44 protein-coding genes are annotated in these 57,630 nt (G+C 61.2%); 34 read left to right on the top strand and 10 right to left on the bottom strand.

The window, feature by feature from the left end:
* Positions 1–298: 298 nt before the first annotated feature.
* The gene (gene glnE, locus HU755_RS24785) at positions 299–3,238 is read right to left on the bottom strand and encodes a bifunctional [glutamate--ammonia ligase]-adenylyl-L-tyrosine phosphorylase/[glutamate--ammonia-ligase] adenylyltransferase (RefSeq protein ID WP_186637528.1); all 2,940 of its coding nucleotides are present in this window, start codon (positions 3,236–3,238) and stop codon (positions 299–301) included.
* Positions 3,239–3,622: 384 nt separating this feature from the next.
* Here glnE and aceE point away from each other — a divergent pair, with 384 nt between their 5' ends.
* The 5 genes from aceE (at position 3,623) to msrA (ending at position 13,729) form a co-directional block, all read left to right on the top strand.
* On the top strand, positions 3,623–6,268 hold the full coding sequence (gene aceE, locus HU755_RS24780; RefSeq protein WP_186549437.1) for a pyruvate dehydrogenase (acetyl-transferring), homodimeric type: 2,646 nt from the start codon (positions 3,623–3,625) through the stop codon (positions 6,266–6,268).
* An 11-nt stretch (positions 6,269–6,279) separates the two neighbouring features.
* The gene (gene aceF / locus HU755_RS24775; RefSeq protein WP_186637526.1) at positions 6,280–8,232 is read left to right on the top strand and encodes a dihydrolipoyllysine-residue acetyltransferase; all 1,953 of its coding nucleotides are present in this window, start codon (positions 6,280–6,282) and stop codon (positions 8,230–8,232) included.
* Positions 8,233–8,508: 276 nt separating this feature from the next.
* Positions 8,509–9,906 (top strand): alkaline phosphatase D family protein, encoded by a 1,398-nt coding sequence (locus tag HU755_RS24770; RefSeq protein WP_186637524.1) that lies wholly within the window; start codon positions 8,509–8,511, stop codon positions 9,904–9,906.
* A 253-nt stretch (positions 9,907–10,159) separates the two neighbouring features.
* A complete protein-coding gene (locus tag HU755_RS24765; RefSeq protein WP_186637522.1) occupies positions 10,160–12,856 on the top strand; it encodes a bifunctional diguanylate cyclase/phosphodiesterase in 2,697 nt (898 codons plus the stop codon).
* A 207-nt stretch (positions 12,857–13,063) separates the two neighbouring features.
* Positions 13,064–13,729 carry a peptide-methionine (S)-S-oxide reductase MsrA gene (msrA, locus tag HU755_RS24760; RefSeq protein ID WP_186637520.1) on the top strand — a complete coding sequence of 222 codons (666 nt, stop codon included), beginning with the start codon at positions 13,064–13,066 and terminating at the stop codon, positions 13,727–13,729.
* Between the two features lie 108 nt (positions 13,730–13,837).
* On the opposite strand, the gene HU755_RS24755 is transcribed toward msrA, so the two are convergent.
* From HU755_RS24755 to putP, 4 genes are all read right to left on the bottom strand, one after another.
* Positions 13,838–14,677, bottom strand: a complete 840-nt coding sequence (locus HU755_RS24755; RefSeq protein ID WP_166218667.1) for a 23S rRNA (adenine(2030)-N(6))-methyltransferase RlmJ — start codon at positions 14,675–14,677, stop codon at positions 13,838–13,840.
* 207 nt (positions 14,678–14,884) lie between these two features.
* Positions 14,885–15,598, bottom strand: a complete 714-nt coding sequence (locus HU755_RS24750) for a DUF4123 domain-containing protein (protein ID WP_186549442.1) — start codon at positions 15,596–15,598, stop codon at positions 14,885–14,887.
* Complete coding sequence (gene tssI / locus HU755_RS24745) at positions 15,588–17,603, bottom strand: type VI secretion system tip protein TssI/VgrG (RefSeq protein WP_186637518.1); 2,016 nt, start codon at positions 17,601–17,603, stop codon at positions 15,588–15,590. The genes HU755_RS24750 and tssI overlap by 11 nt, the downstream gene beginning before the upstream one ends.
* 352 nt (positions 17,604–17,955) lie before the next feature.
* Complete coding sequence (putP, locus tag HU755_RS24740; RefSeq protein ID WP_186549444.1) at positions 17,956–19,440, bottom strand: sodium/proline symporter PutP; 1,485 nt, start codon at positions 19,438–19,440, stop codon at positions 17,956–17,958.
* Positions 19,441–19,898: 458 nt separating this feature from the next.
* Between putP and putA the strand changes: the two genes are divergently transcribed.
* Together putA and HU755_RS24730 are read left to right on the top strand one after the other, a co-directional pair.
* Positions 19,899–23,852 (top strand): trifunctional transcriptional regulator/proline dehydrogenase/L-glutamate gamma-semialdehyde dehydrogenase, encoded by a 3,954-nt coding sequence (putA, locus tag HU755_RS24735; protein ID WP_186637516.1) that lies wholly within the window; start codon positions 19,899–19,901, stop codon positions 23,850–23,852.
* 243 nt (positions 23,853–24,095) lie between these two features.
* Positions 24,096–25,898, top strand: a complete 1,803-nt coding sequence (locus HU755_RS24730; protein WP_186637510.1) for an acyl-CoA dehydrogenase — start codon at positions 24,096–24,098, stop codon at positions 25,896–25,898.
* 185 nt (positions 25,899–26,083) lie between these two features.
* Here HU755_RS24730 and HU755_RS24725 read toward each other — a convergent pair whose 3' ends face one another.
* A complete protein-coding gene (locus HU755_RS24725) occupies positions 26,084–26,386 on the bottom strand; it encodes a cell division protein ZapA (RefSeq protein ID WP_186619599.1) in 303 nt (100 codons plus the stop codon).
* Positions 26,383–26,613, bottom strand: a complete 231-nt coding sequence (locus HU755_RS24720; RefSeq protein WP_007909525.1) for a hypothetical protein — start codon at positions 26,611–26,613, stop codon at positions 26,383–26,385. The genes HU755_RS24725 and HU755_RS24720 overlap by 4 nt, the downstream gene beginning before the upstream one ends.
* Positions 26,614–26,889: 276 nt before the next feature.
* Between HU755_RS24720 and HU755_RS24715 the strand changes: the two genes are divergently transcribed.
* The 5 genes from HU755_RS24715 (at position 26,890) to trxC (ending at position 35,974) form a co-directional block, all read left to right on the top strand.
* On the top strand, positions 26,890–28,515 hold the full coding sequence (locus tag HU755_RS24715; protein ID WP_186549449.1) for a methyl-accepting chemotaxis protein: 1,626 nt from the start codon (positions 26,890–26,892) through the stop codon (positions 28,513–28,515).
* A 301-nt stretch (positions 28,516–28,816) separates the two neighbouring features.
* Positions 28,817–30,559 (top strand): potassium/proton antiporter, encoded by a 1,743-nt coding sequence (locus HU755_RS24710; RefSeq protein WP_186549451.1) that lies wholly within the window; start codon positions 28,817–28,819, stop codon positions 30,557–30,559.
* A 34-nt stretch (positions 30,560–30,593) separates the two neighbouring features.
* The gene (mscK, locus tag HU755_RS24705) at positions 30,594–33,947 is read left to right on the top strand and encodes a mechanosensitive channel MscK (RefSeq protein WP_186637508.1); all 3,354 of its coding nucleotides are present in this window, start codon (positions 30,594–30,596) and stop codon (positions 33,945–33,947) included.
* A gap of 48 nt (positions 33,948–33,995) precedes the next feature.
* The gene (selO, locus tag HU755_RS24700; protein WP_186637506.1) at positions 33,996–35,459 is read left to right on the top strand and encodes a protein adenylyltransferase SelO; all 1,464 of its coding nucleotides are present in this window, start codon (positions 33,996–33,998) and stop codon (positions 35,457–35,459) included.
* Between the two features lie 80 nt (positions 35,460–35,539).
* Positions 35,540–35,974: a thioredoxin TrxC gene (gene trxC / locus HU755_RS24695; protein WP_186637503.1), complete on the top strand. Its 435-nt coding sequence runs from the start codon at positions 35,540–35,542 to the stop codon at positions 35,972–35,974.
* Positions 35,975–36,103: 129 nt separating this feature from the next.
* Here trxC and HU755_RS24690 read toward each other — a convergent pair whose 3' ends face one another.
* A complete protein-coding gene (locus tag HU755_RS24690; protein ID WP_024011296.1) occupies positions 36,104–36,874 on the bottom strand; it encodes a ParA family protein in 771 nt (256 codons plus the stop codon).
* 356 nt (positions 36,875–37,230) lie between these two features.
* Here HU755_RS24690 and HU755_RS24685 point away from each other — a divergent pair, with 356 nt between their 5' ends.
* The 21 genes from HU755_RS24685 (at position 37,231) to HU755_RS24585 (ending at position 56,302) form a co-directional block, all read left to right on the top strand.
* A complete protein-coding gene (locus HU755_RS24685; RefSeq protein ID WP_186549463.1) occupies positions 37,231–37,956 on the top strand; it encodes a beta-ketoacyl synthase chain length factor in 726 nt (241 codons plus the stop codon).
* Positions 37,932–38,744 (top strand): 1-acyl-sn-glycerol-3-phosphate acyltransferase, encoded by an 813-nt coding sequence (locus tag HU755_RS24680; RefSeq protein ID WP_186619606.1) that lies wholly within the window; start codon positions 37,932–37,934, stop codon positions 38,742–38,744. Before HU755_RS24685 ends, HU755_RS24680 begins: the two co-directional genes overlap by 25 nt.
* Complete coding sequence (locus HU755_RS24675) at positions 38,722–38,997, top strand: phosphopantetheine-binding protein (RefSeq protein ID WP_186619607.1); 276 nt, start codon at positions 38,722–38,724, stop codon at positions 38,995–38,997. Before HU755_RS24680 ends, HU755_RS24675 begins: the two co-directional genes overlap by 23 nt.
* 9 nt (positions 38,998–39,006) lie before the next feature.
* Positions 39,007–39,261, top strand: coding sequence for an acyl carrier protein (locus tag HU755_RS24670; RefSeq protein ID WP_186637501.1), 255 nt, complete (start codon positions 39,007–39,009; stop codon positions 39,259–39,261).
* Positions 39,258–39,803 carry a hypothetical protein gene (locus HU755_RS24665; protein ID WP_186637499.1) on the top strand — a complete coding sequence of 182 codons (546 nt, stop codon included), beginning with the start codon at positions 39,258–39,260 and terminating at the stop codon, positions 39,801–39,803. Before HU755_RS24670 ends, HU755_RS24665 begins: the two co-directional genes overlap by 4 nt.
* Entirely contained in the window at positions 39,800–41,479 is a 1,680-nt protein-coding gene (locus HU755_RS24660; protein ID WP_186637496.1) for an acyl-CoA synthetase family protein, read from the top strand. The genes HU755_RS24665 and HU755_RS24660 overlap by 4 nt, the downstream gene beginning before the upstream one ends.
* A 128-nt stretch (positions 41,480–41,607) precedes the next feature.
* Positions 41,608–42,342 carry a glycosyltransferase family 2 protein gene (locus HU755_RS24655; protein WP_186549476.1) on the top strand — a complete coding sequence of 245 codons (735 nt, stop codon included), beginning with the start codon at positions 41,608–41,610 and terminating at the stop codon, positions 42,340–42,342.
* Positions 42,339–43,286 carry a glycosyl transferase gene (locus HU755_RS24650; protein ID WP_186637493.1) on the top strand — a complete coding sequence of 316 codons (948 nt, stop codon included), beginning with the start codon at positions 42,339–42,341 and terminating at the stop codon, positions 43,284–43,286. The genes HU755_RS24655 and HU755_RS24650 overlap by 4 nt, the downstream gene beginning before the upstream one ends.
* Entirely contained in the window at positions 43,267–44,811 is a 1,545-nt protein-coding gene (gene hutH / locus HU755_RS24645) for a histidine ammonia-lyase (RefSeq protein WP_186637491.1), read from the top strand. Before HU755_RS24650 ends, hutH begins: the two co-directional genes overlap by 20 nt.
* Entirely contained in the window at positions 44,804–45,229 is a 426-nt protein-coding gene (locus HU755_RS24640; RefSeq protein ID WP_186619612.1) for a thioesterase family protein, read from the top strand. Before hutH ends, HU755_RS24640 begins: the two co-directional genes overlap by 8 nt.
* The gene (locus tag HU755_RS24635; RefSeq protein ID WP_186637489.1) at positions 45,226–45,828 is read left to right on the top strand and encodes an outer membrane lipoprotein carrier protein LolA; all 603 of its coding nucleotides are present in this window, start codon (positions 45,226–45,228) and stop codon (positions 45,826–45,828) included. Before HU755_RS24640 ends, HU755_RS24635 begins: the two co-directional genes overlap by 4 nt.
* On the top strand, positions 45,812–48,142 hold the full coding sequence (locus HU755_RS24630; protein WP_186637486.1) for an MMPL family transporter: 2,331 nt from the start codon (positions 45,812–45,814) through the stop codon (positions 48,140–48,142). Before HU755_RS24635 ends, HU755_RS24630 begins: the two co-directional genes overlap by 17 nt.
* Complete coding sequence (locus tag HU755_RS24625) at positions 48,139–49,302, top strand: sodium:proton antiporter (RefSeq protein WP_186637476.1); 1,164 nt, start codon at positions 48,139–48,141, stop codon at positions 49,300–49,302. The genes HU755_RS24630 and HU755_RS24625 overlap by 4 nt, the downstream gene beginning before the upstream one ends.
* Positions 49,289–50,536: a tryptophan 7-halogenase gene (locus HU755_RS24620; RefSeq protein ID WP_186637474.1), complete on the top strand. Its 1,248-nt coding sequence runs from the start codon at positions 49,289–49,291 to the stop codon at positions 50,534–50,536. Before HU755_RS24625 ends, HU755_RS24620 begins: the two co-directional genes overlap by 14 nt.
* Positions 50,533–51,258, top strand: coding sequence for a class I SAM-dependent methyltransferase (locus tag HU755_RS24615; protein ID WP_186637470.1), 726 nt, complete (start codon positions 50,533–50,535; stop codon positions 51,256–51,258). Before HU755_RS24620 ends, HU755_RS24615 begins: the two co-directional genes overlap by 4 nt.
* The gene (locus tag HU755_RS24610; RefSeq protein ID WP_189664200.1) at positions 51,258–51,872 is read left to right on the top strand and encodes a hypothetical protein; all 615 of its coding nucleotides are present in this window, start codon (positions 51,258–51,260) and stop codon (positions 51,870–51,872) included. The genes HU755_RS24615 and HU755_RS24610 overlap by 1 nt, the downstream gene beginning before the upstream one ends.
* Positions 51,869–53,065, top strand: a complete 1,197-nt coding sequence (locus HU755_RS24605; RefSeq protein ID WP_186637467.1) for a beta-ketoacyl-[acyl-carrier-protein] synthase family protein — start codon at positions 51,869–51,871, stop codon at positions 53,063–53,065. The genes HU755_RS24610 and HU755_RS24605 overlap by 4 nt, the downstream gene beginning before the upstream one ends.
* Positions 53,062–53,526: a hotdog family protein gene (locus HU755_RS24600; protein ID WP_186619620.1), complete on the top strand. Its 465-nt coding sequence runs from the start codon at positions 53,062–53,064 to the stop codon at positions 53,524–53,526. Before HU755_RS24605 ends, HU755_RS24600 begins: the two co-directional genes overlap by 4 nt.
* A complete protein-coding gene (gene fabG / locus HU755_RS24595) occupies positions 53,519–54,247 on the top strand; it encodes a 3-oxoacyl-ACP reductase FabG (protein ID WP_186637464.1) in 729 nt (242 codons plus the stop codon). Before HU755_RS24600 ends, fabG begins: the two co-directional genes overlap by 8 nt.
* Positions 54,247–55,473, top strand: coding sequence for a beta-ketoacyl-ACP synthase (locus HU755_RS24590; RefSeq protein ID WP_186637462.1), 1,227 nt, complete (start codon positions 54,247–54,249; stop codon positions 55,471–55,473). The genes fabG and HU755_RS24590 overlap by 1 nt, the downstream gene beginning before the upstream one ends.
* Positions 55,474–55,498: 25 nt before the next feature.
* Positions 55,499–56,302: a hypothetical protein gene (locus HU755_RS24585; RefSeq protein WP_186637461.1), complete on the top strand. Its 804-nt coding sequence runs from the start codon at positions 55,499–55,501 to the stop codon at positions 56,300–56,302.
* Positions 56,303–56,359: 57 nt separating this feature from the next.
* Here the strand turns inward: HU755_RS24585 and HU755_RS24580 are convergent, their stop codons facing one another.
* Positions 56,360–56,647, bottom strand: a complete 288-nt coding sequence (locus HU755_RS24580) for an addiction module antidote protein (RefSeq protein WP_007943750.1) — start codon at positions 56,645–56,647, stop codon at positions 56,360–56,362.
* On the bottom strand, positions 56,644–56,949 hold the full coding sequence (locus HU755_RS24575; protein WP_186637460.1) for a type II toxin-antitoxin system RelE/ParE family toxin: 306 nt from the start codon (positions 56,947–56,949) through the stop codon (positions 56,644–56,646). Before HU755_RS24575 ends, HU755_RS24580 begins: the two co-directional genes overlap by 4 nt.
* A gap of 118 nt (positions 56,950–57,067) precedes the next feature.
* Here HU755_RS24575 and HU755_RS24570 point away from each other — a divergent pair, with 118 nt between their 5' ends.
* Complete coding sequence (locus HU755_RS24570) at positions 57,068–57,505, top strand: excinuclease (RefSeq protein WP_186637459.1); 438 nt, start codon at positions 57,068–57,070, stop codon at positions 57,503–57,505.
* Positions 57,506–57,630 lie beyond the last annotated feature (125 nt).

Raw genomic sequence — 57,630 nt, 5'->3', positions numbered from 1 at the left:
CAGGGTTTTGCATTCACTCACACATCTGCCGTCCAGCGCAGATCCACTGTGGGAGCGGGCTTGCTCGCGAAAGGGCCGGTACATCCAACATCGATGTCGCCTGACACTCCGCCTTCGCGGGCAAGCCCGCTCCCACAGGGTTTTGCATTCACTCACACATCTGCGTCTCAGCGCAGATCCACTGTGGGAGCGAGCCTGCTCGCGAAAGGGCCGGCACATCCAGCATCAGTGTCGTCTGGCACTCCGTCTTCGCGGGCAAGCCCGCTCCCACAGGGTGTTGGCTGCTGCATAAACCGTTTCAGCCTAGACCCATCTCCCGCCAGATTCGCATGACCTGACGGCGTTCTTCGGCAAACTGGTCGCCCGGGATCACCCCGGCATCCTTCTGCAATGCCTGCCGGTGGGCGGCTGAGCGGTAGGCTTTGTAGGCCTCGCGCAACAAGCCGGCATCTTCGGCGGGCATCAGCCCTTGGTGTTCCAGCTCTTCCAGAATGCGGATGTTATCGGTCCAGCGTAGCAATGGCGGATGACTTTGCGACCACGCCAGAGCCGCGTATTGCACCATAAATTCAATATCGACGATACCTCCGGCGTCCTGCTTGAGGTCGAAGGGCGCGGTGGCCTCGAAGGCATTTGCCGCGGTCCCGGCCGCGGTGCTCCGGGTGCCAAGGTTATCGCGCATCTTCGCGCGCATTTCGCTGACTTCCTGTTGCAACTTCGCCAGATCACGCGCTTTGCCCAATACCTGCGCACGGACTTTCTCGAAGGCCTGGCCGACATCGGCGCTGCCAACCAGCACCCGTGCGCGCACGAGGGCCTGATGCTCCCACGTCCACGCTTCATTTTCCTGGTAGCGGGCAAACGCGCCGAGGGAACTCACCAGCAACCCCGCCGCACCGGAGGGCCGCAAGCGCATGTCCACTTCGTAGAGCTGGCCGGAGTTGGTCTGTGCCGTCAGCAAATGAATGATCCGCTGGCCCAGTCGGGTGAAGAACTGCGCACCATCGATCGACTTCGGCCCGTCGGTTTCTGCCTGCGGATCGCCATCGTGAATGAACACCAGATCCAGATCCGAACCGTGCCCCAACTCCAGCCCGCCGACCTTGCCATAACCGACGATGATGAAGCCGGGATCGCACAGCGTACCGTCAGTGCGCAACGGCGTGCCGTACTTGGCCACGGTCTGGCGCCAGGCCAGCGCCAGCACTTGCTCAAGGATGGCCTCGGCCAGCCAGGTCAGGTAATCGCTGACCTTCATCAGCGGCAGGCTGCCGGCAATTTCCGAGGCGGCGACCCGTAAGCGGTGTGCCAGTTTGAAATGGCGCAGGGCTTCCATCTGCTGTTCAAGGTCGTCTTCAGGGATCCGTGTCAATCGCTCGCGCAGTTCTGCCGCAAGCTCCGGCGCCAACGGCGGCTTGAACAGGCGGCCTTCATTGAGCAATTCGTCAAGCAGCAACGGAAAGCGCGTGATCTGCTCGGCGATCCACGGACTCGCCGCGCACAGCGTCAGCAAGCGGCGCAGCGCACCGGGATTTTCTGTCAGCAACACGAGATAGGCCGAACGCCGCGCCACCGCTTCCACTAACGGCAACACGCGCTCAAGCACCAGATCCGGATTGGCATGCTCCACCGCTTGCGCGAGCAGGCGCGGGATGAAGGCGTCGAGCCGCTCGCGCCCCAGACGCTGCATCGCGCGCAATTGCGGACTGCCGCGCAAACCGGCCAGCGCCTTCAGGGCTTTGCTCGCATCGGCAAAACCGCCCTCCTGCAACTGACGGCACGCGGCCTCTTCGTCCTGCGCCTCCTCCCACAGCGGCAACCATTCGCCGCCCACCACCACTTCGCTTGTGGCGCCTTCGTCCTCATCGGGATCGGCAATCACCTGGGCGAAATGCCAGGCGACACGACCGCGCCAATACATGAGCTTTTCATGAAAAGCCTCCCAGTCGGCGAAGCCAAGCATGAAAGCAATCCGCGCCTGATCCTGCGCGCCCTCCGGCAGCATCTGGGTCTGACGGTCGGCGATGGCCTGGATGGCGTGTTCGGTGTAACGCAGGAACTCATAACCCTCGCGCAATTCACTGACCACCGCCGGCGGCAAATAGCCCTGCCCTTCCAGCGTACTCAGCACCTTTAATAGAGGGCGCTGTTGCAGGCTCAGATCGCGACCACCGTGAATCAACTGGAACGCCTGGGCGATGAACTCGACTTCACGAATGCCACCGGAGCCCAGCTTGATATTGTCGGCCATGCCTTTGCGCCGCACTTCCTGCTGGATCAATTGCTTCATGGTGCGCAGCGCTTCGATCGCCGAGAAGTCCAGATAGCGCCGATAAACGAACGGCCGCAGCATTTCCAGCAACTGGGCACCGGCCACCTGATCGCCGGCGACCACACGCGCCTTGATCATCGCATAGCGCTCCCAGTCGCGACCCTGATCCTGGTAGTACTGCTCCAGCGCATTGAAGCTGAGCACCAGCGCACCGGACGAGCCGTACGGACGCAGGCGCATGTCGACACGGAAGACAAAGCCGTCGACGGTCATCGGGTCCAGCGCCTTGATCAGGCGCTGACCGAGGCGAATGAAGAACTCCTGATTATCCAGCGAACGTTTCACGCCGACGGTTTCGCCGCCCTCGGGGTAGGCGAAGATCAGGTCGATGTCCGAGGACAGATTCAACTCGACCGCGCCCAGCTTGCCCATGCCGAGGATGACCATGGGCTGGGGCAGACCGCTGCGACGTCCGGTCGGCGTACCGAATTGTTCGCAATGGCGGCTGTACAGCCATTGGTAGGCTTGATCGATGCAGGCGTCGGCCATGTCCGAGAGATCGCGGCAGGTCTGCACCAGATCGGCCTGACGCGTCAGGTCGCGCCAGATGATCCGCACCTGATGCCGGGCGCGCTGACGACGCAAGGCACGGCCGAGCTCATCCTCGCTTTGCGCGGCGTTCACCGCGGCGGCAATCTGAGCACACAGCTCACCCGGCGCGAAGGCCCGGTCGAGTTCGCCGGACTGCACCAGCGAGAGCAACATCAAAGGGTCACGAACGCTCTGTTCAATGACAAACTCGCTGGCGGCGGTGACGCGGGCGAACTGCGCCCAGCGCTCCGGCGTCCAGCTCGACAGGCCATGATCGTTCTCCAGTGAGGCGACAGCCGTACGGAACGACTGCTCGGATCGGCTGACCAACGGCAAGAGGATGGCGGGCAGTTCGGCAAGCACGGGCAGGGTCATGGTCTATCCTTGATCGGCGTGTAAATGGCCGCTTGTAGTGAATGATGAAAACCCGCTACGCGAAGGACTGTCGAACAAAAGTTAGAAATAGCTGAAATTTCTTCTTCTTTAGCATTCAGCATCAAACTTTCACCTTATTCGGATGGAAATCGACCCACCTTAACGATTATTCTCACAACGCAGTCGGAGGCCACAAGCCTTTCATCTGTAGTTTTACTACTCGTCTATACATTCGAAAGGCTGAAATGCCGGAAGATTTGTAGTAAAACTACACGCCGCCGGAACAACCTGTCGGCAATCCAAGAATTTTAAATCGTCTGCCCACAAGGCCAGTCGCAAACTCAGGCAACCGATTCTGGAAGCCTTTCCGCCCTGGAGCAAGCCATGCAAGACCTCGATCCCGTCGAAACCCAGGAATGGCTGGACGCCCTGGAATCGGTTCTCGACAAAGAAGGCGAAGACCGTGCTCACTATCTGATGACCCGTATGGGTGAACTGGCGACCCGCAGCGGTTCGCAGCTCCCTTACGCCATCACCACGCCTTACCGCAACACGATCCCCGTGACCCACGAAGCACGCATGCCTGGCGACCTGTTCATGGAACGCCGCATTCGCTCGCTGGTACGCTGGAACGCAATGGCCATGGTAATGCGCACAAACCTGCGAGATTCGGACCTGGGCGGTCACATCTCCAGCTTCGCTTCCAGTGCGACCCTGTATGACATCGGCTTCAACTACTTCTTCCAGGCCCCGACCGACGAACACGGCGGCGACCTGATCTACTTCCAGGGCCACACCTCGCCAGGCGTTTACGCCCGTGCATTCATGGAAGGCCGCATCACTGAAGACCAGATGAACAACTTCCGCCAGGAAGTCGACGGTCAGGGCCTGTCGTCCTACCCGCACCCTTGGCTGATGCCTGACTTCTGGCAGTTCCCGACCGTTTCGATGGGTCTGGGCCCGATCCAGGCGATCTACCAGGCACGCTTCATGAAGTACCTGGAACACCGCGGTTTCATCCAGCCGGGCAAACAGAAAGTCTGGTGCTTCCTGGGCGATGGCGAGTGCGACGAGCCGGAATCCCTGGGCGCGATCTCCCTGGCCGGCCGCGAGAAGCTGGACAACCTGATTTTCGTCATCAACTGCAACCTGCAGCGCCTCGACGGCCCGGTTCGCGGCAACGGCAAGATCATCCAGGAACTCGAAGGCGTGTTCCGCGGTGCACAGTGGAACGTGACCAAAGTCATCTGGGGCCGTTTCTGGGACCCACTGCTGGCCAAAGACGTCGACGGTATCCTGCAACGCCGCATGGACGAAGTCATCGACGGCGAGTACCAGAACTACAAAGCCAAAGACGGCGCGTTCGTGCGTGAGCACTTCTTCAACACGCCTGAACTCAAGGCGATGGTTGCAGACTTGTCCGACGACGAGATCTGGAAACTCAACCGTGGCGGCCACGACCCGTACAAGGTCTACGCGGCGTACCACGAAGCGGTCAACCACAAAGAACAACCGACCGTCATCCTCGCCAAGACCATCAAGGGTTATGGCACCGGTGCCGGCGAAGCGAAAAACACTGCGCACAACACCAAGAAGGTTGACGTCGAGAGCCTGAAGCTGTTCCGCGACCGCTTCGACATTCCCGTCAAGGACGAAGAACTGGAGAACCTGCCGTTCTTCAAGCCGGAGCCGAACAGCGCCGAAGGCCGCTACCTCGCCGAGCGTCGTGCTGCACTGGGTGGTTTCGTGCCACAGCGCCGCGCGCAGAGCTTCAGCGTACCGACGCCGGATCTGGACACCCTCAAAGCCATCCTCGATGGCTCGGGCGACCGCGAAATTTCCACCACCATGGCCTTCGTGCGGATCCTCGCGCAACTGGTCAAGGACAAGGAAATCGGCCCGCGCATCGTTCCGATCATCCCGGACGAAGCCCGTACCTTCGGTATGGAAGGCATGTTCCGCCAGCTGGGCATCTACTCCTCCGTCGGCCAGCTCTACGAGCCAGTCGATAAAGACCAGGTGATGTTCTACAAGGAAGACCAGAAAGGTCAGATCCTTGAAGAAGGCATCAACGAAGCGGGCGCCATGAGCTCGTTCATCGCTGCCGGTACTTCGTACTCCAGCCACAACCAGCCGATGCTGCCGTTCTACATCTTCTATTCGATGTTCGGCTTCCAGCGGATCGGCGATCTGGCCTGGGCCGCTGGCGACAGCCGTACCCGTGGCTTCCTGATCGGCGGCACCGCCGGCCGTACCACCCTGAACGGTGAAGGCCTGCAGCACGAAGACGGTCACAGCCACCTGCTGGCCGCGACCATCCCGAACTGCCGCACCTACGATCCGACCTACGGCTACGAGCTGGCGGTGATCATTCAGGACGGCATGAAGAAGATGACCGAAGAGCAACAGGACATCTTCTACTACATCACCGTGATGAACGAGTCGTACCAGCAGCCAGCCATGCCGGCCGGTGCCGAAGAAGGCATCAAGAAAGGCATGTATCTGCTCGAAGAAGACACTCGCGATGCGGCGCACCACGTTCAGTTGATGGGCTCCGGCACCATCCTGCGCGAAGTGCGTGAAGCGGCGAAGATCCTGCGTGAAGAGTTCAACGTCGGCGCTGACGTGTGGAGTGTTACCAGCTTCAACGAACTGCGTCGCGACGGCCTGGCCGTAGAGCGCAGCAACCGTCTCAAGCCTGGCCAGAAACCTAAGCTGAGCTACGTCGAAGAGTGCCTGAACGGCCGTAAAGGCCCGGTCATCGCCTCTACCGACTACATGAAACTGTTCGCCGAGCAGATCCGTCAGTGGGTTCCGTCCAAGGAATTCAAAGTCTTGGGCACCGACGGTTTCGGCCGCAGCGACAGCCGCAAGAAACTGCGTCATTTCTTCGAAGTCGACCGTCATTTCGTGGTGTTGGCAGCCCTGGAAGCACTGGCTGACCGTGGTGATATCGAACCTAAAGTCGTGGCCGAGGCCATCGTCAAGTTCGGCATCGACCCGGAAAAACGCAACCCACTGGACTGCTGAGGAGACATTTTGTGAGCGAACTCATTCGCGTACCTGACATCGGCAGCGGTGAAGGTGAAGTAATTGAATTGTTTGTGAAGGTCGGCGACCGTATCGAAGCCGATCAGAGCATCCTGACCCTGGAATCGGACAAGGCCAGCATGGAAGTGCCAGCCCCGAAGGCCGGCGTCATCAAGAGCCTGAAAGTGAAGCTGGGCGACCGCCTGAAAGAAGGCGACGAACTGCTGGAGCTGGAAGTCGAGGGCGCTGCTGAAGCCGCCCCGGCCGCCGCTGCTGCGCCAGCCGCCAAAGCTGAAGAACAACCGGCTGCCGCACCTGCTGCCGCCGCACCCGCCGCTGCTCCTGCTGCCGCCTCGGTACAGCAAGTGCACGTGCCGGACATCGGTTCGTCGGGCAAGGCGCAGATCATCGAGATACAGGTCAAGGTCGGCGACACCGTCGAGGCTGACCAATCGCTGATCACGCTTGAATCCGACAAGGCGAGCATGGAAATCCCGTCGCCTGCCGCTGGCGTGGTCAAGGCCATCAGCGTCAAGCTCAACGACGAAGTCGGCACCGGCGACCTGATTCTGGATCTGGAAGTGGCAGGTGCTGCGGCCCCTGCTGCTGCCGCTCCGGCTCAGGCTGCCGCGCCTGCTGCTGCCGCTGCGCCACCCCCGGCGGCGGCTCCGGCCGCGCCGGCCGCTGACACTGTTCAGGACATTCATGTCCCGGACATCGGTTCGGCAGGCAAGGCGAAGATCATCGAAGTGCTGGTCAAGGCCGGCGATACCGTCGAAGCCGACCAGTCGCTGATCACCCTGGAATCCGACAAGGCGAGCATGGAAATCCCATCGCCTGCCGCCGGCGTGGTCGAAAGCGTTTCGATCAAGCTGGATGACGAAGTGGGCACCGGCGATCTGATTCTGAAGCTGAAAGTCAAAGGCGCGGCACCTGCTGCTGCCCCGGCTCCAGCGGCTGCGCCAAGCGCTCCGGCCCCTGCCGCTGCTGCTCCGGCTGCACCGGCTGCCCCCGCCGCTCCAGCCGCTGCACCGGCCAAGCCAGGCGCGAAAGTTCACGCCGGCCCCGCCGTGCGTCAACTGGCCCGTGAGTTCGGCGTCGAGCTGAGCGCCGTCGGCGCCAGCGGTCCGCACGGTCGCATCCTGAAAGAAGACGTGCAGGTTTACGTCAAGGCAATGATGCAGAAGGCCAAGGAAGCACCGGCCGCTGCTGGCGCTACCGGTGGCGCGGGCATCCCGCCGATCCCGGTCGTCGACTTCAGCCGTTTCGGCGAAATCGAAGAAGTGCCGATGACCCGCCTGATGCAGGTCGGCGCCGCCAACCTGCACCGCAGCTGGCTGAACGTGCCACACGTGACGCAATTCGACTCGGCAGACATCACCGAGCTGGAAGCCTTCCGTGTCGCGCAAAAAGCCGTGGCCGAGAAGGCTGGCGTCAAGCTGACCATCCTGCCGCTGCTGCTCAAGACCTGCGCGCATTTGCTCAAGGAATTGCCGGACTTCAACAGTTCGCTGGCACCAAGCGGCAAGGCGATCATCCGCAAGAAATACGTGAACATCGGCTTCGCCGTCGACACCCCGGATGGCCTGCTCGTACCGGTCATCAAGAACGTCGACCAGAAGAGCCTGCTGCAACTGGCGGCCGAAGCGGCTTCGCTGGCTGAGAAAGCCCGCACCAAGAAGCTGTCCTCGGACGAGATGCAAGGCGCCTGTTTCACCATTTCCAGCCTCGGTCACATTGGCGGCACCGGCTTCACGCCGATCGTCAACGCGCCGGAAGTGGCGATCCTCGGTGTTTCCAAGGCTACCATCCAGCCTGTCTGGGATGGCAAAGCCTTTCAGCCGAAGCTGATGCTGCCATTGTCGCTGTCCTACGATCACCGCGTGATCAATGGTGCAGCAGCAGCACGCTTCACCCAGCGTCTGGGCAGCCTGTTGGGCGACATCCGCACGATCCTGCTGTAACTCAAACGGCCCTCCAGCCACGGAGGGCCGTTTGCTGCACCCTTTCGAGCGCCACACGCTCGTACCTCAACCCCGTCAGTTTGGCGGGGCTTTTTTTTGCCTGAAGAAAACCACCCCGCATATTTCCCACAAGTAGCGCTGACATCGGCCACAAGCTGCGTCAACTTCACGCCAATATTTTTATTCGCCACACAACTAACCTTAAACAGCAAAGCCAACTAACAATGCCGCGCAAAAACTTTAACTTTATTCAGCCTTCATTCGAATGGATTCGACATGTTAAAACCGACCATTGGCCCGATCATCGGCCACGTTACAACTAACCACGCGCGAATATTTATTCGCGGTAATTCACAACACAACGCACTGGTATTTGCCGCCCTGCGTTATCGCACATACGGAACAACACAATGGGCAAAGCCTGTTTTCCTGCAGCTCACTGAATTGCGTGATATGTCCGATGTTTTCGCGCTCAACAACTTGAGTAGCGATACCGAATACGAATACCAGACAGGCTGGTTCAGCCCGATGAGTCCGGTACATACCAGGGACAGCGTCGCGGAGTTGCCCCTGCAATGGCCACGGGAAATCTACCGCCTGCGCACGCGTTCCACTAAGCCCGTGCAATCCAGAGCGTACATAGTCGGGTCGTGCCGCTACTTGCGCATGACCGCCGGCATCGCCTCGCTGCCGCAACTGGGCGACCGTATATTCGCTTCGATCAACCAATTGATTGAAGGCGCACAACCGCCGATCAGCGCAACATTGATGACCGGCGATCAAATCTATGTCGACGACTTGAACGTGATTGCCCCGGACCGGGAATACAAAGACATACTTGCAAAATACCGGGCAGCCTTTTCACAACCCAACATTCAGCGTCTGATGTCCGGTACATCGACTTACATGATCCTCGATGATCATGAAATCGAAGACAACTGGCCGGCCAACGCAAGCAAGTCCGACAGTGACTTGTATCGCAATGCCATGGCCGCCTACGAGTTGTATCAGGTCAGCCACAGCCCGGCCCATGAACTAACTTCTACTGGCCAGATAAACCATGCCAAACTTGATCATTACTGGTATCAGTTCAGCGACGGTGATATCGAATGGTTTGTTACCGACAGCCGCACGCGGCGTAACTTGTCGGCCGATGACCGCCGCATTCTGGATGAAGAGCAGGAACTGGCACTGCTCAAATGGCTGATAAACAGCCCTGCGCGCGTCAAGTTTGTGGTAACCAGCGTGATGTTCTATCCGGATCGCAAACTCCACGGCGACGACGCCTGGAAGAGCTTTCCCGAGCAACGTCTGCGCTTGCTGGAAACCATCCGTACCCGGCGGATCAAAAACGTCGTGTTCGTCTCCGGCGATGTTCACGGCTCGCTCACCAGTCGCCTGACTCACAGCAACGACCCGGATTTCGAAGTTCACACCATCGTCTCTTCACCGCTGTGCAACAGCAAGCTGTTGCCCTATGCCAAGGCTTCCACTTTTATCCTCGATCAACCACTGGCGCGCACGGCTGCCGGTGATTATCGGCATGAGTTGACCAGTGCCGTGGTCAGCCAGGACAACTTTGCGCACGTGGTCGTCGACGCTGATCGGATTGTGGTGAATTACCATGATCGCGATGGCAAACCGCTGCAGTCGATCACGCTGAAACTGCGCTGAAACCCAAAAAAATCGCAGCCTTCGGCAGCTTCTACATGGCTATGCGTTCCCTGTCGGGGCTGCCGAGGCTGCGATCATTTGATCTTTTCTGATACCCGCTGGAGAAATGTTCGTTGCAGCCGACATATTCTTATAGCACTTGGCCTTCATCTCTCTTGTCAGTCAGTGCCGCAATGATGCAACCTTGCCGCAGGCAACAGTAAAGAGGGCGAGAGCCCGGCGCGTTCAGCATATTTCCAAGCGAGTTTCCTTGATGAAAAGCCAACCCGATGCCGCCAGCCGTATGGCGGCCGAGGTAGTGACGCAGTTGCCTGTGCCCTCGCGGCTCGGCATGCTGCGTTTCGAGCGCTTGAATGAAGCGAGCTGGGCGATGCTGTTCCTCGATCCCAACTGCGAACGCCAGTTCGGTCAGCCGGCCATGGAATTGTGCGCACTGGTCGGTTCGCCCTACGCCAGCCTCATGGAGCCCGAAGCGCGCTATCAACTGCACGACGCCATCCAGCAGCAATTGACTACCAGCCCCCACTATCTGGTGCGCTACACGCTGCACACCGTGGCCGGGGCCTTGAGCATCCTGGAACTCGGCGAAGCGTACCGACAACACAACCGGCACTTGCTGCGCGGCTATTTGCTGGCGGTCGATGACGTGTACGACGACGCGCCGACCTTGCCATCGGTCGACCTGGAAACCCAGAATTCCCGCCTGCAGATCGCGCTGGAGCTGAACCAGCGCGCCCAGCAGGAACAACTGCAACATCTGGAACGCGTGCGCGCCCAGCAAGACTTGATTCTACTACTCGCCCGGCAGCGCTACAGCACTCACAATTCGCTGCAAGAAGCCGCCGAACTGATCACCCGCTGCGCCTGCGATATCTATGAGATCGACTCCGCCAGCCTGTGGAATCTCGAAGGCCAGCACTTGCTGCCGATCTCGGCCTACCATCGGGCGACCCAGGAATACATCCTGCCAGACGCCATCGACATCAGCGGCTTCCCTGACTACATGGAAGCGCTGCACAGCAGCCGCGCCATCGATGCCCACAACGCTTTGCATGACCCGCGCACCCGCGAGATGGCTGAGGCGATGCGTCCGCGTGACGTCAATGCCATGCTCGATGCGAGCATTCGCGTCGACGGGCAGGTGGTCGGCGTGCTGTGCCTGGAGCAGACCGGTGTGACCCGCGCCTGGCAGTCCGACGAAATTGCCTTTGCCGGTGAACTGGCCGACCAGTTCGCGCAAGTGATCAACAACCACAACCGCCGCACTGCCACCAGTGCCCTGCACTTGTTCCAGCGCGCAGTCGAGCAAAGTGCCAACGCCTTTTTGCTGGTCAATTGCGACGGCGTGGTCGAATACGTCAACCCGAGCTTCACCGCGATCACTCAATACACCACCGAAGAAGTCCACGGCCAGCGCCTGTCCGAGCTGCCGGCCCTGGAAAACCTCAGCGAATTGCTGTTCGACGCGCCCTCGGCGCTGGCCCAGAGCAACAGTTGGCAGGGCGAATTCAAAAGCCGACGCAAGAATCTCGAACCGTACTGGGGCCAGCTGTCGATCTCCAAGGTCTACGGTGACAACCGCGAACTGACGCATTACATCGGCATCTACGAAGACATCACCCAGACCAAACTGGCGCAACAGCGTATCGAGCGCCTGGCCTACACCGACAACCTGACCAACCTCGGTAACCGCCCGGCGTTTATCCGCAACCTGGACGAGCGTTTCGCCCGTGACAGCGACACGCCGATCAGCCTGTTGCTGGTGGACATCGACAACTTCAAGCGGATCAACGACAGCCTCGGCCACCAGACCGGCGACAAGCTGTTGATCAGCCTGGCCCGGCGTCTGCGCAACAGCCTCAGCCCGAGCGGCAGCCTTGCCCGCTTCGCCAGTAACGAGTTCGCCGTGCTGCTCGACAATACCGGCCTTGAGGCCGGCCAACAGATCGCCAGCCAGTTGCTGATGACCCTCGACAAGCCGATGTTCGTCGACAATCAGTTGATCAGTGTCACCGGCTCCGTGGGACTGGCCTGCGCACCCCTGCACGGGCGCGATCCGCAAACCCTGATGCGCAACGCCGGTCTGGCACTGCACAAGGCCAAGGCCAACGGCAAGCATCAGGTGCAGGTATTCACCGAGGCATTGAACGCCGAGGCCAGTTACAAACTGTTCGTCGAGAACAACCTGCGCCGCGCCCTGACGCAGAACGAACTGGACGTGTTCTATCAGCCCAAGCTGTGCCTGCGCAGTGGGCGCCTGCTGGGCATGGAGGCGCTGCTGCGCTGGAATCACCCGGAGCGCGGCATGATCCGCCCGGACCAGTTCATCAGCGTTGCTGAAGAGACCGGTCTGATCATTCCGATCGGCAAGTGGATCGCGCGTCAGGCCTGCCGCATGAGCAAAGCCCTGACCGCCGCGGGCCTGGGCAACCTGCAAGTGGCGATCAATCTGTCGCCAAAACAGTTCTCCGACCCTGACCTGGTCGCCTCCATCGCCAACATCCTCAAGGAAGAAGCGCTGCCGGCAAAACTGCTGGAACTGGAGCTGACCGAAGGCCTGCTGCTGGAAGCCACCGAAGACACGCACTTGCAGCTCGACCAGCTCAAGCGTCTGGGCCTGACCCTGGCCATGGACGACTTCGGTACCGGTTACTCGTCGCTGAGCTATCTGAAAAAATTCCCCATCGACATCATCAAGATCGATCGCAGCTTCATCCACGAAATCCCCGACAACCAGGACGACATGGAAATCACCTCCGCCGTGATCGCCATGGCCCACAACCTCAAACTCAAGGTCGTGGCCGAAGGCATCGAGACCGCCGAGCAACTCGCGTTTCTGCGCCGGCATCGCTGCGACGTTGGCCAGGGCTACCTGTTCGACCGACCGATTCCCGGCGCCGAACTGATCCAGGCGCTCAAGCGCTATCCGCGCGGGCCGCTTTGCCTGTAAACACCGCAAATCCCTTGTAGGAGTGAGCCTGCTCGCGATAGCGGTGTCTCAGCAACAAACCCTCTGACTGACCCACCGCTATCGCGAGCAGGCTCACTCCTACAGGGTTGTGCGAGTACCCGCACACTTTGGGTAGTGATTAACCGGGCATCATTCGGCACACTGGCGGTCTGACTTTTTACCCCAACCTGACTGAGAGGAACGCTCATGGTTCTGCGCTCGGAAATCCTGGTGAACAAAAACGTGCTGCCAACCAAAGAACAAGCCCTGCCCGGTCGCGAAACCGCGATGGTCCTGCCGGAAAAACACTTTGTCTTCAAAGACACTCCACTGCTCGGCCCGTTTTTTCAGGACGTCGACTTTGCAATCTTCGGTCTTGGCTGCTTCTGGGGTGCGGAACGGCGTTTCTGGCAGCGCGAAGGCGTGGTCAGCACGGTCGTCGGTTACGCCGGCGGCTTCACACCGAACCCGACCTACGAAGAAGTCTGCTCGGGCCTGACCGGCCACGCCGAAGTGGTACTGGTGGTGTATGACAAGGCCAAGGTCAGTTACGAAGAGCTGCTGGCGATGTTCTGGGAACTGCACAACCCGACCCAGGGCATGCGCCAGGGCAACGACATCGGCACGCAGTACCGCTCGGTAATCTACGCGACCAGCCCGGAGCAACTGGACGCCGCGCTGAAGAGCAAAGACGTGTATCAGGCTGAACTGCTGAAGGCCGGCCTGGGTGAAATCAGCACCGAGATCGACCAGGCACCGACCGTGTACTTCGCCGAGGCCTATCACCAACAGTATCTGGCGAAGAATCCTGAAGGCTATTGCGGGATTGGCGGTACTGGCGTGTGCATGCCAGCAAGCCTGGCGGGTAACTGATCCCCAAAAGCATCGCGGGCAAGCCCGCTCCCACACTTGAAATGCATTCCAATGTGGGAGCGGGCTTGCCCGCGAAGGCGTCGGATCAGACGCCATCAAACCAACTGATCAGCTCTCGGCAATCAGCCAATCCATCTGCCAGCCGCCCTGAGTCTGCCCCAGTTTCTTCGACAACCACGGCAGCAACTCACGCAATTCTTCCTCCAGCCCCCAAGGCGGATTGGCAATCGCCAGGCCCGAACCGTTCAGGCTGTTGGGCGTGTCCAGCGGATGCACCAGCAATTCCACACGCAGCAACTTCGGTGCGCCCGTGCCAGCCAGGTCCTGATAGAAACGCCGCAACGCACGTTGATCCTTGACTGGATACCAGATTGCCGCCACGGTTTGACGCATGCGCCCGATGGCTTCTTTCATCGACGCCGCACAACGCTGCATCTCGTCGAGCTGTTCAAACGGTGGATCAATCAGCATCACCGCGCGCTTTTCCTGCACCGGCAACATCGCCCGCGCCACATGCCAGCCTTCGCCCAGATGAACTTTCACCCGACGATCGCCGGCCATGTTGTCTTTGAGCAGCACGCCGTCTTCCGGGTGCTTCTCGTTGAGCATCACCCGATCCTGCGGCCGCGTCAGACGCCGCGCCAGCTCAGGGGAACCCGGGTAATAGCGCAACTGGCCATCCGGGTTCATGTCGTGCAACACCTTCATGTAGTCGGCGGTCAGCGCCGGCAGGTCCGGCTGATCCCATAGCCGCGCGATGCCTTCCAGGTATTCGCCGGTGCGATTGGCCTGATCGCCCTGCAAGTCATACAGGCCAATGCCCGCGTGGCTGTCGAGATAAGCAAACGGCTGCTCCTTGCGCGACATCAGGGCGATGAGGCGGGTCAAGGTCAGGTGTTTGAACACATCGGCGTGATTGCCGGCATGGAAGGCGTGACGATAATTCATGGCTGCTCCTGCGAGGGCCGCAAAGTTTACCTTTTACCGGGCGGCAAGTCAGGGGTTGGCGGCTGAGCGGACAAAAGCCCCCCTGGACCGCCCCCTGCAAACCCTGTCGCGGTGGCAACGAAAAGATATCCCTGCAACCCATCGCTCACCCGTTTATGAAAACCGCCGCGGTTTGAAGGAATCGTCCGTGGCCTTCGCCCGGAAATCTCACGATGACTCTGCCAGCAAAAAGTCCAACAGCGCTGACGATGAAGATTCTTCCGACGCTGCAATCTGAAAGAAACGTCTGATCTTGCAGCGCAGCACCGGCTTGGGTAACGCCTCAAACAGCGCCGGATGCTCCTCGCCCAACCACTGCAGCGCATTGCCGATCTGTGCGTTTTCCGCCGTCGCGGCCAGAACCGTTTCGGGGACCCGCCACCAGGGAAATGTCCGCGTCGAGACCAGCGCCCTGCCCCCGACTTCAACGGCCTGAGCATTGATCAGTCCGCGCGCGATTACCGGCAACAATTGCGCCGGATCGACCGCGTCGGAGTGCAGGATGGACAGCAAAAACCGGCCGTCCCAAAAGCGAAAAAACACCGCCTTCCCGTCTGGCATCAGCACCTGCGTCAGGCTGCGAAAGTGTTCGACTATCGCTTCAAGCCCCGCCGAAGACACCGCCAGCCAACCCCAGTCACGGGACTCGGTCGTCTCAACCCAATCGAGAAATTCACTGTCAGCGGTGACCATTCCCACATAGGGCATCACTGCCTCCCACTCGGCGTAAATCGTATCAGTCCAGACCGGGCTCGCCGCGCCTCGCCAGGCTTGAAATGCGCCGGCCTCGCTGGCGTTGCTGAAAATCGCGAACAGCTGCTCGGATGCCTTCAACGGCTCAAGCGCCAGCCATGCCGAGGGTAGTAGTCGCTCAGGCTGCACAAACACCGTCCTTGCAGCGCTCGCACTCTTCACAAAATGGCGCATCGCCCTTGAAACTCATGATTTGCGCAGCGGTGAGAATCGCCGCAGGCGCCGCCGCCAGTTTGTCCGGAAGGCCAGGCACCACTGGCGCCGCGCCCATTGCCGCCATTGGCGCACCACCCACCTGAATCGGCACGCTGCTGAAAATTCCGCCGGGGCCGATATTGATCCACTGTCCACCGGCCTGAATCGTCGCGCTCGCGCCACCGTCGATCACCACTTGCTGACCAGCGCTGATATGGATCTGCGCCGAGGCACTGGTGGCTTGGCTGTTCACCCGAACCTGCTGGTCGCCGAGCACAGACAAATGGTCATCCTGCCTGACTTCGGTCTGGCGCTGGCCGTGGGTGATGCGCTGCTCATCGGCCTTGAGTTCATGCCGGGCAAGCCCCGTGACAACGATGCTGCGCTGGTTATCGACCTGCACCTGCTGATCATTCAGCACATGCTGAGTCCAGTTGCGCTGGGCGCGCAGGTAGATTTCCTCGGCACCTTTTTTGTCTTCGATGCGCAGCTCGTTGTAGCCGCCTCCGCCGGGGCTGCTCTGGCTGCGCAAGACGCTGCGGGTCTTGTCTGCCGGCAGGTCCAGTGGCACCGGCGTCGCGGCGTTGGGCAGGCAACCCATCACCAGTGGCTTGTCGGCATCGCCATCGATAAAGCCGACCAGTACCTCCATGCCCACCCGCGGAATCAGCACACTGCCGTAGTGATCGTGTGCCCAGCCGCTGGCGACGCGCAGCCAGCAACTGGAGTGTTCGTTCAGTTCACCGTCACGGTCCCAAGCCAATTGCACTTTGACCCGACCGTACTCATCGCAATGGATTTCCAAGTCTTTCGGGCCGGTGACGACGGCGGGCTGGTAGCCCGACATGCGCGGTTTTTCCGGTGCCAATGCCGGTCGGAAGAACACGTCCCACGGCGTGGCCGCAAAGGTATTGCGGTAGCCCTGAAAGGACTCGCCATCGCTGGTCACCGATTCCTCCAGCACCTGCGGCTGGCGGCCTCGATGCTCAATGGACGTGAGTAACCACAGGTCATTCCAATCGCTGCGCGGATGCCCGCTGAGTTGCAGGAAATGTCCGCAGACCAATGAAGACTCGTCGCTGCTGCCTTCGGCCTGCCGGTAATCGGCGACGTGCCGTTCCAGTGCACGCCGCGCCAGGTGCTTGCCGGTTTCGCGGTCGTTGAATTGGCCGGGAAAGTGGTAGTCCTCCAGCACCGGACGCTGCTCGCCATCGCTGCGACTTTCCAGCGACAGGCGCGGCTTTTCGAAGCTGTAGTCGCGCCGGGTGACGACACTGGTGCGCGTTTCCACCCGCACGTTGAAACGCTGGATTGCCGGGGCGCCAACCGACATGCCGCTGCCCGGCAGATACAGGGTCGACTCGGGCAGTTTCGGGAATACCGTCTGGTCGTCGCCAAACACCAGCAGATGGCCTTCGGGGCTGTGTTGAAAGTGGTAATGAATGCCGACTTCGGCACACAGGCGCTGAATGAAAGCCAGATCGCTTTCTGCGTATTGCACGCAGTACTCGCGCTGCGGGTATTCGCTGCCAAGGCAAAATTCGAAGGCATCGCGCAGAATCGAATGGTCCTTGAGGATTTGCGTGACAATTTGCGGCACGCTCTGATGCTGGAAAATTCGCTGGTTGATGCGATGCCCCAAATAGGTCAGACGCGGGACGAGGCTCAGGTGGTAGCGTGTCAGACGCTTCCCGGAATCACCCTGCCCGACCTGATAAATCTGACCATGGATACCACTGCCCCGAGCATCAAGACTGAGAAACGCCTGACCGTGCAGCAGGCTTTCGAGGTCCAGATCCGGCCGCTCGCTGACCAGTTCCAGCTCGAAGCGAAAAGGTTGGCTGATGGCTTCCTTGCCCGTGAACTCAAGGACTTTGAGGTCATGCTGGGCGCCTTCTAGGGTCAACGTGAAACGCGGTTGATTGGCAGGCGCGAACATCCGATGTCTCTCTGCAGAATGAGGGCGGGCGATTCTGCATCAGGGGCAAGGGGTCTTGGACGGGTGACGGGAAATTCAGATTTGCCCTACATCTCCCGCTGAAAGCGCTTCGGAACGCACAGCCTTCGACTACAGACAAACACCTCGAACTCCCCACCACCCCTGTGGGAGCGAGCCTGCTCGCGAAAGCGGCATGTCAGTCGACACATTCGTTGAATGAACGATCGCATTCGCGAGCAGGCTCGCTCCCACATTGGGTCTCCACATTCTTCCGGGAAAATCATAGGCAATAAAAAACGGCCCGCCTCCGGTAGGAGACGGGCCGTTTTCCTGTGAGCCGAAGCTCAGTGCATCATTTGTTCAGCTTGAAATCTTTTTCCGCCGCTTCGAAGCGCTCAACCATGCCTCGGCTCGGCTCGCCCATCTTGCTGACGATGTAGATAGCCAGGCTGGCGAAGATGAAGCCCGGGATGATTTCGTACAGACCCAACAGTTCGAAATGCTTCCAGACCACCACGGTGATCGCGCCGACCAGGATACCGGCCAGTGCGCCGTCGCGGGTCATCTCTTTCCAGACCACCGAGATCAATACCACCGGACCGAATGCGGCACCGAAACCGGCCCAGGCGTAGGACACCAGGCCCAGTACGCGGTTGTCCGGGTTGGCGGCCAGCGCGATAGCGATCAGTGCCACCAGCAGCACCATGGCGCGACCGACCCAGACCAGCTCCAGTTGCGAAGCGGATTTACGCAGGAACGTCTTGTAGAAGTCTTCGGTCAGGGCACTCGAGCACACCAGCAACTGGCAGCTCAGGGTACTCATCACGGCGGCCAGGATGGCCGACAGCAGTACACCGGCAACCCATGGGTTGAAGAGAATCTTGGCCAGTTCGATGAACACACGCTCAGGGTTTTCAGTGACAGGACCGGCAACTTCCGGGTGCGCCGAGAAGTACGCGATACCGAAGAAGCCCACGGCCACGGTGCCGCCCAGGCACAGAATCATCCAGGTCATGGAGATGCGACGGGCATTGGCAATCGATTTCACCGAATCCGCTGCCATGAAACGCGCGAGGATGTGCGGCTGACCGAAGTAGCCCAGGCCCCAGCCCATCAGCGAAATGATGCCGATGAACGTGGTGCCTTTGAGCATATCGAAGTTGCTTGGATCCTGAGCTTCGATGGCCAGGAACGTGGTGTCGACGCCGCCAGTGGCCAGCAGGACGATGATCGGCGTCAGAATCAGCGCGAAAATCATCAGCGTGGCTTGTACGGTGTCAGTCCAGCTCACCGCCAGGAAACCACCGATAAAGGTGTAGGCAATCGTCGCCGCAGCACCGGCCCACAGCGCGGTCTCGTAAGACATGCCGAAGGTGCTTTCGAACAGACGGGCACCGGCGACGATGCCGGATGCGCAATAGATGGTGAAGAACACCAGAATCACCACTGCCGAGATAATCCGCAGCAAGCCGCTTTTATCTTCGAAACGGCTGGAGAAATAGTCCGGCAGAGTCAGGGCATCGCCGTTGTGCTCGGTCTGCACACGCAGACGGCCGGCAACGAACAGCCAGTTCAGGTAGGCACCGACGATCAGACCAATAGCGATCCAGCTTTCGGAAAGACCGGACATGTAGATGGCGCCCGGCAGGCCCATCAACAACCAGCCGCTCATGTCGGAGGCACCGGCCGACAGCGCAGTAACCACGCTGCCCAGGCTGCGACCGCCCAGAATATAGTCAGAAAGGTTGTTGGTGGAGCGATAGGCCATCAAGCCGATCAGCACCATTGCTGCGATGTAGATCACGAACGTGATCAGGGTTGGATTGCTTACGCTCATTGAGTTACGCCCTGGCTTTGTTTTTATGTAGCGGCGGTGGTGAACCGCTCGCAAACGACGACGTTTGGCAGACGATCCGGGATCCCGCGCATTTAAGACTGATGTTTCCCCAGGAAAGCCATCAGCCGGTGCTTCGGGTTATTCCCGGTTGCACCTAGGGCGCGAATGCTATGCAACAAATCAAATAAGGTGCAACCAGTTTCGTGAGATTAAGTTGCACCTAGTCGGTTTTATCGACAAACACCCCGTTTTTGCTCCCTTTTATGGCAGTCATGGCCCTTTGCTAGAAGCAAAAGCACCAAACCGGAGCAGCACGCTGGTACGAGAAATCAATTCCTGACGAGTTGCCTGTTATTCCGGCAAAAAAAGGGTTGCACCCGGTTGCACCTCAATCGACGCAGGGCTAATCTTGCCGCCAGCTGATGCCACGCAACTGTGGCAACCATGAGGATAAAAATATGGCTACCACCACCCTTGGGGTCAAACTCGATGACCCGACCCGCGAGCGCCTGAAAGCCGCTGCAACCTCGATTGATCGCACGCCGCACTGGCTGATCAAGCAGGCAATTTTCAATTACCTGGAAAAACTCGAGGGTGGTGCAACCCTGACCGAGCTGAACGGTTTGATCGCCAAGGACGTCGACGACGCCGGCGAAGTGCACACCGATCACGCTCACCAATGCTTCCTCGAATTCGCCGAGAGCATTCTGCCGCAGTCGGTTCTGCGTGCATCGATCACCGCCGCTTACCGTCGTCCTGAACCGGAAGTGGTGCCGATGCTGATCGAGCAGGCACGCCTGCCGGCAGCAATGGCCGAAGCCACCAACAAACTGGCCGCGACCATCGCCGAGAAACTGCGTAACCAGAAAAGTGCCGGCGGCCGTGCGGGCATTGTTCAGGGCCTGCTGCAGGAGTTTTCCCTGTCGTCCCAGGAAGGCGTGGCATTGATGTGCCTGGCCGAAGCGCTGCTGCGTATTCCCGACAAGGGCACCCGCGATGCGCTGATTCGCGACAAGATCAGCACCGGCAACTGGCATCCGCACCTGGGCAACAGCCCGTCGCTGTTCGTCAACGCGGCGACCTGGGGCCTGCTGCTGACCGGCAAACTGGTCTCCACGCACAACGAAGCCGGCCTGACGTCATCGCTGAGCCGCATCATCGGCAAGAGCGGCGAGCCGATGATCCGCAAGGGCGTCGACATGGCCATGCGCCTGATGGGCGAGCAGTTCGTCACCGGCGAAACCATTGCCGAAGCGCTGGCCAACGCGAGCAAGTTCGAAGCCAAGGGCTTCCGTTATTCCTACGACATGCTCGGTGAAGCCGCACTCACCGAAGTCGACGCGAAAAAATACCTGGCCTCGTACGAACAAGCGATCCACTCGATCGGCAAAGCCTCTCACGGCCGTGGGATTTATGAAGGCCCGGGCATCTCCATCAAGCTCTCGGCACTGCACCCACGCTACAGCCGTGCGCAGTACGAGCGGGTGATGGACGAGTTGTACCCGCGCCTGTTGTCGCTGACCCTGCTGGCCAAGCAATACGACATCGGCCTGAACATCGACGCCGAAGAAGCCGACCGCCTCGAACTGTCGCTGGATCTGCTTGAGCGCCTGTGCTTCGAGCCACAGCTGACCGGCTGGAACGGCATCGGCTTCGTCATTCAGGCCTACCAGAAGCGTTGCCCGTACGTGATCGACTACGTGATCGATCTGGCCCGCCGCAGCCGCCATCGCCTGATGATCCGTCTGGTCAAGGGCGCCTACTGGGACAGCGAAATCAAGCGCGCCCAGGTCGAAGGCCTGGAAGGCTATCCGGTCTACACCCGCAAGGTGTACACCGACGTTTCCTATATCGCCTGCGCTCGCAAACTGCTGTCGGTGCCGGAAGTCATCTACCCGCAATTCGCCACGCACAATGCCCACACCCTGTCGGCGATTTACCACATTGCCGGTCAGAACTATTACCCCGGCCAGTACGAATTCCAGTGCCTGCACGGTATGGGCGAACCGCTCTACGAGCAGGTTGTAGGCAAAGTTTCCGAAGGCAAGCTGAACCGTCCGTGCCGCGTGTACGCACCGGTCGGCACCCACGAAACCCTGCTGGCCTATCTGGTTCGACGCCTGCTGGAAAACGGCGCCAACACCTCGTTCGTCAATCGCATTGCCGACCAGTCGATTTCGATTCAGGAACTGGTCGCCGATCCGGTGGCGCAGATCGAGCAGATGGCGACCGTGGAAGGTGGATTCGGCCTGCCGCACCCGCGCATCCCGCTGCCGCGTGACCTGTACGGTGCCGAGCGCGCCAACTCCAGCGGCATCGACATGGCCAACGAACATCGCTTGGCCTCGCTGTCCTGCGCCTTGCTGGCAACCGCGCACAACGACTGGAAAGCCGCGCCGATGCTCGGTTGCGCGTCCAGCAACGAAGCGCCTGCGGCCGTGCTGAACCCGGCGGATCACCGCGATGTGGTCGGTCACGTTCAGGAAGCCACGGTCGAAGACGTCGACAACGCCATTCAATGCGCGCTGAATGCCGCACCGATCTGGCAGGCCACTCCGCCAGCCGAACGTGCCGCCATTCTGGAACGTGCCGCGGACTTGATGGAAGGCGAGATCCAGCCGCTGATGGGCCTGCTGGCTCGCGAAGCCGGCAAGACTTTCGCCAATGCCATCGCCGAAGTCCGCGAAGCCGTCGATTTCCTGCGTTATTACGCGGTGCAGGCCCGCAACGATTTCAGCAATGACGCCCACCGCCCACTGGGCCCGGTGGTCTGCATCAGCCCATGGAACTTCCCGCTGGCGATCTTCAGCGGTCAGGTCGCCGCCGCACTGGCCGCCGGTAACCCGGTCCTGGCCAAACCGGCCGAACAGACTCCGCTGGTGGCGGCCCAAGCCGTGCGCTTGCTGCTCGAAGCCGGGATTCCTGAAGGCGTGCTGCAACTGCTGCCGGGTCGCGGTGAAACCGTCGGCGCCGGTCTGGTCGGTGACGAACGCGTCAAAGGCGTGATGTTCACCGGTTCCACCGAAGTCGCGCGTCTGCTGCAACGCAACATCGCTGGCCGTCTCGACAGCCAGGGCCGGCCGATTCCGCTGATCGCCGAAACCGGCGGCCAGAACGCGATGATCGTCGACTCCTCGGCACTCACCGAACAGGTGGTGATCGACGTGGTGTCCTCGGCCTTCGACAGTGCCGGCCAGCGCTGCTCGGCGCTGCGTGTGCTGTGCCTGCAGGAAGATTCCGCCGATCGCGTCATCGAAATGCTCAAGGGTGCCATGGCTGAAAGCCGTCTCGGCAATCCCGAGCGCCTGTCGGTGGACATCGGCCCGGTGATCGACGCCGAAGCCAAGGCTGGCATCGACAAACACATTCAGGGCATGCGCGACAAAGGTCGCAACGTGTATCAGGTGGCGATTGCCGACAGCGAAGAGGTCAAGCGCGGCACCTTCGTCATGCCGACGCTGATCGAGCTGGAAAGCTTCGACGAGCTGCAACGCGAGATCTTCGGGCCGGTCCTGCACGTGGTGCGTTACAAGCGTAAAGAGATCGACCAATTGATCGCTCAGATCAACGCGTCCGGCTATGGCCTGACTCTGGGCGTGCACACGCGCATCGACGAGACCATCGCCAAGGTCATCGACAACGTCAACGCCGGTAACGTCTACGTCAACCGCAACATCGTCGGAGCCGTGGTCGGCGTGCAGCCGTTCGGCGGCGAAGGCCTGTCGGGGACCGGCCCGAAAGCCGGCGGCCCGCTGTATCTGTACCGCTTGCTGTCAACGCGTCCGACCGACGCAATCGAGCAATCCTTTGCTCGCGGCGATGCTGCCGTAGCGCCGGACGTTCGTCTGCGCGAAGCCATGCGCCAACCGCTGAACGCCTTGAAAGCCTGGGCCGACAACAACCAGTTCGCTGAGTTGAGCAGCCTGTGCGTGCAGTACGCGGCACAATCGCAGAGCGGCATCACCCGTGTGCTGGCCGGCCCGACCGGTGAGAAAAACAGCTACGCGATCCTGCCGCGCGAACACGTGCTGTGTCTGGCAGAAGTCGAAGGCGATCTGCTGACGCAACTGGCGGCGGTGCTGGCCGTCGGTGGCTCGGCAGTCTGGCCGGAATCCGAACTGACCAAAACCTTGCTGGCACGTCTGCCGAAGGAAGTTCAGGCACGCATCAAACGGGTTGCTGACTGGAACAAGGACGAGGTGGTCTTCGATGCCGTTCTGCATCATGGCCATTCCGACCAGTTGCGTGCCGTTTGCCAGCAGATCGCCCAGCGTGGCGGCGCAATCGTTGGGGTCCAGGGCTTGTCTCAGGGCGAGACCAACATTGCACTGGAGCGTCTGGTGATCGAGCGGGCGTTGAGCGTTAACACGGCTGCGGCGGGCGGTAACGCGAGCTTGATGACGATCGGTTAAACCGCTGTAAATCCAGGCGACCGCAATGGCCGCCTGGAGATGAAATCCCCTGTAGGAGTGAGCCTGCTCGCGATAGCGGTCTGCCAGACACATGCATTGGTCTGACAGACCGCTATCGCGAGCAGGCTCACTCCTACATTGATTAGTGTCACCCTCACCTCTGCATCACCGCCATCAATCTTCCTGTTCAGCCATCATCAGCCCGCCTAGACTCGGCCCAACCTCATTTTCAGGTAAGCCACCATGTCCGAGACGCTGCTCAGTTCCCGCAATCTGGCTTTCGAGCTGTACGAAGTCCTCGATGCCGAGGGCCTGACCCGGCGTGAGCGCTTTGCCGAGCACAATCGCGAGACGTTCGATGCCGCCATCGGCACCGCGCGCAGCATTGCTGAAAAGTACTTCGCCCCGCACAACCGCAAGGGCGACGAAAACGAGCCGCGCTATGAGAATGGCCAGGCAATTCTGATCCCTGAAGTGAAACCGGCGGTGGATGCCTTTCTCGAGGCCGGCTTCCTCAACGCCGCGCGAAGCTTCGAGGCCGGCGGCATGCAACTGCCGACCTTGCTGTCGCAAGCCTGCTTCGCGCATTTCCAGTCGGCCAACGCTGCGTCGACCTCGTATCCGTTTCTGACCATGGGCGCGGCGAATCTGATCGAGAGCTTCGGCACCGACGAGCAGAAACAGCGCTTCCTGCAACCGATGATCGATGGCCGCTTCTTCGGCACCATGGCCCTGACCGAGCCGCATGCCGGTTCGTCGCTGTCGGATATTCGTACCCGCGCCGAGCTTGCGTCTGACGGCACTTACCGCCTCAAGGGCAACAAGATCTTCATTTCCGGCGGCGATCACCCGCTGTCGGAGAACATCGTGCACATGGTCCTCGCCAAGCTGCCGGACGCGCCACCGGGGGTAAAAGGCATTTCTCTGTTCATCGTGCCTAAGTTTCTCGTCAACGACGACGGCAGTCTCGGCCAGCGCAACGATGTGCTGCTGGCCGGGCTGTTCCACAAGATGGGCTGGCGCGGCACCACGTCCACGGCGCTGAACTTCGGCGATAATGGCGAGTGCGTCGGTTATCTGGTAGGCAAGCCGCACCACGGCTTGAGCTACATGTTCCAGATGATGAACGAAGCGCGGATCGGCGTTGGCATGGGCGCGGTGATGCTTGGTTATGCCGGCTATCTGTACTCTCTCGAATACGCCCGCGAACGGCCACAGGGTCGGGTGCCGGACAGCAAGGACCCGACGACGGCGCCGGTGGCGATCATTCAGCACGCCGATGTCAGACGCATGCTGTTGACGCAAAAATCCTACGTCGAAGGGGCATTCGACCTCGGCCTGTATGCGGCGCGGTTGTTCGATGACACCACCACCCTGGAAACCGAAGCCGAACGCAAACAGGCCCATGAGCTGCTGGACCTGCTGACGCCAATCGTCAAATCCTGGCCGTCGGAGTTTTGCCTGAAGGCCAACGAACTGGCGATCCAGATTCTCGGCGGTCACGGATACACCCGTGAATATCCGGTGGAGCAGTATTACCGCGACAACCGCCTGAACCCGATTCACGAAGGCACTCATGGCATCCAGTCGCTGGATTTGCTTGGACGCAAGCTGGCGCAGAACGGTGGCGCGGGGTTGAAACAGTTAATCCGCCTGATCGCTGCCACAGGCGAGCGCTCCACGGCGTACGATTCGTTGACCGCACTGCGCGAACCGCTGGAAAAGCTGGTGGCGCGCCTGCAAACCGTGACCCTCGGTTTGTTGACCGATCTGGCGCAAGGCAAGGTCAACAGCAGCTTGGCGAATTCGGCGCTGTATCTGAAGGTGTTCGGGCACACGGTGATCGGCTGGCGCTGGCTGGAGCAAGCGATTCGCGCCGAAGAAGGTCTGGCAAAAGGCACTGCGGTGGACGCCGATTTCTATAAGGGCAAGTTGCAGGCGGCGCGGTACTTTCTGACCTGGGAAGTGCCGGGTTGCCAGCATGAGCTGGACTTGCTGGAGGCGCGGGACGATACGTGCCTGGGGATGCAGGATGCGTGGTTCTGATCCGGATTATGCGTAGCGGCTGATTCCGTCTTCGCGGGCAAGCCCGCTCCCGCAGGGTTTCGTGGCGCTCACGCACTCAGTGAATCACCACGATACTTATGGGAGCGGGCTTGCCCGCGAAAGGGCCGGGGCTGACGACACATCAGCTCAGCGTGAACCCACTCATCTGCGCACCAGCGACCGGATCAACCCTGATTGATGGTCTTGGCGATGGTGTCGACCGTGGCGCTGACTTGCTCTTGGTAACGGTCGAGTTCTTCCTGGTGCTGTTTCTTCATTTCGATCTGCTGCGAGCACAGGTTCATTGCCGCCAGCACCAGCAAGCGGTCACCGATCAGGGTCGGGTATTTGCGCTTGGTGTCTTCCAGCGTGGCCTTGAGCATCATGGCCGCGTCCAGCAGGGTCTGTTCTTCCCCGGCCGGTGCCTTGATCGAATAGTCCTCCCCGAGAATGGAGATGACTTTTACCCCTGCTGTGCCGTGGTTCATGCGCTGACAGGACCGGCGTTGACGCGGTCGACCAGGGCTTGAATGCGTGCGGCAGTGGCGCCGTGCTTTTCTTCCTGCTCCATCAGGTTCAGTTGCAGGCTTTCGTTTTCATCCTTGGCCTGGGCCAGTTCCGTGGACAGGGTCTGGTTGGTCTGCGCGAGGGTCTGGTTCTGTTGCACCAGGTCGCTGACGAGCTGTTCCAATTGGCTGAGGGATGCTTCCAACATTTTGATCTTCCAAGCGTTTTTCAAAGGGCGCGTACGATAAAGAAAAGTCACCACAGTTGCCAGGGTTAAACCGCTGCAAAGCCTTGATTTTCCTGGCGACGGACCGTTCCTGCGAGTTTAAAAGACTGTGATCTGCCGATCTGGTTCCTGCACTTCGTCGCTCGGGGGCGGATGCGACAAATACGCACACCACCTCAAGACTTTAGTCGTATGACCGATAAGTCAGCCATACAGCAGCTCAACCCGCATGGATGCGGCCCTTTTCGGTATCCGCCCATGTCCCTTCGCAATATGAATATCGCCCCACGGGCGTTCACCGGTTTCGCCCTGATCGGCGGCCTGATGTTGATTCTCGGCGTGTTCGCCTTGAACCAGATGAGCAAAATTCGCGCGGCCGGCGAAAACATCGCCACCGCCAGCGTGCCATCGATCAAGGCCCTCGACGAATTCACCCAACTGACCCTACGCCTGCGCGTGTTGTCATATCGCCTGCTGATCAACCGTGAAGCGGACGTGCAGCAGAAAACCATCGAACTGTTCGACATGCGCAACCGCCAGATTTCCGATGCGCAACGGGCTTACGAGCCGCTGATCTCCAGCCCCGAGGAACGTTCGGCGTACGATCAGTACGTGCAGTTGCTGGCGCAGTACCGTCAGCTCGAAGAGCGCATGAAAACCTTATCGCGCAACAATCAGGTCGACGAGCTGCGGCAGATGCTCAACAGCGATTTGCTGACCAACTCTGAAGCGGTGAACACCGCTCTGGCACGTCTGCTGGAGATCAACACCCAGCAAATCGCCGAGACCGACCAAGGCGCCAAGGATCAGTATTCGATGTCGTTCGATCTGGTCGTCACGCTGCTGGTGATCGCCAGCGGCCTGACGCTGCTGTTCGCCTGGCTGCTGACGGTGAGCATCACCAAGCCGATTTCGAAAGCACTGGAAGCTGCCGAGACCATCGCCGAGGGCAATCTGACCCAGCCGATCCATGTCGATGGTGAAGATGAAGCCGGACGCCTGCTGGCGGCCATGGCGAAGATGCAATCCAAGCTGCGTGACACCTTGCAGCGTATTTCCGGTTCGGCCACGCAACTGGCGTCCGCCGCCGAAGAATTGAACAGCGTCACCGATGAAAGCGCTCGCGGCCTGACACAGCAAAACAACGAAATCGAACAGGCCGCCACTGCCGTCAACGAGATGACCAGCGCCGTGGAAGAAGTCGCACGCAATGCGGTCAGCACCTCGGAAGCTTCAAAGAACGCCACCACCTCGGCCGGCGACGGTCGCGACCTGGTCCAGGAAACCGTCAGCGCCATCGAACGCATGAGCGCTGACGTGCAGAGCACCGCTTCGCTGATCGGCGATCTGGCCAACGAGTCCCGTGACATCGGCAAAGTCCTTGATGTGATCCGCGGCCTGGCCGACCAGACCAACCTGCTGGCGCTGAACGCGGCGATTGAAGCCGCACGTGCTGGCGAGGCCGGTCGTGGTTTCGCGGTGGTGGCGGATGAAGTGCGTGCCCTGGCCCATCGCACCCAGCAATCGACCAGCGAAATCGAGCGGATGATCGGCAGCATTCAGAGCGGCACCGAACACGCCGTGGATTCGATGCGCAACAGCACCGAGCGCGCCGAGTCGACGCTGAACATCGCCCGTGGCGCCGGGATGTCGCTGGACACCATCAACAGCGCCATCGTCGAGATCAATGAGCGCAACCTGGTGATCGCCAGCGCGGCCGAAGAGCAGGCGCAGGTGGCGCGGGAAGTCGACCGCAACCTGGTCAACATCCGTGACCTGTCGGTGCAATCGGCGACCGGGGCGAATCAGACCAGTGCGGCGAGCAATGAGCTGTCGCGCCTGGCGCTGGACCTGAACAACATGGTTGGGCGGTTCAGCCTGTAACGCACCCATGAGATAGCAGCCGAAACTCCCCTGTGGCGAGGGGATTTATCCCCGTTGGGTGGCGAAGCCGCCCCAAAAACGCGTATGCGATTTCATCTGAAGACCCGCTTACATCGGTTTTACGACGGCTGCGCCGTCTAACGGGGATGAATCCCCTCGCCACAATCATCACTCGCCGCACTTTCAGGGGATGTTGCCGAAAAGCTTTTTGACAGCATCACATTTCAACAGGTTAGAATCGCTGGCACGCAGACTGCATGGTCAGTTTGTGCCCCGTCTTTCCGCTTCTGGAGTACTGCCTTTGAATGCGACGACCATCAACAGCCTGTTCTTGATCGGCGCGTTGCTGGTAGGCGCAAGCATTCTTGTCAGTTCCCTTTCCTCGCGTCTCGGCATTCCGATTCTGGTCATTATTCTCGCGGTCGGCATGGCCGCCGGGGTCGATGGCGGCGGGATCATTTTCGATAATTACCCGACGGCCTATCTGGTCGGCAACCTCGCACTGGCGGTCATCCTCCTCGACGGCGGCTTGCGCACACGCGTCTCCAGCTTTCGCGTGGCGTTATGGCCGGCGCTGTCGCTGGCCACGGTCGGGGTGTTGATCACCACCGGGCTGACCGGCATGGCCGCCGCGTGGCTGTTCGACCTCAATCTGATTCAGGGCCTGCTGATCGGCGCCATCGTTGGCTCGACCGACGCCGCTGCGGTGTTCTCGCTGCTTGGCGGTAAAGGGCTGAACGAACGGGTCAGCGCCAGTCTGGAAATCGAATCCGGCAGCAACGATCCGATGGCGGTGTTTCTCACTGTCACCTTGATCGACATGCTTGCCAGCGGCCAGACCGGCCTGCACTGGAGCCTGCTCACGCACTTGATCCGCGAGTTCGGCATTGGTGGCGTGATCGGTCTGGGCGGCGGCTGGGTGATGCTGCAGTTGGTAAACCGCATCAACCTGGCGGCCGGGCTGTATCCGATCCTGATCATCGCTGGTGGCCTGGTGGTGTTCGCGCTGACCAACGCCTTGCACGGCAGTGGCTTCCTCGCTGTTTATCTGTGCGGCCTGGTTATCGGCAACCGCCCGGTGCGTAGCCGCCACGGCATCTTGCACATGCTCGACGGCATGGCGTGGCTGGCGCAGATCGGCATGTTCCTGGTGCTGGGCCTACTGGTCACGCCGCATGATTTGTTGCCAATCGCCGTGCCTGCCCTCGGTCTGGCGCTGTGGATGATCCTGTTCGCGCGGCCGCTGTCAGTGATGGTCGGTCTGCTGCCGTTCAAGGCGTTCCACGGTCGCGAGAAAGCGTTTATTTCCTGGGTCGGCCTGCGCGGCGCGGTGCCGATCATTCTCGCGGTGTTCCCGCTGATGGCCGGTCTGCCGCAGGCGCAGCTGTACTTCAACCTCGCCTTCTTCATTGTGCTGGTGTCGCTGCTGGTGCAGGGCACGAGTCTGCCGTGGGTCGCCAAGCTGCTCAAGGTGACCGTACCGCCGGAGCCCGCGCCGATTTCCCGGGCGGCGCTGGAAGTCCATGTGACCAGTGAGTGGGAACTGTTCGTTTACAAGCTCGGCGCGGAGAAATGGTGCATCGGTTCGCCCCTGCGCGAGCTGAAAATGCCCGAAGGCACGCGTATCGCCGCGCTGTTTCGTGGCCAGCAACTGCTCCATCCGTCGGGTAGTACGGTGCTGGAAGTCGATGATTTGCTGTGTGTTATTGGCCACGAACACAACCTGCCAGCCCTCGGCAAACTGTTCAGCCAGGCGCCGCAACGTGGCCTCGATCTGCGCTTCTTCGGTGACTTTGTGCTCGAAGGAGACGCCCAGCTTAAAGCGGTTGCCGCTCTCTACGGCTTGCCGGCTGAAGGCATCGATCCGGACATGACCCTGGGTGCCTTCATTGCGCAGAAAGTCGGTGGTGCCCCCATCGTCGGTGACCAGGTGGAGTGGAACAACACCCACTGGACGGTTGCGGTCATGGACGGGAACAAGATCGGCAAAGTGGGCGTCAGATTCCCCGAAGGAAGTCGCCCGGGCCCCGGACTCTTCCTCTAAACTGCCTCCACTCTCACTTGCTTGACCGGTCTCTATGCCTACCCTGCGCTCCTTTTTCGCCGCGGCCCTGCTGGGCCTCAGTCTTACTGTCGGCCCGCTGTACGCCGCCGAACCACCGTCCAGCGACGCCGTGCAGGCCAGCCTCGACAAGCTGGCCGACAGCAAACTGCCGGATGCCGATAAAAAGGCAATGCAAACCGTCCTGCAGAACACGCTCAATCAGCTGAACAGCGAGCGCGAGTACGAGCAGAAGCTGATCGACCTCAAACAGCAACTGGCGACCGCGCCCAAGCAGACCATCGAAAACACCCGCGAGCTGACACGCCTCAAAGCGACGCCAGTGGTGCCGGTGGCGCAGCGCTTTCCCAAGGAGTCCATCCAGCAGTTGGAGCAGATCCTCACGGATCGTTCGACCCAGCAGAGTGACCTGCAAAAAGCCCTGGCCGAGGCCAACAGCCTGATCATCACGGCGCAGACCCGGCCCGAGCGCGCGCAAGCGGAGATTTCCGCCAGCCAGACGCGCATTCAGCAGATCAACAACATCCTCAAGTCCGGCAAGGACACCGGTAAAACGGTCACCGCCGAACAGCGCGACCAGTTGAATGCCGAGCTGGCCGCCCTCAATGCGCTGATTCCGCTGCGCCGCCAGGAACTGGCCGGCAACACCCAGTTGCAGGATCTGGGCAATGCCCAGCACGACTTGCTCTCGGAGAAATCCGACCGCCTCGATCGCGAGATTCAGGAACTGCAAACGCTGATCAACCAGAAGCGTCTGGCGCAGTCGCAGGAAACCGTCACCCAACAATCGATCGAAGCGCAGAAGGCCGGCGGCAGCAGCCTGCTGGCGAGTGAGAGCGCCACCAACCTGAAACTGTCGGACTATTTGCTGAAAAGCACGGATCGTCTTAACGAAGTCACTCAGCAGAATCTGCAGACCAAACAGCAACTCGACACGTTGACCCAGAGCGATTCGGCGCTGGACGAGCAGATCGCCGTGCTCAAGGGCAGCCTGCTGCTGTCGAAAATTCTCTACAAACAGAAACAGGCGCTGCCTCACTTGAAGGTCGACCGCGACCTCGCCGACCAGATTGCCGATATTCGCCTCTATCAGTTCGATGTCAGCCAACAACGCGAGCTGCTGAGCAACCCGGCGAGCTATGTCGACAATTTGCTCGCCACGCAGCCGCCGGAACAGGTCACCCCGCAATTGCGCAAGAGCCTGCTGGAGCTGGCCAACACCCGCACTGACTTACTGGAACGACTGAACCGCGAACTGAGCGCGATGCTCAATGAGTCGATCACCCTGCAGCTCAATCAGAAACAACTGCTGAGCACCGCGCAAAGCCTGCGTGCGACCCTCGATGAGCAAATGTTCTGGATCCCCAGCAACAAGCCACTGGACGTTGAGTGGATGCGCGGCGTGCCGGAACGCCTGCAACGACAGGTCAACACCCTGCCATGGGCGTCGAGCCTGAGCGAGCTGACCGATGGCCTGACCCAGCGGCCATTGCTGTTCCTGCCGCTGGCGCTGCTGATCGGCGCACTGCTGTGGCGACGCAAAAGTCTGTATGGACGGTTGAACAAGGTTCACCAGGACATCGGCCACTTCAAGCGCGACAGCCAGTGGCATACGCCTCAGGCGATCCTGATCAATATTCTGCTGGCGATGCCGGTGGCGCTGGGCCTGGCGCTGTGCGGTCTGGCATTGCAGATCGACGCCCGTGGACAAAACGCCAATATGGGCGCGGCGCTATTGCAAATGGGCCAGGCCTGGCTGGTGTTCTACACCGCTTACCGGATTCTCGCGCCGGGCGGCGTGGCGGAATTGCACTTTCGCTGGGAGAAACCGCAGGTCGAATTTCTTCAGGGCTGGGTGCGCCGACTGGGCCTGGTGGTCATGGCGCTGGTGGCCGTGGTCGCCGTCGCCGAACTGCAACCGGCGGCACTCGCCGACGACGTACTCGGCATGCCGGTGGTGCTGACGTGCTACGCGCTGATGGCGTGGCTGCTCAGCCGCCTGCTGATCAGCAGCCCGACGCACCAGAATGCCTCGCTGTTCCGCAAGGCCGTGGGTGTGATGTTCACCCTGCTGCCGATCGCCCTGTTCGTCGCGGTGTGCTTCGGCTACTACTACACCGCGCTGAAACTCAGCGATCGTTTGATCAACACCCTGTACCTGCTGATGTTCTGGCTGGTGATCGAAGCCACCTTCGTTCGCGGCCTGAGCGTGGCGGCGCGGCGTCTGGCTTACCAGCGCGCCCTGGCCAAACGGCAGGCAGCCAAAGAAGCCGGCGACGGCGAAGCGGTGATCGAAGAACCAACCCTGGACATCGAAAAGGTCAACGAACAATCCCTGCGCCTGATCCGCCTGGCCCTGCTCGGCGGTTTCATCGCGGCGCTGTACTGGGTCTGGTCGGACCTGATCTCGGTGTTCTCGTACCTGGACAACATTACCCTCTACGAATACACCAGCGGCACCGGCGCCAACATGAGCATGGTGCCGATCAGCATCGGCGACATGCTCGGCGCGCTGATCATCATCGGTATCACCTTCGCCCTCGCACGCAACTTGCCGGGTCTGCTCGAAGTGTTTGTGCTGTCCAAGCTCAATCTGGCCCAGGGCAGTGCTTACGCCACAACGACGCTGCTGTCGTACGTGATTGCCGGCGTCGGCTTTGTCACCACACTGTCGACCCTCGGCGTCAGCTGGGACAAGTTGCAGTGGCTGGTCGCGGCACTGTCGGTGGGTCTCGGTTTCGGTATGCAGGAGATCTTCGCCAACTTCATCTCCGGGATCATGATCCTGTTCGAGCGCCCGGTACGGATCGGCGACACCATCACCATCGGCAACCTGTCGGGCACGGTGAGCAAGATCCGCATCCGCGCCACGACCATCACCGATTTCGACCGCAAGGACATCATTGTCCCGAACAAGACGTTCATCACCGGGCAACTGATCAACTGGTCGCTGACCGACACCATCACCCGCGTGACACTGAAACTCGGCGTTGATTACGGCTCGGATCTGGACCTGGTCAAGGAACTGCTGCTCAAGGCCGCCCGCGAGAACCCGCGCGTGCTGAAGGAACCGGAGCCGCACGTGTACTTCCTGAATTTCGGCGAAAGCACCCTCGACCACGAGCTGCGCATGCACGTGCGCGATCTGGGCGACCGTAACCCGGTGCTCGATGAGGTCAACCGCTTCATCAACCGCGAGTTCAAGAAGCAGCACATCAACATCTCGTTCCGGCAGATGGAGGTTTACCTGAAGAACCTCCACGGTCAGGAATACAAGATGGTGCCCGTGGAGCCGGAGAACAAAACCATCGTGCCGATCGTCGACGCGCAGAAACCGTTGCAGGAACCGCCACCGAGCAAACTCGACTAACCGTCATGGTCCCAGCAGAATGCTCGGACATTCTGCTGGAGCCGGCCCGTGAAAGCCCTCGACGAACTGACTTTCGACAACCGCTTCGCCCGTCTGGGCGACGCGTTCTCCGCTCACGTGTTGCCCGAGCCGATCGACAATCCGCGTCTGGTCGTTGCCAGCCCGGCAGCCCTGGCCTTGCTCGACCTCGACCTGGCCAGCGCCGAAACCGAAGAATTCGCACAACTGTTTGGCGGCCACAAGCTGTGGGCCGATGCCGAGCCACGGGCGATGGTGTATTCCGGCCATCAGTTCGGCGGCTACACCCCGCAGCTGGGCGACGGTCGCGGTTTGTTGCTGGGCGAGGTGTACAACAACGCCGGCGAACACTGGGACTTGCACCTCAAGGGCGCCGGGCAGACGCCGTTCTCACGCATGGGCGATGGCCGCGCGGTGCTGCGCTCCTCGATTCGTGAATTCCTCGCCTCCGAAGCGTTGCATGCGCTGAACATTCCTTCTTCCCGCGCCGCCTGCGTGATTGGCTCCGACACCCCGGTCTGGCGTGAAAAGCAGGAGCGCGCGGCGATGGTGCTGCGTCTGGCACCCAGCCATATCCGCTTCGGCCACTTTGAATACTTCTATTACACCAAGCGCTCCGAGCAGCAAAAGCAGCTCGGCGAACACGTACTGGCGATGCATTTTCCTCAATGCCTCGAGCAACCGGAACCGTACCTGGCGATGTTCCGCGAGATTGTCGAGCGCAATGCCGAACTGATCGCCAAGTGGCAGGCCTACGGTTTTTGCCACGGAGTCATGAACACCGACAACATGTCGATCCTCGGCATTACCTTCGACTTCGGCCCGTTCGCCTTCCTTGATGATTTCGATGCGCACTTCATCTGCAACCACTCCGACGATCAGGGCCGCTACTCGTTCAGCAATCAGGTGCCGGTCGGTCAATGGAACCTCAGCGCCCTGGCTCAGGCGCTGACGCCGTTCATCAGTGTCGATGCTCTGCGTGAAACACTTGGCCTGTACCTGCCGCTGTTCCAGGCGCACTACCTCGACCTGATGCGCCGCCGCTTCGGCTTCACCACCGCCGAGGACGATGATCAGCAGTTGCTGGAGAACTTGCTGCAACTGATGCAGAACAGCGGCGTCGATTACACGCTGTTTTTCCGCCGGCTCGGTGAAGATTCAGCCGAACAGGCTGTCGCCCGCCTGCGCGATGACTTCGTAGATATCAAGGGATTCGATGCCTGGGGCGAGCGTTACGTCGCGCGGGCTTCACGCGACGGCAATGCCGACCAGGAACAACGCCGCGCGCGGATGCACGCGGTCAATCCGCTATATATCCTGCGCAATTACCTCGCGCAAAAAGCCATCGATGCCGCCGAACAAGGCGATTACTCAGAGGTTCGCCGACTGCACACGGTGTTGAGCAACCCGTTCGAAGAGCAGCCGGGGATGGAAGGTTATGCCGAGCGACCACCGGAGTGGGGCAAGCATTTGGAGATCAGTTGTTCGTCGTGAGCCCCAGCGCGCGAACTTGATAAACAGTTCGTGCGGCTCCAGATAGGTCGTACGAACCGCTGAATTCCAATGAGCCGATTATGACCACCCCTCTCCTCATCCCTTGCCCCACTTGCAACGGCCTCAACCGCATCCCCGCTGAGCGTCTCGCTGACCAGCCCAAGTGCGGGCGCTGCAAATCTGCGGTGCTGTTGAGCAAACCCTTTGAACTCACGCAAGGCGACTACGCCAGCCAGATCAAGGGCGATTTGCCGTTGCTGGTGGACGTATGGGCGGACTGGTGCGGGCCGTGCAAGTCGTTTGCGCCGGTGTTCGAACAGGCGGCGGCGCAGTTGGCGGGCAAGTGTCGGCTGGCCAAACTGGACAGCGAGGCGAATCAACAGTTATCGGCGCAATTGGGGATTCGCTCGATCCCGAGCCTGATTCTGTTTAAAAACGGCAAGGAAGTGGCACGCCAGAGTGGCGCGTTTCCGTTGCCGCAGTTGCTGGCGTGGCTGCGTAGCCAAGGTATCTGACCACACACAAATCCAATGTAGGAGTGAGCCTGCTCGCGATGAGGCCGTCACATTCAACATTTGCGTTGGATGAAAGGACGCTATCGCGAGCAGGCTCACTCCTACAGGGGGCAGTGTGTATTCGGGGAATCAGTGGTCTTCCAGCAAGTTATGCAATTCGACGAATTGCTGCGTCAGCTTGTGCCGTGGATCGAGGTGGATCAGCGGCATGCTCGCCTGGTGGGATTCGCGCATGCGCACCGAACTGCTCAGGTACACCGGCAACACTGGCAGCCCTTCGGCAATCAGCTCATCCAGCATCTGCTGCGGCAGGCTGGCGCGGGCCTGAAACTGGTTGACCACAATGCCTTCAACCTCCAGACCTTCGTTGTGGTCGTCCTTCAACTCTTCGATTTCAGCAATCAGGCCGTACAGCGCCTGACGCGAGAAGCTGTCGCAATCGAAGGGAATCAACACCCGATCCGCCGCGATCAGTGCCGATACCGCGTAAAAATTCAGCGCCGGCGGGGTGTCGAGGTAGATGCGGTCGTAGTCTTCGGACAGCTCATCCAGCAACTTGCGCAGCTTGTTGATCTTGTGCTTGGCCTCGAGCTTGGGCTGCAAGTCGGCCAGCTCGGCGGTGGCGGTGATGATGTGGAGATTGTCGAACGGGGTTTCGTAGATATCCGCCTGATTCTTTTTCGAGAACGGCCCCGACGACAGGGTCTGCTTGAAGAAGTCAGCGATGCCCATCGGAATGTCGTCACCGGTGAGCCCGGTCAGGTATTGAGTGGAGTTGGCCTGGGCGTCCAGATCCACCAACAACGTGCGATAACCCTCGCTGGCGCTGACCGCGGCCAGGTTGCAGGCGATGCTGGATTTGCCTACGCCACCTTTCTGATTGAACACCACGCGCCGCATGACCAAACCTCCGTGTATCAAAGAATGACCGAGTGTAGATGCGGGCGACCTCGCTTCGCTACCTCCACGGCCAGGGACTACGCCTTGAGGTGTAAATGTCGACATCCGGGCGTGGAAAAAACCGCGTGAGAATACAGAGACACCTGACAGACAGGCCGCGGAGATTCTGGATAATGGCCAAGTGACAGTTATCCAGCGAACCGCTCAGTACATTTTGTTGGGCAAAATGTAACCAGCATTTGCTAGACACCCGTCGCACCGGGATAATGCGCGCCACCCGGCGCTAAGCGCCAAGCCAAGCCTGCTGCGGCGCTGGCGATCCATCGCGTCAACGAAAGCCCGCAGGGGCGGGATGAATGTCCGTGATCAACTTCAACATCGCCCAATGGCGCGCATGGGCCCCGGGGCTCGACAGCGTGGACGCCTGGCAGGCCTGGAGCCGACAGCCGGTGGTGCTGCAGAGCAGCGATGCCGCGCCCGATGTGTCGTTTCTGCCGGCCATGCAACGCCGTCGCCTCAGCCGTCTGGCGCGGATGGCTTTCAGCGTTGGCTGGCCACTGGCCGAGGGACGCGACAACCTGCCATTGGTGTTCGTTTCGCGGCACGGCGAAACGCCGCGTACGTTCGACATCCTCAGTGATCTGGCAACCGATCAGCCGCTGTCCCCGACCCAGTTCAGCCTCTCGGTGCACAACGCGATCATCGGCCTGTGGTCGATCATGCGTGGCGAAACCAGCGAGATGACCGCCCTTGCCGCCGCCGGCGACGGCCTCGAACACGGCATGCTCGAAGCCGCGGCGTTGCTCGCTGAAGGTGCCCCGGCAGTGTTGCTGATCGTGACCGAAGAACAACCGCCCGAAGCGTACTCGCAGTGGATTGACGATGTGCCGTTCCCCTACGCACTCGCGCTGCTGATCACTGCCGGTACCGACTGGCGGCTGACGCTGAACAGCAGCACAAAAATCCAGTCAAAGGCGCACTGGCCGCACGCGCTCAACCTGCTGCGCACCCTGCTCGGCCAGCAAACCCATTGCCAACATGCCTGGAAAAATCGTGTATGGACCTGGCAACGCAACCCGTGACCGAGAAGAACCGCGACGCCTATTACTGGCGCCTGCTCGCCACCGCGGCGAGCTTCGCCCTGTTCGGGCTTGGCGGCCTGTGCCTGCGCCTGCTGGTTTTCCCCCTGCTTGCCTGCCTGCCCGGCGATGCCCTGGTGCATCGACGGCGCGCGCGGCAGACGGTCAGTCGGCTGTTCTGGTTTTTCGTGCGGTTCATGGCCCGCACTGGTGTGCTGACCTATGACATCCAAGGCGCCGAACGCCTCGGCCGCCCCGGACAGATGATCATCGCCAACCACCCTTCGTTGATCGACGTGGTGTTTCTGATCGGTCTGGTGCGCCAGGCCAATTGCGTGGTGAAGAAAAGCCTGTGGGAGAACCCTTTCACCCGCGGCCCCCTGCGGCGCACCGAATACATCAGCAATGACGGCAGCATGGACATGCTCGATGCCGCCGCCGAGTCGCTGCACAACGGTCAGACCCTTATCATCTTCCCGGAGGGCACCCGCACCCAGCCCGGGCAGGCACCGGCCTTTCATCGGGGCGCCGCTTCGATTGCCCTGCGCGGTGCGAAAATCGTTACCCCGGTGATCATCAAGGTCAACCCGACCACCCTGACCAAAGCCGAACCCTGGTATCGCATTCCCCGCCGCCGCGTGCACTTCAGTTTTCGCGTCGGGGCCGATATAGACCCACAGACCTTCGCCGCGCAGGGGCCGGCACCGCAGGCCTCGCGCAAGCTCAACGACTATTTGCATGACTATTTCATTAAGGAGCTCGCCGAAGATGAGCGAACTGAACACCGCTAGCCTGGTGCGTGACATCAAACTGCTGATCATCGACGCCCTCGGCCTCGAAGACGTTGGCCCCGACGACATCGGTGACGAGCAGACGCTGTTTGGCGAAGGCCTGGGTCTGGACTCGGTCGACGCGCTGGAACTGGGTCTGGCGATCCAGAAAAAATACGGCATCAAGATCGACGCCGATGCCAAAGACACCCGTAACCACTTCACCAACGTGGCGAGCCTTGCGGCGTTCGTCACGGCCAAACAGGCAGCTTGAGACCGGACCATGCAAACTCGTGACGATATCTTCAACACCCTGCGCGAAGCCCTGGTCGAACTGTTCGAACTGGATCCGGCCCGCGTAAGCATGGACGCGAATCTGTATCAGGATCTGGAAATCGACAGCATCGACGCGGTCGATCTGATCGATCACATCAAACGTCAGACCGGCAAAAAAATCGCCGCCGAGGAGTTCAAGTCGGTGCGCACCGTCGGTGACGTGGTCGAGGCGGTGTTCCGTCTGGTTCAACCGGCCACATGAGCCGACTGATCGGCCTGGGCCTGCTGCTGGCCGGTCTGCTGTACCCCTTTGCGGTGTATTTCGGTATGGAACACTTCTCGCCGTGGCAGTTCGGTCTGCTGCTGGGCAGCCTGTGGCTGGCGCGGGCGCTGACCGGCGAGCGCAAACCCGGCAGCCTGTGGATGGCCGGCGTGGCCATTGTGTTCTGCCTGCTGCTGGCGCTGTTCGACAGTCCGCTGTTGTTGCGCTGGTACCCGGTGCTGATCAGCGGGTTCATGCTGGTGCTGTTCAGCCTGAGCCTGAAATACGGCCCGCCGATGGTCGAGCGCCTGGCACGGTTGCGCGAGCCTGAGCTACCGGACATTGCCATTCGCTATACGCGCAAGGTCACGCTGGCCTGGAGCGTGTTTTTCTTTTGCAACGGTTTGTGCGCTGCCCTTCTGACGCTGTGGGCGCCGCTGGACTGGTGGATGTTGTACACCGGCCTGATTTCCTACGGATTGATCGGCCTGATGTTTGCCATTGAATGGCTGATACGACAACGGGTAAGAGGCCGTACATGAACTGGATAAAACTTGAGCAGCTATTGCTCAAGACTGTGCCGGCGCGAGCAATCAGCCACGCACCGGCCATCGATCATGCGCAACTGTGCGAGCAGGCGTTGAGTGTTGCCGCCGGCCTGCAAGCGCAAGGCGTGAAGCGCCTGGCCGTGCATCTGGAAGATGCCGCCGATCTGGCCGTCGCCCTGCTCGGCGCGTGGCGCGCGGGCGCCAGCGTGTTGCTGCCCGCCGACCTGCAAGCGCAGACACGCCAGCGCTGGTCCGGTGAAGTCGATAGCTGGCTGACCGATCAGCCTGGCGACGCGCACTTGAGCGACTTTCACCAAGCCGGGCTGCCGGGCGCCGAACTGGACCTCGATCAGTGCCGCCTGAGCCTGTGCACCTCCGGCTCCAGCGGCGAACCCAAGCGCATCGACAAAACCCTGCGCCAGCTGGCCAATGAAGTCCAGGCGCTGGAGCAGCTATGGGGCGCAGACCTCGGCCAGGCCTGCATCATCGGCAGTGTCGCCACGCAGCACATCTACGGCTTGCTGTTTCGAGTGCTGTGGCCGTTGTGCGCCGGGCGCTCGTTGGTGCGCCGGCAACTGGCGTTTCCCGAGGATTTGCAGCGTGCCAGCCGCGAATATCCGGCCTTTGCCTGGGTCGCCAGTCCGGCGCTGCTCAAGCGCATGGGCGACAACCTCGACTGGCCGGCCTTGAGCGCCGTGCGCCGGGTGTTTTCCTCCGGCGGAGCGCTGCCGCCAGAGGCCGCGCAGAGCCTGCATCAGCGCCTGCAGCAATGGCCGACGGAAATCCTCGGCAGCTCGGAAACCGGCGGTATTGCCTGGCGTCAGGGCGAGCCTTTATGGCAGCCGTTTGCCGGCGTCGAACTGAGCCAGGACAGCGACGGCGCGCTGCTGGTTGCCTCACCTTATTTGCCTGCCGGGCATGTCGAGCATACGGCCGATGCCGCCCGCGTCCAGGCCGACGGGCGTTTCGAACTGCTGGGCCGGCTGGACCGCATCGTCAAACTGGAAGAAAAACGCATCTCGCTGCCCATGCTCGAACAAGCCCTGGTTGCCCATGATTGGGTAGCGGAAGCGCGGCTGGGCGTGGTGCAGGAAAACCGCGCCTCGCTCGGCGCTCTGCTGGTGCTCAGCGAATCGGGTCTGTTTGCGCTGCGCGAACACGGCCGCCGTGGCCTGACCGAAACCCTGCGCAAGCACCTGAGCCAGCATTGCGAAGCCCTCGCCCTGCCGCGGCGCTGGCGCCTGCTGCGCCTACTGCCCCTGAACAGCCAGGGCAAACTGCCCCAGGCCACCGTCGAAGCGTTGTTGCTCGCTGCCCGGCCGAAAGCCCCCGAAGTGCTTGAGCAAAGCGAAACCGAGGGCGAGTGGAGCCTGCAACTAAGCGTGCCGCCGGACCTGGCCTATTTCAGCGGCCACTTCCCCAAGGCGCCGGTATTACCCGGCGTCGTGCAAGTGGAATGGGCGCTGAACCTGGGCCGGCAATTGCTGAAGCTCGATGGCGCATTTGCCGGCATGGAAGTGTTGAAATTCCAGCAACTGGTGCGCCCCGGCGATGAAATCCAGTTGCACCTGCGCTTCGATCCGGCGCGCGGCAAACTGTATTTCGCTTATCGCAACGACACGGCGACCTGCTCGAGCGGGCGCATCCTCTTGGGGAAAAGTCATGCATAACCTGTGGCGAGGGAGCTTGCTCCCGCTGGGTTGCGAAGCAGCCCCACCCGTTTTTGGCAGCCCATCGAAGGCGAGCGCTTCGCACTCGAGCGGGAGCAAGCTCCCTCGCCACAAAGGGGATGTGTTCCATGCATAACCCTTGCGCCGTGATCCCGGTCTACAACCACGAAACCGCGATCACCACCGTGGTCGATGCCCTGCTCGCCCAAGGCCTGCCATGCATTCTGGTGGACGACGCCAGCGAGCCTTCCTGCGCCCGGGTACTCGACACCCTCGCCGGACGCGACAAGGTCTTTCTGGTGCGTCTTACGGTCAATCAAGGCAAGGGCGGCGCGGTGATGACCGGTCTGCGCGAAGCCGCGCGACTGGGCTTCAGCCATGCCTTGCAGGTCGACGCCGACGGTCAGCACGATCTGCAGGATGTCGCCCGCTTCGTCGAAGCATCCCGCGCCTACCCGCAAGCGATGATCTGCGGCTACCCACAGTTCGACGAAAGCGTGCCCAAGGGTCGCCTGTACGCGCGCTATCTGACCCATGTGATGGTGTGGATCAACACCCTGTCGTTGCAGATCCGCGATTCGATGTGTGGTTTTCGTGTCTACCCGCTGGCGCCGACGCTGGCGGTGATCGACTCGGCGAAAGTCGGCAAGCGCATGGACTTCGACTCGGACATTCTCGTGCGCCTGTCCTGGCGCAATCAGCCAATGCGCTGGTTGCACACCCGCGTGCATTACCCGCTGGACGGCGTGTCGCACTTTCGTCTGTGGCACGACAACGCGCTGATTTCCAGCATGCACACGCGACTGTTCTTCGGCATGTTGCTGCGTTTACCGGTGATCCTCTGGCGGCGGTTAAAACCATGAGCGAAGGCGCCGATAACAAACACTGGGCCGACCGCGAGGAACGCGGCAGTTTCCTGCTGATGAAATTCACCGCGTTCGCCGCCAAAGTCCTCGGCCGCCGCCTGCTCAGCCCGTTGCTGTACGGCATCGTCCTGTATTTTTTCCTGTTCGGGCGCATCGCCCGGCGCAGTGCCTGGCAGTACCAGCAACGGCTGGCGGACTGGAGTCATCGCGACAATTTGCGTCCGAGCCATTGGCGGGTGTTCGGCCAGTTCATGGCGTTCGCCGATTCGCTGCTGGACAAGCTCGACGTGTGGAACGGCAAGCTGCGCATCGAACAGATTGAAATCATCGACCCGGCGCTGCTGCGTAAGCAGTTGCGCGGCAGTCGCGGGCAACTGCTGGTCGGCGCGCATCTGGGCAATCTCGAAGTGTGCCGGGCGCTGGCGGAGATCGGCGAAAAAGTCACCATGAACGTGCTGGTGCACACCAAGCATGCCGAGCAGTTCAACCGTTTGCTGGGCGAAGCCGGGGCGACCAATCTGCGCCTGATTCAGGTCAGCGAACTCGACCCGGTGATCATGCTGCAGCTGCACGAACGGCTGGAGCGTGGCGAGTGGCTGGCGATTGCCGGCGACCGCGTGCCGCTGCACGGCGGGCGCAGCGTGACCGTCGAGTTTCTCGGCCAACCGGCGCCGTTTCCGCAAGGTCCGTGGTTGCTGGCCGGGCTGCTCAAGTGCCCGGTCAATCTGCTGATGTGCCTGAAACAACCCGACGGCCACTATCGCCTGACCCTCGAACCGTTCGCCGATGCGGTGGCGTGGACTCGCCGCGAGCGCGAGCAGGTCATTCATCAGTGGGCCACCCGCTACGCGCAGCGCCTGAGTCACTATTGCCTCGAAGCCCCGCAGCAATGGTTCAACTTTTACCCTTTCTGGAAGACCGATGACGACGCCAACCCATGAGCCGGTAACCTTCGGCGAACGCCCCTTGCGCATCGAAGACGTGCTGGCCCTGGCCAACCGTCAGGCCCCCGTGCGGTTGCAGGATGACGCCGATTACCGCGAGCGCATCGCCAAGGGCGCGCGTTTTCTCGATTCGCTGCTGGACAAGGAAGGCGTGATCTACGGCGTCACCACCGGTTATGGCGATTCCTGCGTGGTCGCGGTACCGCTGCATCACGTCGAAGCGCTGCCGCGTCACCTTTACACCTTCCACGGTTGTGGCCTGGGCAAACTGCTCGACGCGCAAGCCACCCGCGCGGTGCTGGCGGCGCGTTTGCAGTCGCTGTGCCACGGCGTGTCGGGGGTCCGGATCGAGTTGCTCGAGCGTCTGCACGCGTTCCTTGACTACGACATCCTGCCGTTGATTCCCGAAGAAGGCTCGGTTGGCGCCAGCGGCGACCTGACGCCGCTGTCCTACGTTGCCGCGACCCTGTCCGGCGAACGCGAAGTGATGTTCCGTGGCGAACGCCGTCAGGCCGCCGACGTGCATCGCGAACTGGGCTGGACACCGTTGGTACTACGGCCGAAAGAGGCGCTGGCGCTGATGAACGGCACAGCGGTGATGACCGGCCTCGCCTGCCTCGCCTTCGCCCGCGCCGATTACCTGCTGCACCTGGCCACACGCATCACCGCGCTCAACGTGGTGGCGCTGCAAGGCAATCCGGAGCACTTCGACGAGCGCCTGTTCGCCGCCAAGCCGCATCCGGGGCAAATGCAAGTGGCCGCGTGGCTGCGCAAGGATCTGGCAATCGATGCGCCAACCGCGCCGCTGCATCGTCTGCAGGACCGCTACTCGTTGCGTTGCGCGCCGCATGTGCTCGGCGTGCTGGCCGACAGCCTGAACTGGCTGCGCGCGTTCATCGAGACCGAACTCAACAGCGCCAACGACAACCCGATCATCGACGCCGAAGCCGAGCGCGTGCTGCACGGCGGGCACTTCTACGGCGGCCACATCGCCTTCGCCATGGACAGCCTGAAAAACCTCGTGGCCAACGTCGCCGACCTGCTTGATCGGCAACTGGCGCTGCTGGTCGATGAGCGCTACAACCATGGCTTGCCGAGCAATCTGTCCGGCGCCCCAGCGGACCGGGCGATGATCAATCACGGCTTCAAAGCGGTGCAGATCGGCACCAGCGCCTGGACCGCCGAAGCGCTGAAAAACACCATGCCGGCCAGCGTGTTCTCGCGTTCCACCGAATGCCACAACCAGGACAAGGTGAGCATGGGCACCATCGCCGCCCGTGATGCGATTCGCGTGCTGGAGCTGACCGAACAGGTCGCCGCCGCCACCTTGCTCGCCGCCAATCAGGGCGTGTGGCTGCGCGCTCAGGCCTTCGATGCGCGCCCGTTGCCGCCAGCGCTGGCCGCGATGCATGAAGAACTCGGCAAAGACTTCCCGCCGGTCATCGAAGACCGTGCGCTGGAAGGCGAACTGCGCCTGTGCCTGCAACGCATCGCCGCACAACACTGGAGGCTGCATGCGTAGCGCCGGGGTATTGCACGCCGACACGGAAATTCTCGTGCCGTTTTTTGACGTCGACACCATGCACGTGGTCTGGCACGGGCATTACGTCAAATACCTGGAAGTGGCGCGATGCGCGCTGCTCGACAAGATCGGCCACAACTACACGCACATGGTCGAGTCCGGCTACGCCTGGCCGATTATCGACCTGCAATTGCGCTATGTGCGCGGCGCGGTGTTCGGTCAACGGCTAAACGTACGCGCAAGCCTGGTCGAGTGGGAAAACCGCCTGAAGATCAACTACCTGATCACCGACCTGGACACCGGCGAACGCCTGACCCGCGCCAGCTCGGTGCAGGTCGCCGTCGACGTCAGCAATCGCGAGATGCAACTGGCTTCGCCGAAAGTCTTCACCGATGCCGTGGAAAGGATGCTGCGATGAATGTTTTGCTTAAAGGTCTGAGCGTTTTGGCGCTGCTGGCGATGTCGTCATGGGCCAATGCCTTCGATCTGCAACAGCTCAGCGAACAACTGGCGAAACCGGACGTGATCCACGGCCAGTTCACTCAGGAAAAACACCTGCGTGCCCTGCCGCAACCGCTGATCAGCAAGGGCCGTTTTGTTCTCGCTAAAAATCATGGCCTGCTGTGGTTGTTGAAAACGCCGCTGCAGCAGGATTACCGCATCACCGCCAAAGGCATCGCCCGCCGTGACACCAACGGTTGGCAACTGCTGCCGAACAAGAGCGCCGGTGCCGAGCAGAACCGTCTGTTCCTCGCTGTATTGCAAGGTGACAGCAGTGGCCTGCAACGGGATTTCGAGCTGACCCTGAGCGGCACGGCACAGCAATGGAAACTGACGCTAACGCCGCGCTCACTGCTGCTCAAGCAAGTGTTCAACCAGATCAACATCGATGGCGGCACGCTGGTGCAAACCATCGAATTGCTGGAAACCCAAGGCGACAGCACCGTGCTGCGCCTGCAGGACAGCACGGCCGAGCAACCGTTGAGCGACGCGGAGCAACATGACTTTGCCGAGTGAACGCAAACTGCCCTGGCTGTTTCTGATCCTGCTGCTGGCGGTCATCGCGCTGGCCGGTTGGCAGTGGCGCAACGGTGCGCCGCTGTCGGCGAACTTGATGGAGCTGGTGCCCGGCACCCATCCCGATGCCCTCGAGCTGCGCGCCGAACAGCGCATGCAGGAGCCGCTCAACCGCGAAATGCTGGTGCTGGTCGGCCACCTCGATCGCCAGCAAGCGCTGACCATGGCGCAAACGCTGGGCGAGCAATGGCAGGCCAGCGGTCTGTTCGAGTCCGTGCAGTGGAATCTGCAAGCGGACCTGCCAGCCTTGCGCATGCAACTGCTGCAAGGGCGTTTGGCGATGCTCTCGGCGGATGATCGCCAGTTACTCATCGAACATCCCGACGTCTTCATTCAGCAGCGGGTGCAAGCGCTGTTCGACCCATTCAACGGTTTCACCCTGGTGCCGAGTCAGGACGATTGGCTAGGCCTGACCGGGCGCATCCAGAACAGCCAGCCGCAACGCGGCGCGGTGCAACTGGACATCGGCAGCGGTGCGTTGATCGCCGAAGCCGACGGCAAGCACTGGGTGCTGTTGCGCGCGCGCACCACGGGCAACGCATTCGACATGAACCTGCCGCTGCAAGTGGCAGACTTGCTCCAGCACAGTCGCGAACAGGCAGCGCAGGCCAACGTGCAGTTGCTCGCCGCGAGTGGCCTGCTGTACGCCGCCAACGGCCAGCAACAAGCCACGCGAGAAATGACCTGGGTGGGCGGCGGCGCGACGGTTGGCATTCTGCTGTTGCTGCTGTTGGCGTTTCGTCGCTGGCGCGTGTTACTGGCATTCGTGCCGGTGGTGGTGGGCATGCTGTTTGGCGCGGTGGCGTGCGTGGCGCTATTCGGACACATGCACGTGATGACACTGGTGCTCGGCTCGAGTCTGATCGGCGTGGCCGTGGATTACCCGCTGCACTACTTGTCCAAGAGCTGGAGCCTCAAGCCCTGGCGCAGCTGGCCAGCCCTGCGCCTGACCTTGCCGGGACTGACGCTGAGCCTGATCACCAGCGTCATCGGTTATCTGGCGTTGGCCTGGACACCATTCCCTGCACTGACGCAGATAGCGGTGTTCTCCGCCGCCGGTTTGCTCGGCGCCTATCTGTCGGCGGTCTGCCTGCTGCCGGCGTTGCTGAAAAATGTCGAACTGCGTCCGGCGCAATGGCCGCTGCGCCTGGCCGAACGCCTGATTCATCTGCGTGAGGCGCTGCTCGGTTGCATTCGCACGCCCGTGCTGCTGGCCCTGCTGATCGCCTTCTGCGTCGGCGGCCTGATGCAATTGCAGAGCAAAAACGACATCCGCCAATGGGTCGGCGCGCCGCAGCATCTGACCGACGAAGCGCAGACAATCGCGCGCATCACCGGATATCAGCCGACCAGCCAGTTCTTCCTCGTCCGCGCCGCCGATCAGCAGCAATTGCTCGAGCGCCAGACGGCGCTGAGCGAGCGGCTGCAGCAACTGGTCAACCTCGACAAGCTGCAAGGCTTTCTGGCCCTCGATCAACTGGTCAGCGCGCCAAGCCAGCAGCAGCAAGTGCGCGAATCACTGAACAAGCTGCCATCGTTCTGGCAACCGCTGCTCGACCTCGGCGTGCCAGCGTCGGCTTTGCAAAACGAATTGCAGCAATTGCAAACGCTGCCAGCCGAAGACATCGACGCAGCGCTGGCCGGCCCGCTCGGCGAGCCTTATCGCACGCTATGGCTTGGCTCGACTGAAGACGGCGTCGCGGCGATCACCAGTTTGCAGGGCTTGAACAATCCATCATTGCTGCGGGTGCAGGCGCTGGATTTGCCGGGGGTGGTGCTGGTCGATCGCTTGGGTGATCTGAACAAGGTGTTCGCCGCTACGCAGATCAGCGCCGCCGAACTGAAACTCGCCTCCTGCGGGTTGATCGTGCTGGTGCTGATTCTGCCGTTCGGCCTGACCGGCGCGCTGCGCATCGTCGCCCTGCCGCTGCTGGCGGCGCTGTGCAGTCTGGCCAGCCTTGGCTGGCTCGGTCAGCCGCTGACCCTGTTCAGCCTGTTCGGCCTGCTGCTGGTGACGGCGATCAGCGTCGATTACGCGATCCTTATGCGCGAGCAGGTCGGTGGCGCGGCGGTAAGTCTGCTCGGTACATTGCTCGCGGCAGTGACGACTTGGCTTTCGTTCGGCCTGCTGGCGGTGTCCAGCACACCAGCGGTGAGCAACTTCGGTCTGTCGGTGAGCCTCGGTCTGGCGTTCAGCTTCATGCTCGCGCCGTGGGCCGGGCGTCATGCACCTGCCGCGCAGGCAAAATCATGATGGTCTTCGGCTTCTGGTTACTGGCCCTGGCGCTGTTTGCGCTGGCGACCCGTGTCGGCCGTCATTTCGGCCTGATTCCGATCGTCAGTCAGTTGCTGCTGGCGAGCTTCGGTTTGCCGCTGCTGATGTACTTCTGGATCGAGCCGGGCTGGCAGCTCAGCGGCGCACAACTGATCGCGCCGCACTGGCTGAAAAACCTCTACAGCCTGAGCTTCGCCTTGCTGCTCGGGCACATTCTCAGCGACGTCATCGACCTGCGCCTCGACCGTCAGAGCGTAAAAATCGCTGTGCCGAGTTTCGCCGTGCCGTTCGCTTGCGGGTTGGCCGTGGCGTCCTGGCTGCTGCCGACGCAACCGTGGCTCAACTCGCTGGCAATCGGACTGGTGTTCGCGATTACCGCGATCCCGGTGTTGTACCTGTATTTGCGCCACATCGATTACCCGCCCGCCGCTACCCGGCGCCTGGTGCAGACCGCGATCCTCATCGACCTGACCTGCTGGACCCTGTTCGGCCTGGCCCAGGGCAGTCTGCACCTGAGCAGTCTGTTGCTTCCCCTGGGCATGGCGGGCGTACCGCTGCTGTTGCGCCTGCTTCAGGTGCGCCGCCCGCTGACTTACAGCCTCGGGTTCTTCGCGCTGCTGGTGATGGCCGAGCATTACAAACTCAATGCACTGATTTTCGGCATCGGCTATCTGCTGTGCATGGCGGTACTCAAGGTGCCGCTGGTGCTGCCGCTGCCCGCACGCTGGATGAGCCGTTTGCAGACCTGGATCGCCATTCCGTTGATCCTCACCTTCGGCATCGTCCAGATCAACGTGCACAGTGCTCTCGCCAGTCTCGACGCCGGGCAATGGGCGGCGCTGCTGCTGTTGCCGATTGCCAGTAAACTGCTCGGCAACTGGCTCGGCCTCGGCTGGGCTGGCGCCTCGTTCGCCGGCGCCAGCCGTTGGCGTGAAAGCGTCTTGCTGAACATTCGCGGCCTGAGCGAAATCGTTTTTCTCAATCTGCTGCTGCAGCAACAGCTCATCACCCCGGCGCTGTACTTCGCGCTGATGCTGATGGGCCTGATCGCAACGCTGCTGCCGGCGCTGATCGGTCTGCATCGCGCGCCCCTGAACCTGCCTCATCCTCTGCCCCGGAGCTCACGTGCCAATCGTTGAAATGGAATCCCGTCAGGTCGTGATCATCGGCGCCGGCCCTTCCGGCGCTATCGCCGCCGCCTTGCTCAAGCGCAAAGGCCACGATGTGCTGGTGATCGAGCGCCAGCATTTTCCACGCTTTTCCATCGGCGAGAGCCTGCTTAGCCATTGCCTGGATTTTGTCGAAGAAGCCGGCATGCTCGAGGCCGTCAATGCCGCCGGATTCCAGCGCAAGACCGGCGCAGCGTTCGCTTGGGGCGAGCGCTACAGCGCGTTTGATTTCAGTGAAACCTTCACCGATGGCAAACCGACCACCTTCCAGGTGCAACGCGCCGATTTCGACAAACTGCTGGCCGATCAGGCAGCGCTGCAAGGCGCCGAAATTCGCTATGGCGATGCAATTGTCAGCGTCGATTTCGACCGGGCGAAACCGCAGCTCGATGTGCGCCGCGAAGACGGCAGCGCCTACCGCGTCGAAGCCGAATTCGTCCTCGATGCCAGCGGTTACGGCCGCGTGTTGTCGCGCCTGCTTGATCTTGAAGCGCCGTCGAACTTCCCGGTGCGCCAGGCCGTGTTCACCCATGTCGAGGATCACATCGACCACCCGGCGTTCGACCGCGAAAAAATCCTCGTGACCACCCACCCGCTGCACCGCGATATCTGGTTCTGGACGATCCCGTTCAGCAACGGGCGTTGCTCGGTCGGTGTGGTGGCAGCCGCCGAGCACTTCCAGGGCCGCGACAGCGATCTGGATGCCTGCCTGCGCAGTTTCATCGCCGAGACCCCGAGCCTCGCCAAGGTGCTGAATAACGCGGTCTGGGACACACCGGCGCGCACCCTCGGCGGCTACGCGGCCAACGTAAAGACGCTGCACGGTCCGGGCTTTGCGCTGCTTGGCAACGCGGCAGAATTTCTCGACCCGGTGTTTTCCTCCGGGGTGACCATCGCCATGCGTTCGGCGAGCATGGCGGCGGCGGTGCTGCACCGACAGTTGCAAGGTGAAACCGTCGACTGGCAACGCGAGTTTGCCGAGCCGCTGAAACGCGGCGTCGACACCTTCCGCTGTTACGTCGAAGGCTGGTACGCCGGTACGTTTCAGGACGTGATCTTTTTCGAGGACGGTCAGGAACCGATTCGTCGGATGATCTGCTCGATTCTCGCTGGCTACGCCTGGGACGAACGCAACCCGTTTGTCAGCGAAGCCCGTCGCCGTTTGAAAATGGTTTCCGAACTCTGTGCAAAGGACGCCCCATGAACTACTTGAGCGACAGCTACGTCGAGGAAACCCGCTTCGGTTTCTGGTTCCTGCGCAGCCACACCTGGCAGCACCATGTGTTGCGCGTGGCGATCAACGATTTGCGCGGGCTGTTCAGCGCAGCGTTGCCGGAACACCCAGTGCTGCTGGATGCCGGCTGCGGCCAGGGCAAGTCGTTCGGCCATTTGCGCCAGACCTTCGCCCCGCAGCGGCTGATCGGCATCGACGCCGACCCGCACAGCCTGGCGCTGAGCGCTGAGGAAGCCGCGCGTCTGGGCCTGGACGTCGAGTTGATCGGCAGCGACTGCGCGACGCTCAAGGTCGAGGACGCGAGTGTCGACCTGTTGTTCTGTCACCAGACCTTTCACCATCTGGTCGAGCAGGAAAAGGCGCTGGCCGAGTTTTATCGGGTGCTCAAGCCCGGCGGTTATCTGCTGTTCGCCGAATCCACCGAGGCTTACATTGATACCTGGGTGATTCGCTGGTTGTTCCGCCACCCGATGCAGGTGCAGAAGAGCGCCGCTGAGTATCTAGAGATGATTCGCGAGCAGGGTTTTGAATTTGATGAGCGCAATGTCTCGTACCCGTATCTGTGGTGGAGTCGGTCGAAGGATTTTGGCTTGCTGGAACGGTTCGGGTTGTGCAAGCCGAAACCGTTTGGCCAGCGCGAGGAAACCCTGGTGAATGTCGTGGCGCGCAAGCCGCTTGCAGGGGCTACCTGATGCACCACTTTCGACCGGCTTACATCGAACCCTGTGGGAGCGGGCTTGCTCGCGAAAGCGGTGGGTCAGCTTGCATGGATGTCGAATGTACCGACGTCTTCGCGAGCAAGCCCGCTCCCACATTGTCCTCTGTGTGGCGACTGTTGGTGGTCGGCATGCTGCTTCTGTTGAGTGCCTGCGCCAGCCAGCCACCATTGCCGGCCGGTCACCCGACGCTGCCCCTGCCGCTGCAACTGCACATCGAACGCGAGCAAGCCGGACAGCGCCAGGACTGGCTGCTGGTGATCCAGCGTGAAGGTGCCGGTATTCGCTGGTCGATGATGGACCCGCTGGGCATTCCCCAGGCGCGTCAGCAGTTGATCGATGGACACTGGCAGGCCGATGGCTTGCTGCCGCCCAATGAGGAAGCGCGCGAGCTGTTTGCGGCGTTGCTGTTCGCCCTGACGCCGTCCGCCGAGCTGCTGCGCAACTATCCTGACGCGCAACAACAGGCCGAACATCGCTCCTTGCCTGCGCGCTGGGACGTCCGTTATGCACAATCGTTGAGTTTTCAATTGATCCTGCCCGAAGGCCCGCATTATCGCGTTTCCCAGTTAGGTGAATCGACGCCATGACCGCTTACCTGAATGCCCTCGGCGTGATCTGCGCGCTGGGCCGCGACAAGCCTGAAGTCGCACGCAACCTGTTCGCCGGCGACTGCTCGGGGATGCGCCGCGAGTCCGGCTGGGTGGCCGAACGGGCGTTGCCGGTGGCCGCCGTGCGCGGTGATCTGGCGCCGATCCCTGCGCAACTGGCCGACCAAAGCAGCCGCAACAATCAACTGCTGCTGGAGGCCGCGCTGCAGATCCGTGAAGACATCGACCGCGCGATCCAGACCTACGGACCTGAGCGCATCGGTGTGGTGCTGGGCACCAGCACTTCCGGCATCGACGAGGCCAGCCGCGGTCTGGCGCATTACATTCGCGAACAGCAATTTCCCGCGCAATACGATTACCGCCAGCAGGAACTCGGCGCTCCGGCGAATTTCCTCGCCGACTGGCTGCAACTGAGCGGCCCGGCCTACGTAATTTCCACCGCCTGCACTTCCAGCGCCCGGGCGCTGATGAGCGCGCAACGCCTGCTTGATCTGGGCCTGTGCGACGCGGTGCTGTGCGGCGGTGTCGACAGTCTGTGCAAGCTGACCCTCAATGGTTTCTCTGCGCTGGAAGCAGTCTGCGACGAGCGCTGCAATCCGTTTTCGGCCAATCGCAACGGCATCAACATCGGCGAGGCCGCCGTGTTGTTCGTGATGAGCCGGCAGCCGGGCGACGGACCGGCCATCGCCTTGCTCGGTGCCGGCGCCAGTTCCGATGCGCACCATATTTCCGCACCGGAGCCGAGTGGGCGTGGCGCGCTGCAAGCGATGCAGAAAGCCTTGAGCCGCGCGCAGTTGCAGCCAGCGCAAATTCATTATCTGAACCTGCACGGCACCGCCACCCAACACAACGACGCCATGGAAAGCCTGGCGGTTGCCACGCTGTTTCCCGAAGGCGTGGCCTGCTCGTCGACCAAACCGATGACCGGCCATACCCTCGGCGCGGCCGGTGCGCTGGAAGCGGCGTTCTGCTGGCTGAGCCTGAGCGCCGCCAACCCCACTGACGCCTTGCCGCCACACGTCTGGGACGGACACGCCGACAGCCAACTGCCGGCGCTCAAGTGGGTGACCGCCCGCGACCGCCTGACGTCCATTGCACCGCGCTACCTGATGAGCAACTCGTTTGCCTTCGGCGGCAACAACGTCAGCCTGATTATCGGAGACGCCCCATGATTGCCTGGCCGCTCGCCGAACTGCTGCCCCATGCGGGCGACATGATTCTGATCGACAAGGTCCTCAGTTTCGATGACGAGCAAATCTGCACAACTCTCACCGTCAAAGCAGAGGGTCTGTTCAACCTGCCCGACGGCAGCCTGCCGGCATGGGTCGGAGTCGAGCTGATGGCGCAAAGCGTCGCCGCCTTCGCCGGTTGCCACGCACGACAAAAGGGCAACCCGGTCGAACTGGGTTTCCTGCTCGGCACGCGAAAATTCGAGTGCAATGTCGAGGCGTTTCCGCCAGGCAGCGAGTTGACCATTCATGGCTTGCGCTCGCTGGAGGACGACAACGGCATGGGCGTTTTCGAATGCCATATCAACGGCGACGGCATTCATGCCAGCGCCCGGCTGAACGTGTTCCGTCCGCCCGAAGCCAACCAATATCTGCAACAAACCAAGGAGTCGAACGATGACTGAATCCGTACTGGTCACCGGCTCCAGCCGTGGCATCGGCCGCGCCATTGCCTTGCGTCTGGCGCAAGCCGGGCACGACATCGTCCTGCATTGCCGCAGTGGCATGAGCGAAGCCCAGGCGGTGCAGGCTGAAATCGAAGCGTTGGGACGTAAGGCGCGCGTTCTGCAATTCGATGTCGCCGACCGTGAAACCTGCAAAAGCATTCTCGAAGCCGATGTCGAAAATCATGGCGCCTATTACGGCGTGGTGCTCAACGCCGGGCTGACCCGCGATGGTGCATTTCCGGCGTTGAGCGATGACGATTGGGACGTTGTCCTGCGCACCAACCTTGACGGTTTCTACAACGTTTTGCATCCGCTGATCATGCCGATGATCCGCCGTCGCGCCGCCGGGCGCATCGTCTGCATCACCTCCGTGTCCGGGCTGATCGGCAATCGCGGCCAGGTCAATTACAGCGCGTCGAAGGCCGGGGTGATCGGCGCGGCGAAAGCGTTGGCGATCGAGCTGGGCAAGCGCAAAATCACGGTTAACTGCGTCGCGCCGGGGCTGATCGACACGGCCATGCTCGACGAAAACGTGCCGGTGGAAGAACTGATGAAAATGATCCCCGCGCAACGCATGGGCAGCCCTGAAGAAGTGGCCGCCGCGGTGAATTTCCTGATGTCGGCGGAAGCCTCGTACATCACCCGCCAGGTCCTGGCGGTCAACGGAGGCCTGTGCTGATGAAGCGCGTCGTCGTCACCGGCATGGCCGGCATCACCTCGCTGGGCAGCGACTGGGCAACCATCGCCGGCAACTTCGCGGCCAATCGCAGCGGCATTCGCCGGATGGACGAGTGGGATCGCTTCAGCGAACTCAACACGCGCCTGGCCGGGCCGATCGATGACTTCGTGGTACCGGCACACTGGACGCGCAAGCAACTGCGCAGCATGGGCCGGGTGTCGCGGCTGGCGGTCGGCGCGGCGGAACAAGCCCTGGCCGATGCCGGCCTGCTCGGCGACGAGTCGATCAAGGACGGGCGCATGGGCGTGGCGTGCGGTTCATCCACCGGCAGCACCGACGAGATCAAGGCGTTCGGCAACATGCTGCTCAACTCGGTGGCCGAGGGGCTCAACGCCAACTCCTACGTGCGCATGATGCCGCACACCACCGCCGCCAATATCAGCATTTTCTTCGGCCTCACCGGTCGCCTTATCCCGACGTCCAGCGCCTGCACCAGCGGCAGCCAAGGCATTGGTTATGCCTATGAGGCGATCAAGTTCGGGCGCTTGCCGTTGATGCTCGCCGGCGGCGCCGAAGAGCTGTGCCCGACCGAAGCCATGGTCTTCGACGCGCTCTACGCCACCAGTTTGAAAAATGATGCACCGCAGACCAGCCCACGCCCGTACGACAAGGGCCGCGACGGCCTGGTCATTGGCGAAGGTGGCGGCATGCTGGTTCTTGAGGAGCTTGAACACGCCCTCGCCCGTGGCGCGCATATCCACGCCGAAATCGTCGGTTTCGGCAGCAACGCCGATGGCCAGCACACCACTCGCCCGGAACAGCTGACCATGCGCCGCGCCATGGAGCTGGCGCTGGAAGACGCCGGGCTGACGCCGGACGCCATCGGTTATGTCAATGGCCACGGCACGGCTACAGAACAGGGCGACATTGCCGAAACACTGGCGACCAGTAGTTTGTTTGGGGAGCGCATGCCAATCAGTTCGCAGAAAAGTTTCCTTGGCCACACGCTGGGAGCCTGCGGCGCACTGGAGTCGTGGTTCAGCATCGAAATGCTCAATCGCGACGAATACGTGCACACGTTCAACCTCGACGAGGTCGACCCGCACTGCGGCAAGCTCGACTACCTGCGCGGCGAATTCCGCCAGATGCGTCATGACTACGTGATGAACAACAATTTCGCTTTTGGTGGCGTCAACACCTCGTTGATTTTCCGCCGCTGGCACTGACCGCAAGACATTTGGAGTGAAGGGAATGACTCAGTTTTACCGCATCGCCGCCCTGCTGGCCCTGGCCTTTGTACTCGGCGGATGCACCAGCAAACCGGTGTATAACGCCAAGGAAGAGTTCTCGCCGAACCTGGGCTTCACCCAGCAACAGATGAGCCGCGCGATCGTCACCGCACTGAACGACCGTCAATGGGTCGTGCAATCGGTGCGTCCGGGCATGATCAAAGCCGCCATCACCGTCCGCGGCCGCCATCACGCCGAAGTCGATATTCCGTTCACCCCGACCTCGTTCGAAATCGACTACCGCAGCAGCTACGGCCTCAACGCCAAGGACGGCAAAATCCACGGCAACTACAACCGCTGGGTCAACCGCCTGCGCGACAACGTGCTGAAAGAGCTGTCGATCAACCCGGACATCGAATACGTCAACAACCTCGGCATCATCAAACAGGGCGCCGAAGAGCCGACTTACCTGAGCTTTCGTGAGGGCGTCAAACGCGCCACCGACGCCGGCCTGCTCGACGGCAGCGTGAAGTTCTACCTGGCCGGCGAAACCCTGCCCAAACAGGTGCGCAAACTCGACACCGTGAGCAGCAGCCGCAAGACCAACGGCTCGAACAAGTCCGACGAAGACGCCTGCTTCTGGGCTTTGCAATCAGCCCTGGCAACGCTGCAGGACGCCGCGAAGAAAGCCGACGCCAACGCCGTGATCAACATCGCCAGCGTCGACCAGCGCGACCTGTACAAAGACACCGAGAAATTCCAGTGCCGGGCCGGGCTGGTGGTGTCGAGCGTGGCGTTGCGTGGCGATTTGGCGCACGTGGATTGATTGGACAGTAGAAACGACAAAGGGCGCCATTCGGCGCCCTTTGTCATTTAACCCTGTTCAGGTACTGGCGTGTAACTTCAAACCCAACGCCTTCACCACCTTGAGGATTGTTCCGAACTCTGGGTTTCCTTCGCCTGAAAGTGCGCGGTAGAGGCTCTCTCGGGACAGCCCTGCGTCACGTGCGACCTGGGTCATGCCTCGCGCTCTCGCTATGGTGCCCAGTGCCTTGGCGATAAAAGCCGGGTCGTCTCCAGCCTCCTCCATGCAGGCATCCAGATAATTGGCCATGTCCTCTTCTGTCTTGAGGTACTCGGCTGAGTCCCAACGAGTGAATTGTTCGGTCATGGGTTTTGCTCCTGCCAGGATTTCGCGATGAGCCTGGCTTGCTTGATATCTCGGGGTTGGCTGCTCTTGTCTCCGCCGCAAAGGAGGATGACCACTTGCCGACCTTGTTGCATGAAATAGACTCGATATCCGGGACCGTAGTCAATTCTGACTTCGCTGAGCCCTTCACCGATGGCTTTGACATCATCAAAGTTTCCATCGGCCATACGATCAATTCGCACCTGAATACGCATCCTGGCGCGGCTATCAGGCAATTTTGAAAGCCAACTGGAAAATGTGGAACTTCGAAGAATCTCAGCCATGGCCGAAGTGTAGCCTTTGGGCCACAGATGCTCCACATTGTTTTCTCTGAAGCTGATGTACGGTGTCTACACTCGTTGAGTCAGCGAATACCCGTCGCTACGTCAAGGAGATGACCCTATGCACGTGAAAGTCCTGATCGCCGTTGCGCTTCTCACACTCCTGCCCGGCGCCAGCCACGCTACCAACCTGATGTACATGCCTTTCGAAACCGTGCTGTCGGACGCCATTCGTGCCGGGCGACTCGATGGCAGCGTGAAGTTTTACCTGATCGGTAACGGGCCGCAGGGCACTCAGCAGTTGTTGCGCCGCGGTGTGATCAGCGACCTGAAAACCAATGGTTTCAACAAGAGCGACCAGCGATCCTGCGAGTGGGTGTTGCAGTCGAACCTGATCAAGTTGCAGGCCGATGCCAAGCGGGTCGGGGCGAATGCAGTGGTCAATATCGTCAGTTACTACGACCAGCGGGTGCGCAAGGATTTGAATACCTATGAGTGCCGGGCAGGGATTTTTGTCACGCGGGTGGCGTTGAGGGGGGATTTGGTGCGGTTGCCTTAGTTGGCACCTGAATGTCTGGGGTGTTGCTTCTGGCCTCTTCGCGAGCAGGCTGAACTGGTCAAGTAATACCAGACACCGGTTACGGCGTTTTATGCCGCTTTTTGCTCCATCGCTATTGGCGACAG

It is taken from the genome of Pseudomonas sp. SWRI111, from assembly GCF_014268555.1.
Lineage (GTDB): Bacteria > Pseudomonadota > Gammaproteobacteria > Pseudomonadales > Pseudomonadaceae > Aquipseudomonas > Aquipseudomonas hamedanensis.
Note: the sequence above shows the minus strand (reverse complement) of the source record. Positions and strands in the feature narration are given on the sequence as shown.

What these genes read in the sequence shown, in the direction of transcription:
- HU755_RS24605 (WP_186637467.1), top strand. Translation starts at nt 51,869, where the DNA reads ATGACCGCTTACCTGAATGCCCTCGGCGTGATCTGCGCGCTGGGCCGC.
- HU755_RS24680 (WP_186619606.1), top strand. Translation starts at nt 37,932, where the DNA reads ATGGACCTGGCAACGCAACCCGTGACCGAGAAGAACCGCGACGCCTAT.
- putA (WP_186637516.1), top strand. Translation starts at nt 19,899, where the DNA reads ATGGCTACCACCACCCTTGGGGTCAAACTCGATGACCCGACCCGCGAG.
- HU755_RS24640 (WP_186619612.1), top strand. Translation starts at nt 44,804, where the DNA reads ATGCGTAGCGCCGGGGTATTGCACGCCGACACGGAAATTCTCGTGCCG.
- HU755_RS24635 (WP_186637489.1), top strand. Translation starts at nt 45,226, where the DNA reads ATGAATGTTTTGCTTAAAGGTCTGAGCGTTTTGGCGCTGCTGGCGATG.
- HU755_RS24765 (WP_186637522.1), top strand. Translation starts at nt 10,160, where the DNA reads ATGAAAAGCCAACCCGATGCCGCCAGCCGTATGGCGGCCGAGGTAGTG.
- HU755_RS24730 (WP_186637510.1), top strand. Translation starts at nt 24,096, where the DNA reads ATGTCCGAGACGCTGCTCAGTTCCCGCAATCTGGCTTTCGAGCTGTAC.
- HU755_RS24600 (WP_186619620.1), top strand. Translation starts at nt 53,062, where the DNA reads ATGATTGCCTGGCCGCTCGCCGAACTGCTGCCCCATGCGGGCGACATG.
- HU755_RS24665 (WP_186637499.1), top strand. Translation starts at nt 39,258, where the DNA reads ATGAGCCGACTGATCGGCCTGGGCCTGCTGCTGGCCGGTCTGCTGTAC.
- HU755_RS24590 (WP_186637462.1), top strand. Translation starts at nt 54,247, where the DNA reads ATGAAGCGCGTCGTCGTCACCGGCATGGCCGGCATCACCTCGCTGGGC.
- HU755_RS24725 (WP_186619599.1), bottom strand. Translation starts at nt 26,386, where the DNA reads ATGAACCACGGCACAGCAGGGGTAAAAGTCATCTCCATTCTCGGGGAG.
- tssI (WP_186637518.1), bottom strand. Translation starts at nt 17,603, where the DNA reads ATGTTCGCGCCTGCCAATCAACCGCGTTTCACGTTGACCCTAGAAGGC.
- aceE (WP_186549437.1), top strand. Translation starts at nt 3,623, where the DNA reads ATGCAAGACCTCGATCCCGTCGAAACCCAGGAATGGCTGGACGCCCTG.
- HU755_RS24610 (WP_189664200.1), top strand. Translation starts at nt 51,258, where the DNA reads ATGCACCACTTTCGACCGGCTTACATCGAACCCTGTGGGAGCGGGCTT.
- HU755_RS24570 (WP_186637459.1), top strand. Translation starts at nt 57,068, where the DNA reads ATGCACGTGAAAGTCCTGATCGCCGTTGCGCTTCTCACACTCCTGCCC.
- hutH (WP_186637491.1), top strand. Translation starts at nt 43,267, where the DNA reads ATGACGACGCCAACCCATGAGCCGGTAACCTTCGGCGAACGCCCCTTG.
- msrA (WP_186637520.1), top strand. Translation starts at nt 13,064, where the DNA reads ATGGTTCTGCGCTCGGAAATCCTGGTGAACAAAAACGTGCTGCCAACC.
- HU755_RS24670 (WP_186637501.1), top strand. Translation starts at nt 39,007, where the DNA reads ATGCAAACTCGTGACGATATCTTCAACACCCTGCGCGAAGCCCTGGTC.
- HU755_RS24770 (WP_186637524.1), top strand. Translation starts at nt 8,509, where the DNA reads ATGTTAAAACCGACCATTGGCCCGATCATCGGCCACGTTACAACTAAC.
- HU755_RS24675 (WP_186619607.1), top strand. Translation starts at nt 38,722, where the DNA reads ATGAGCGAACTGAACACCGCTAGCCTGGTGCGTGACATCAAACTGCTG.
- HU755_RS24720 (WP_007909525.1), bottom strand. Translation starts at nt 26,613, where the DNA reads ATGTTGGAAGCATCCCTCAGCCAATTGGAACAGCTCGTCAGCGACCTG.
- HU755_RS24660 (WP_186637496.1), top strand. Translation starts at nt 39,800, where the DNA reads ATGAACTGGATAAAACTTGAGCAGCTATTGCTCAAGACTGTGCCGGCG.
- HU755_RS24575 (WP_186637460.1), bottom strand. Translation starts at nt 56,949, where the DNA reads ATGGCTGAGATTCTTCGAAGTTCCACATTTTCCAGTTGGCTTTCAAAA.
- HU755_RS24690 (WP_024011296.1), bottom strand. Translation starts at nt 36,874, where the DNA reads ATGCGGCGCGTGGTGTTCAATCAGAAAGGTGGCGTAGGCAAATCCAGC.
- HU755_RS24715 (WP_186549449.1), top strand. Translation starts at nt 26,890, where the DNA reads ATGTCCCTTCGCAATATGAATATCGCCCCACGGGCGTTCACCGGTTTC.
- HU755_RS24655 (WP_186549476.1), top strand. Translation starts at nt 41,608, where the DNA reads ATGCATAACCCTTGCGCCGTGATCCCGGTCTACAACCACGAAACCGCG.
- HU755_RS24630 (WP_186637486.1), top strand. Translation starts at nt 45,812, where the DNA reads ATGACTTTGCCGAGTGAACGCAAACTGCCCTGGCTGTTTCTGATCCTG.
- HU755_RS24650 (WP_186637493.1), top strand. Translation starts at nt 42,339, where the DNA reads ATGAGCGAAGGCGCCGATAACAAACACTGGGCCGACCGCGAGGAACGC.
- fabG (WP_186637464.1), top strand. Translation starts at nt 53,519, where the DNA reads ATGACTGAATCCGTACTGGTCACCGGCTCCAGCCGTGGCATCGGCCGC.
- glnE (WP_186637528.1), bottom strand. Translation starts at nt 3,238, where the DNA reads ATGACCCTGCCCGTGCTTGCCGAACTGCCCGCCATCCTCTTGCCGTTG.
- HU755_RS24580 (WP_007943750.1), bottom strand. Translation starts at nt 56,647, where the DNA reads ATGACCGAACAATTCACTCGTTGGGACTCAGCCGAGTACCTCAAGACA.
- HU755_RS24625 (WP_186637476.1), top strand. Translation starts at nt 48,139, where the DNA reads ATGATGGTCTTCGGCTTCTGGTTACTGGCCCTGGCGCTGTTTGCGCTG.
- HU755_RS24615 (WP_186637470.1), top strand. Translation starts at nt 50,533, where the DNA reads ATGAACTACTTGAGCGACAGCTACGTCGAGGAAACCCGCTTCGGTTTC.
- HU755_RS24755 (WP_166218667.1), bottom strand. Translation starts at nt 14,677, where the DNA reads ATGAATTATCGTCACGCCTTCCATGCCGGCAATCACGCCGATGTGTTC.
- putP (WP_186549444.1), bottom strand. Translation starts at nt 19,440, where the DNA reads ATGAGCGTAAGCAATCCAACCCTGATCACGTTCGTGATCTACATCGCA.
- HU755_RS24685 (WP_186549463.1), top strand. Translation starts at nt 37,231, where the DNA reads ATGTCCGTGATCAACTTCAACATCGCCCAATGGCGCGCATGGGCCCCG.
- HU755_RS24585 (WP_186637461.1), top strand. Translation starts at nt 55,499, where the DNA reads ATGACTCAGTTTTACCGCATCGCCGCCCTGCTGGCCCTGGCCTTTGTA.
- mscK (WP_186637508.1), top strand. Translation starts at nt 30,594, where the DNA reads ATGCCTACCCTGCGCTCCTTTTTCGCCGCGGCCCTGCTGGGCCTCAGT.
- trxC (WP_186637503.1), top strand. Translation starts at nt 35,540, where the DNA reads ATGACCACCCCTCTCCTCATCCCTTGCCCCACTTGCAACGGCCTCAAC.